At 59.5% G+C, this 56751-nt stretch carries 56 protein-coding genes and 1 tRNA gene (1 of these 57 cut by a window edge); 25 read left to right on the forward strand and 32 right to left on the reverse strand.

What is annotated here, in order from left to right:
* The first annotated feature begins 359 nt into the window (after window positions 1-359).
* Both ACO07N_RS22125 and ACO07N_RS22130 read left to right on the forward strand, forming a co-directional pair.
* Entirely contained in the window at window positions 360-827 is a 468-nt protein-coding gene (locus ACO07N_RS22125; RefSeq protein ID WP_421983101.1) for a hypothetical protein, read from the forward strand.
* A 173-nt stretch (window positions 828-1000) separates the two neighbouring features.
* The gene (locus tag ACO07N_RS22130; protein WP_421983102.1) at window positions 1001-1273 is read left to right on the forward strand and encodes a DUF4242 domain-containing protein; all 273 of its coding nucleotides are present in this window, start codon (window positions 1001-1003) and stop codon (window positions 1271-1273) included.
* 64 nt (window positions 1274-1337) lie between these two features.
* On the opposite strand, the gene arfB is transcribed toward ACO07N_RS22130, so the two are convergent.
* Complete coding sequence (arfB, locus tag ACO07N_RS22135; protein ID WP_421983103.1) at window positions 1338-1799, reverse strand: alternative ribosome rescue aminoacyl-tRNA hydrolase ArfB; 462 nt, start codon at window positions 1797-1799, stop codon at window positions 1338-1340.
* Window positions 1800-1801: 2 nt separating this feature from the next.
* Complete coding sequence (gene rutR / locus ACO07N_RS22140; protein ID WP_421983104.1) at window positions 1802-2476, reverse strand: HTH-type transcriptional regulator RutR; 675 nt, start codon at window positions 2474-2476, stop codon at window positions 1802-1804.
* A gap of 488 nt (window positions 2477-2964) precedes the next feature.
* Between rutR and ACO07N_RS22145 the strand changes: the two genes are divergently transcribed.
* The 10 genes from ACO07N_RS22145 (at window position 2965) to mazG (ending at window position 12718) form a co-directional block, all read left to right on the forward strand.
* Window positions 2965-4293 carry an aspartate aminotransferase family protein gene (locus ACO07N_RS22145; protein ID WP_421983105.1) on the forward strand — a complete coding sequence of 443 codons (1329 nt, stop codon included), beginning with the start codon at window positions 2965-2967 and terminating at the stop codon, window positions 4291-4293.
* A 26-nt stretch (window positions 4294-4319) separates the two neighbouring features.
* Window positions 4320-4607, forward strand: coding sequence for a cupin domain-containing protein (locus tag ACO07N_RS22150; RefSeq protein WP_421983106.1), 288 nt, complete (start codon window positions 4320-4322; stop codon window positions 4605-4607).
* Between the two features lie 10 nt (window positions 4608-4617).
* Window positions 4618-5874, forward strand: a complete 1257-nt coding sequence (locus ACO07N_RS22155) for a Zn-dependent hydrolase (protein ID WP_421983107.1) — start codon at window positions 4618-4620, stop codon at window positions 5872-5874.
* Between the two features lie 25 nt (window positions 5875-5899).
* Complete coding sequence (locus ACO07N_RS22160; RefSeq protein ID WP_421983108.1) at window positions 5900-6244, forward strand: hypothetical protein; 345 nt, start codon at window positions 5900-5902, stop codon at window positions 6242-6244.
* Window positions 6245-6255: 11 nt separating this feature from the next.
* Window positions 6256-7713 (forward strand): dihydropyrimidinase, encoded by a 1458-nt coding sequence (hydA, locus tag ACO07N_RS22165; protein ID WP_421983109.1) that lies wholly within the window; start codon window positions 6256-6258, stop codon window positions 7711-7713.
* A gap of 296 nt (window positions 7714-8009) precedes the next feature.
* On the forward strand, window positions 8010-8801 hold the full coding sequence (locus ACO07N_RS22170; protein WP_421984475.1) for an ABC transporter ATP-binding protein: 792 nt from the start codon (window positions 8010-8012) through the stop codon (window positions 8799-8801).
* Window positions 8791-9270: a GNAT family N-acetyltransferase gene (locus tag ACO07N_RS22175; protein ID WP_421983110.1), complete on the forward strand. Its 480-nt coding sequence runs from the start codon at window positions 8791-8793 to the stop codon at window positions 9268-9270. Before ACO07N_RS22170 ends, ACO07N_RS22175 begins: the two co-directional genes overlap by 11 nt.
* Complete coding sequence (locus ACO07N_RS22180) at window positions 9267-10193, forward strand: ABC transporter permease (RefSeq protein ID WP_421983111.1); 927 nt, start codon at window positions 9267-9269, stop codon at window positions 10191-10193. The genes ACO07N_RS22175 and ACO07N_RS22180 overlap by 4 nt, the downstream gene beginning before the upstream one ends.
* A complete protein-coding gene (locus ACO07N_RS22185) occupies window positions 10190-11335 on the forward strand; it encodes an ABC transporter permease (protein ID WP_421983112.1) in 1146 nt (381 codons plus the stop codon). The genes ACO07N_RS22180 and ACO07N_RS22185 overlap by 4 nt, the downstream gene beginning before the upstream one ends.
* A 543-nt stretch (window positions 11336-11878) precedes the next feature.
* Window positions 11879-12718 carry a nucleoside triphosphate pyrophosphohydrolase gene (mazG, locus tag ACO07N_RS22190; protein WP_421983113.1) on the forward strand — a complete coding sequence of 280 codons (840 nt, stop codon included), beginning with the start codon at window positions 11879-11881 and terminating at the stop codon, window positions 12716-12718.
* A 192-nt stretch (window positions 12719-12910) separates the two neighbouring features.
* Here mazG and hflX read toward each other — a convergent pair whose 3' ends face one another.
* The 9 genes from hflX to dusB form a co-directional block, all read right to left on the reverse strand.
* Window positions 12911-14203, reverse strand: coding sequence for a GTPase HflX (gene hflX, locus ACO07N_RS22195; RefSeq protein WP_421984476.1), 1293 nt, complete (start codon window positions 14201-14203; stop codon window positions 12911-12913).
* A 120-nt stretch (window positions 14204-14323) separates the two neighbouring features.
* Complete coding sequence (gene hfq, locus ACO07N_RS22200; protein ID WP_172670818.1) at window positions 14324-14581, reverse strand: RNA chaperone Hfq; 258 nt, start codon at window positions 14579-14581, stop codon at window positions 14324-14326.
* A gap of 190 nt (window positions 14582-14771) precedes the next feature.
* Window positions 14772-15635, reverse strand: coding sequence for a D-amino-acid transaminase (locus ACO07N_RS22205; RefSeq protein WP_421983114.1), 864 nt, complete (start codon window positions 15633-15635; stop codon window positions 14772-14774).
* A 102-nt stretch (window positions 15636-15737) separates the two neighbouring features.
* A complete protein-coding gene (gene trkA, locus ACO07N_RS22210) occupies window positions 15738-17114 on the reverse strand; it encodes a Trk system potassium transporter TrkA (RefSeq protein ID WP_421983115.1) in 1377 nt (458 codons plus the stop codon).
* A 48-nt stretch (window positions 17115-17162) separates the two neighbouring features.
* Complete coding sequence (locus ACO07N_RS22215; RefSeq protein ID WP_421983116.1) at window positions 17163-18530, reverse strand: sigma-54-dependent transcriptional regulator; 1368 nt, start codon at window positions 18528-18530, stop codon at window positions 17163-17165.
* Window positions 18520-20784 (reverse strand): ATP-binding protein, encoded by a 2265-nt coding sequence (locus ACO07N_RS22220; protein WP_421983117.1) that lies wholly within the window; start codon window positions 20782-20784, stop codon window positions 18520-18522. The genes ACO07N_RS22215 and ACO07N_RS22220 overlap by 11 nt, the downstream gene beginning before the upstream one ends.
* Before the next feature lie 204 nt (window positions 20785-20988).
* Window positions 20989-22428, reverse strand: a complete 1440-nt coding sequence (gene ntrC, locus ACO07N_RS22225; RefSeq protein WP_319382246.1) for a nitrogen regulation protein NR(I) — start codon at window positions 22426-22428, stop codon at window positions 20989-20991.
* Window positions 22429-22430: 2 nt separating this feature from the next.
* On the reverse strand, window positions 22431-23546 hold the full coding sequence (locus tag ACO07N_RS22230) for a two-component system sensor histidine kinase NtrB (RefSeq protein WP_421984477.1): 1116 nt from the start codon (window positions 23544-23546) through the stop codon (window positions 22431-22433).
* A gap of 32 nt (window positions 23547-23578) precedes the next feature.
* Complete coding sequence (gene dusB, locus ACO07N_RS22235) at window positions 23579-24616, reverse strand: tRNA dihydrouridine synthase DusB (RefSeq protein WP_421983118.1); 1038 nt, start codon at window positions 24614-24616, stop codon at window positions 23579-23581.
* A 135-nt stretch (window positions 24617-24751) separates the two neighbouring features.
* Here dusB and ACO07N_RS22240 point away from each other — a divergent pair, with 135 nt between their 5' ends.
* The 5 genes from ACO07N_RS22240 (at window position 24752) to ACO07N_RS22260 (ending at window position 28285) form a co-directional block, all read left to right on the forward strand.
* Window positions 24752-26005, forward strand: a complete 1254-nt coding sequence (locus ACO07N_RS22240) for a bifunctional 2-C-methyl-D-erythritol 4-phosphate cytidylyltransferase/2-C-methyl-D-erythritol 2,4-cyclodiphosphate synthase (RefSeq protein WP_421983119.1) — start codon at window positions 24752-24754, stop codon at window positions 26003-26005.
* A gap of 7 nt (window positions 26006-26012) precedes the next feature.
* A complete protein-coding gene (locus ACO07N_RS22245; protein ID WP_421983120.1) occupies window positions 26013-26537 on the forward strand; it encodes a CinA family protein in 525 nt (174 codons plus the stop codon).
* A gap of 81 nt (window positions 26538-26618) precedes the next feature.
* Entirely contained in the window at window positions 26619-27083 is a 465-nt protein-coding gene (locus ACO07N_RS22250) for a hypothetical protein (RefSeq protein ID WP_421983121.1), read from the forward strand.
* Window positions 27084-27278: 195 nt separating this feature from the next.
* Entirely contained in the window at window positions 27279-27755 is a 477-nt protein-coding gene (locus ACO07N_RS22255; protein ID WP_421983122.1) for a hypothetical protein, read from the forward strand.
* Between the two features lie 95 nt (window positions 27756-27850).
* A complete protein-coding gene (locus tag ACO07N_RS22260; RefSeq protein WP_421983123.1) occupies window positions 27851-28285 on the forward strand; it encodes a hypothetical protein in 435 nt (144 codons plus the stop codon).
* Between the two features lie 22 nt (window positions 28286-28307).
* Here ACO07N_RS22260 and ACO07N_RS22265 read toward each other — a convergent pair whose 3' ends face one another.
* From ACO07N_RS22265 to ACO07N_RS22315, 11 genes are all read right to left on the reverse strand, one after another.
* Complete coding sequence (locus tag ACO07N_RS22265) at window positions 28308-28760, reverse strand: type II toxin-antitoxin system RatA family toxin (protein WP_421983124.1); 453 nt, start codon at window positions 28758-28760, stop codon at window positions 28308-28310.
* A gap of 19 nt (window positions 28761-28779) precedes the next feature.
* The gene (gene lipA / locus ACO07N_RS22270) at window positions 28780-29754 is read right to left on the reverse strand and encodes a lipoyl synthase (RefSeq protein ID WP_421983125.1); all 975 of its coding nucleotides are present in this window, start codon (window positions 29752-29754) and stop codon (window positions 28780-28782) included.
* 56 nt (window positions 29755-29810) lie between these two features.
* Window positions 29811-30605 (reverse strand): thioesterase family protein, encoded by a 795-nt coding sequence (locus ACO07N_RS22275; RefSeq protein ID WP_421983126.1) that lies wholly within the window; start codon window positions 30603-30605, stop codon window positions 29811-29813.
* Window positions 30606-30697: 92 nt separating this feature from the next.
* Window positions 30698-30937, reverse strand: coding sequence for a GlsB/YeaQ/YmgE family stress response membrane protein (locus ACO07N_RS22280; protein ID WP_306144076.1), 240 nt, complete (start codon window positions 30935-30937; stop codon window positions 30698-30700).
* Window positions 30938-30985: 48 nt separating this feature from the next.
* Window positions 30986-31234 carry a GlsB/YeaQ/YmgE family stress response membrane protein gene (locus ACO07N_RS22285; protein WP_421983127.1) on the reverse strand — a complete coding sequence of 83 codons (249 nt, stop codon included), beginning with the start codon at window positions 31232-31234 and terminating at the stop codon, window positions 30986-30988.
* 15 nt (window positions 31235-31249) lie between these two features.
* Entirely contained in the window at window positions 31250-31714 is a 465-nt protein-coding gene (locus ACO07N_RS22290; protein WP_421983128.1) for a hypothetical protein, read from the reverse strand.
* Between the two features lie 61 nt (window positions 31715-31775).
* Window positions 31776-33218: a dihydrolipoyl dehydrogenase gene (gene lpdA / locus ACO07N_RS22295; protein WP_421983129.1), complete on the reverse strand. Its 1443-nt coding sequence runs from the start codon at window positions 33216-33218 to the stop codon at window positions 31776-31778.
* A gap of 73 nt (window positions 33219-33291) precedes the next feature.
* Window positions 33292-34617: a pyruvate dehydrogenase complex dihydrolipoamide acetyltransferase gene (locus tag ACO07N_RS22300; protein WP_421983130.1), complete on the reverse strand. Its 1326-nt coding sequence runs from the start codon at window positions 34615-34617 to the stop codon at window positions 33292-33294.
* A 16-nt stretch (window positions 34618-34633) separates the two neighbouring features.
* Complete coding sequence (locus ACO07N_RS22305) at window positions 34634-36013, reverse strand: pyruvate dehydrogenase complex E1 component subunit beta (protein ID WP_421983131.1); 1380 nt, start codon at window positions 36011-36013, stop codon at window positions 34634-34636.
* 14 nt (window positions 36014-36027) lie between these two features.
* Window positions 36028-37077: a pyruvate dehydrogenase (acetyl-transferring) E1 component subunit alpha gene (gene pdhA, locus ACO07N_RS22310; RefSeq protein WP_421983132.1), complete on the reverse strand. Its 1050-nt coding sequence runs from the start codon at window positions 37075-37077 to the stop codon at window positions 36028-36030.
* A 174-nt stretch (window positions 37078-37251) separates the two neighbouring features.
* Window positions 37252-37593: an FtsB family cell division protein gene (locus ACO07N_RS22315; protein ID WP_421983133.1), complete on the reverse strand. Its 342-nt coding sequence runs from the start codon at window positions 37591-37593 to the stop codon at window positions 37252-37254.
* 124 nt (window positions 37594-37717) lie between these two features.
* Here ACO07N_RS22315 and ACO07N_RS22320 point away from each other — a divergent pair, with 124 nt between their 5' ends.
* The gene (locus tag ACO07N_RS22320; protein WP_421983134.1) at window positions 37718-38371 is read left to right on the forward strand and encodes a protein-L-isoaspartate(D-aspartate) O-methyltransferase; all 654 of its coding nucleotides are present in this window, start codon (window positions 37718-37720) and stop codon (window positions 38369-38371) included.
* A 20-nt stretch (window positions 38372-38391) separates the two neighbouring features.
* Here the strand turns inward: ACO07N_RS22320 and mfd are convergent, their stop codons facing one another.
* Together mfd and ACO07N_RS22330 are read right to left on the reverse strand one after the other, a co-directional pair.
* Complete coding sequence (mfd, locus tag ACO07N_RS22325; RefSeq protein ID WP_421983135.1) at window positions 38392-41877, reverse strand: transcription-repair coupling factor; 3486 nt, start codon at window positions 41875-41877, stop codon at window positions 38392-38394.
* 15 nt (window positions 41878-41892) lie between these two features.
* On the reverse strand, window positions 41893-42210 hold the full coding sequence (locus tag ACO07N_RS22330) for a succinate dehydrogenase assembly factor 2 (protein ID WP_421983136.1): 318 nt from the start codon (window positions 42208-42210) through the stop codon (window positions 41893-41895).
* A 247-nt stretch (window positions 42211-42457) separates the two neighbouring features.
* Between ACO07N_RS22330 and recG the strand changes: the two genes are divergently transcribed.
* Complete coding sequence (recG, locus tag ACO07N_RS22335; protein WP_421983137.1) at window positions 42458-44560, forward strand: ATP-dependent DNA helicase RecG; 2103 nt, start codon at window positions 42458-42460, stop codon at window positions 44558-44560.
* Here recG and ACO07N_RS22340 read toward each other — a convergent pair whose 3' ends face one another.
* Window positions 44561-45298, reverse strand: a complete 738-nt coding sequence (locus tag ACO07N_RS22340; protein ID WP_421983138.1) for a DUF502 domain-containing protein — start codon at window positions 45296-45298, stop codon at window positions 44561-44563.
* A gap of 143 nt (window positions 45299-45441) precedes the next feature.
* On the opposite strand from ACO07N_RS22340, the gene ACO07N_RS22345 reads away from it, so the two are divergent.
* Entirely contained in the window at window positions 45442-45816 is a 375-nt protein-coding gene (locus ACO07N_RS22345) for a YbaN family protein (RefSeq protein ID WP_421983139.1), read from the forward strand.
* Window positions 45817-45867: 51 nt separating this feature from the next.
* The gene (locus tag ACO07N_RS22350) at window positions 45868-46542 is read left to right on the forward strand and encodes a hypothetical protein (RefSeq protein WP_421983140.1); all 675 of its coding nucleotides are present in this window, start codon (window positions 45868-45870) and stop codon (window positions 46540-46542) included.
* A 98-nt stretch (window positions 46543-46640) separates the two neighbouring features.
* On the opposite strand, the gene ACO07N_RS22355 is transcribed toward ACO07N_RS22350, so the two are convergent.
* From ACO07N_RS22355 to glmU, 3 genes are all read right to left on the reverse strand, one after another.
* Window positions 46641-47078: a GNAT family acetyltransferase gene (locus ACO07N_RS22355; protein ID WP_421983141.1), complete on the reverse strand. Its 438-nt coding sequence runs from the start codon at window positions 47076-47078 to the stop codon at window positions 46641-46643.
* Between the two features lie 4 nt (window positions 47079-47082).
* The gene (gene glmS, locus ACO07N_RS22360; RefSeq protein WP_421983142.1) at window positions 47083-48909 is read right to left on the reverse strand and encodes a glutamine--fructose-6-phosphate transaminase (isomerizing); all 1827 of its coding nucleotides are present in this window, start codon (window positions 48907-48909) and stop codon (window positions 47083-47085) included.
* A gap of 100 nt (window positions 48910-49009) precedes the next feature.
* A complete protein-coding gene (gene glmU, locus ACO07N_RS22365) occupies window positions 49010-50377 on the reverse strand; it encodes a bifunctional UDP-N-acetylglucosamine diphosphorylase/glucosamine-1-phosphate N-acetyltransferase GlmU (protein WP_421983143.1) in 1368 nt (455 codons plus the stop codon).
* Window positions 50378-50632: 255 nt separating this feature from the next.
* Between glmU and ACO07N_RS22370 the strand changes: the two genes are divergently transcribed.
* Window positions 50633-51781: a hypothetical protein gene (locus tag ACO07N_RS22370; RefSeq protein WP_421983144.1), complete on the forward strand. Its 1149-nt coding sequence runs from the start codon at window positions 50633-50635 to the stop codon at window positions 51779-51781.
* A 61-nt stretch (window positions 51782-51842) separates the two neighbouring features.
* On the opposite strand, the gene ACO07N_RS22375 is transcribed toward ACO07N_RS22370, so the two are convergent.
* The 3 genes from ACO07N_RS22375 to ACO07N_RS22385 form a co-directional block, all read right to left on the reverse strand.
* Complete coding sequence (locus tag ACO07N_RS22375) at window positions 51843-52586, reverse strand: cytochrome c biogenesis CcdA family protein (protein WP_421983145.1); 744 nt, start codon at window positions 52584-52586, stop codon at window positions 51843-51845.
* A 420-nt stretch (window positions 52587-53006) separates the two neighbouring features.
* Window positions 53007-54059 carry a TAXI family TRAP transporter solute-binding subunit gene (locus ACO07N_RS22380; RefSeq protein ID WP_421983146.1) on the reverse strand — a complete coding sequence of 351 codons (1053 nt, stop codon included), beginning with the start codon at window positions 54057-54059 and terminating at the stop codon, window positions 53007-53009.
* Between the two features lie 205 nt (window positions 54060-54264).
* The gene (locus ACO07N_RS22385; protein WP_421983147.1) at window positions 54265-54558 is read right to left on the reverse strand and encodes a hypothetical protein; all 294 of its coding nucleotides are present in this window, start codon (window positions 54556-54558) and stop codon (window positions 54265-54267) included.
* A 368-nt stretch (window positions 54559-54926) separates the two neighbouring features.
* Here ACO07N_RS22385 and ACO07N_RS22390 point away from each other — a divergent pair.
* A tRNA-Lys gene (locus ACO07N_RS22390) sits at window positions 54927-55002 on the forward strand.
* A 156-nt stretch (window positions 55003-55158) separates the two neighbouring features.
* Here ACO07N_RS22390 and ACO07N_RS22395 read toward each other — a convergent pair.
* Complete coding sequence (locus ACO07N_RS22395) at window positions 55159-55497, reverse strand: hypothetical protein (RefSeq protein ID WP_421983148.1); 339 nt, start codon at window positions 55495-55497, stop codon at window positions 55159-55161.
* 368 nt (window positions 55498-55865) lie between these two features.
* Here ACO07N_RS22395 and ACO07N_RS22400 point away from each other — a divergent pair, with 368 nt between their 5' ends.
* Together ACO07N_RS22400 and ACO07N_RS22405 are read left to right on the forward strand one after the other, a co-directional pair.
* Window positions 55866-56135 carry a hypothetical protein gene (locus ACO07N_RS22400; protein ID WP_421983149.1) on the forward strand — a complete coding sequence of 90 codons (270 nt, stop codon included), beginning with the start codon at window positions 55866-55868 and terminating at the stop codon, window positions 56133-56135.
* 77 nt (window positions 56136-56212) lie between these two features.
* Window positions 56213-56751: the 5' portion of a glutathione peroxidase gene (locus ACO07N_RS22405; RefSeq protein ID WP_421983150.1), read on the forward strand. Its footprint extends 34 nt past the window's final position; 539 of the gene's 573 nt are visible here — the first part of the coding sequence; the start codon lies at window positions 56213-56215; the stop codon falls past the right edge of the window.

The raw sequence follows: 56751 nt of genomic DNA on the forward strand, positions 1-56751 counted from the left end.
TAAAAATATTCCATAATATTGATTATGCGAATTAGAGATATGGATCTTGCCTGACACAATACCGGTACCTTCAAACCCACCCCTCGATCCGTCACGCACTTCTTCAAAGGCGTGTCGCGCGTCCCTGACGTCGTCGTTCCAGGGTAAGGCCTTCGTCGTGACACGCCGGCAAAGAAATATGCTTGTTGCAATCGCACAGGATCCGGGTTCGCCCGCGATCCGCAAACGTTTCCTTCGGCAATGTGATTCACAACACGGACGAAACCTGGATTTTTGATAGACTTGTGTTTGACTGTTTGAAACGTCCGCCGGGAAACCGGCGTGTCATATACCCGGTCCACGACACGAGGATGGCGACCATGTCCGCGACGTTTAATGCATCTGATTGGGAAGTGTCCGGTTACATGGACGCCGGCGTCGGCGCGGGTATTGCCGGCGGATACTGGACCTTCATTTTCAGAAGCCGCGCGGCGAACTATGCAGGCCTTTACGGCTTTACCGGTGGCGGACTGGGATTTGGCGGTCGCGGCGGCTCGATATCCCTTCCCGAGTTCGGCGGCGAAGCCGCGCACTATTCCTACACGCGCATCAACTGCAACCGCATTTTCAGCGCCAACGACCTGGACGGCTGCTATGGCCGGCTGACGACGGCGGGCGCCGGTGCGGGCGCAGGATACGGCCTGTGCAGCATCACGGCCGGCAACATGGGCGGCATGCTTTTCAGCAGCCAGGATGTCAACGGGCCGGGTTTCACGGCAGGTGCGTCCGCGATGACCACGATGGGCATCTGGGCACGCGTGACCGTCCTGAGTTACTCAATGACGTGAACCGCAAGGTAGATGTTTTCTCGCAGAGACCTGTCAATTTACACAAATTTACGCAGCGTAATCTTGGTGTTAGCCTGTGCTTCCCGAACTGGTTAAATCTGAACGCGGACAGGCAATCGAGAATGCCGCCTGGTTTGATCAGATCGGCAAAAATCGGAACGGGAGGCAAACTCATGAAAAAATACGTCATTGAGCGCGACATCGAAGGCGTCGGCAACATGAACGCCGAACAGCTTTGCGGCGCAGCCAACACATCCAATGATGCACTGGCCCAGCTTGCCCCAACGGTGCAGTGGCAGCACTCATATGTCACGGGCGACAAGACCTTTTGCATCTACCTTGCAGAGGACGAGCAGGCGATCCGGAAACACGCTGAAATCAGCGGCTTTCCGGCGAACAAGATTACCGAAGTCGTCACCTTGATCGACCCGACAACGGCAGGCTGATCACAACGGGAAAACGGAGCGCTGCGAAAGGCGCGCCGTTATGCCCGGCACGCGAACCGCACGGTCAGTCGTCGTAGCTTGCCCCTCGCCCGCGCATTTTCTTGATCTGTCCGCGCTGCTTCTTGGCGTCAAGACGGCGTTTCTTCGACCCAAGTGTCGGCTTGGTCGCCTTGCGGGGCTTCGGTTTCTCCATCGCCCTGCGCAGAAGGTCCAGCAGCCGTTCGAGCGCGTCCTCGCGGTTGCGCTCACGCGTTCGGAAGCGGTCGGCCTGAAGGACGATTTCGCCATGCTGCGTGAGGCGACTGCCCGCAATCCGCGCCGCGCGCGACTTGACGTCCTCCGGCAGGGTGTCGTTGCCCGCAAGATTGAACCGCAATTGCACGGCCGTGGAGACCTTGTTGACGTTCTGCCCACCGGGCCCGGATGCCCGGATGAACTCCTCGGAGATGTCCTCTTTTCTGATATGGATCTTGCCAAGAACCGGAATGCGCGATGCGGAATGAGGATCTACCGGTTCGTCGTCCACGATTACGCTCCGCTGTCCTGCGGAACTGTCAGACCGACCCCGTTGAGCAGAAGCCGCGTCACAGAAGCAACGGTCTCTTCGAAGAACTCCGGATCACTGAGATCCCTCCCCGTCAACGCTCTGACCTGAATGGAGAAATCCGCGTAGTGCTGCGTTGTCGCCCAGATCGTGAAGATCAGGTGCACAGGGTCGATCAGCTGCATTCTGCCGGTTTCGATCCAGTTGTCGATGACCTGGGATTTTTCTTCGACGAGACGTTTCAGCTCGCCTTCCAGAATCGGCAGGATCTGGGGTGCGCCCTGCATGACCTCATTTGCGAACAGCCGGGACGCTTCGGGATAGTCCGCCGACATCTGGATCTTCTGACGGATATAGGCGGCCAGTTCCCGCGCCGGTTCGCCGTCCGCGTCAAGGGTTTTCAGCGGTGCAAGCCAGACCTCCAGGATATGCGCGAGCGTCGCCTTGTAGATCGCTTCCTTGGACGAGAAGTAATAGAGCAGGTTCGACTTCGACATGCCCGCTTCCGCAGCAATGCGTTCGACCGTCGCGCCGGAAAACCCCTTCCTTGAGAATTCGCTCAAGGCGGCCTCCAGAATAAGCGAACGGTTTCGCTCCTGAATCCGGCTGAGGCCTCCATTTTTCTGAGAAACCGATCCCTGCCCTTCAAGACTTGTCATCAAATACGTCCGCTTCCAACCTTAAAACCGCCCTGTGCCGGGCACGTGTCGCAACCGGCCAAACTCTTTGAATTCGGCCATTTTTGAGCGGTCATGTCTGCTTCAGAAGCTGATTGACCACAAATTGGTCATGCCGAATGGAATTGCATCTTGACCATTTGGTCAAATTACTCCTAGGGTAAATTGACCAACTGGTCAGAAGGCTAGTCGAACATCTGGTTGCCTGCAACGGGGAACTCTTGAAGCGTCGCACCTATCTGATCAACATAACCAGAACCGGCGAATGCCGGACAAGGCCGAAACGGCCAACCAGAGATCGATCGGCGCTTCTTTGCTTGGAGAATACGGCAAGAAGAGCCAGGAACAGTGTGGTGAGAGGACCAGCATCGCCGGGCGCTTGCTCCCTGCAGGCCGGCAAATCGTGGGCGCTTTCTCCAGCACGAGCAGATAGACCGCCAGCCCTTGAAGCAGGGCTGCAAGGAGGACGCATGTCAGCGCCGGCACAGGCAGCAACCAACAATCTTGAAGCCTTCTGGATGCCGTATACGGCGAATCGCCAGTTCAAGAAGGCGCCGCGCATGTTCGTCTCGGCCAAGGACATGCACTACACGACCGCCGATGGCCGTCAGGTCCTTGACGGGACTGCGGGCCTTTGGTGCTGCAACGCCGGTCATTCGCGCCCGAAGGTCGTCGAGGCGGTTCAGAAACAGATCGCGGAGCTGGACTATGCGCCCGCGTTTCAGATGGGCCACCCGAAAGCCTTCGAATTGGCCGCCCGCCTGTCGGCCATGATGCCCTCGCCGCTCGACCATGTCTTTTTCACCAACTCCGGCTCCGAAAGCGTCGACACGGCCCTGAAGATCGCTCTCGCCTATCAGCGTGCCATCGGACAGGGCACCCGCACCCGACTGATCGGCCGTGAACGCGGCTATCACGGCACCGGCTTCGGCGGCATCTCGGTCGGCGGTATCGTCGCCAACCGCAAAACCTTCGGGACGATGCTCACCGGCGTCGACCACATGCGCCACACGCATGATCCGGAGCGCAATGCATTCTCGCGCGGCATGCCGGAAAACGGCGCCGAATATGCCGAAGACCTGATCCGCATCATCCAGTTGCACGACCCCTCCACGATTGCGGCTGTCATCGTCGAGCCGGTCGCCGGATCGACCGGTGTCCTGATCCCGCCGAAGAACTACCTGGAGCGGCTGCGCAAGATCTGCGCCGACAATGGCATTCTGCTGATTTTCGACGAAGTCATTACCGGGTTCGGCCGCCTCGGATCGCCCTTCGCGACCGATTTCTTCGGCGTGACGCCGGATCTGGTGACAACAGCCAAGGGTCTCACCTCGGGCGTCATCCCGATGGGAGCCGTGTTCTGTTCTTCGGACATCTACCAGGCCTTCATGACCGGTCCGGAACACATGATTGAGCTGTTTCACGGTTACACCTATTCCGGTCACCCGGTGGCCTGTGCCGCTGCGCTTGCAACGCTCGACACCTATGACGAGGAAGACCTGCTGACGCGGGCGGCAGGGCTGGCACAATACTGGGAAGACGGCCTGCATGCGCTCAAGGACTGCCCGCATGTCATCGATATCCGCAATCTCGGTTTGATCGGCGCGGTTGAACTTGAGCCGATCGCCGGCGAGCCGACAAAACGCGCTTTCTCCGCCTTCCTGAAAGCCTATGATGATGGCATCCTGATCCGCACGACCGGTGATATCATCGCCCTCTCCCCGCCTCTCATCATCTCGAAGGAACAGATCGATGAGCTCTTCGGGAAATTGCGTGCGGTCCTCGAGGCGATTGACTGACGGGATCGAACAGAAGGCTAGGCGTCATGAAACGGGAACAGGCAACAGCCACGCAGCTGATTGACGACGACAGGGTCCGTGTCACCCGTTTCGACTTTGTGCCGGGCGCCGAAACCGGCTGGCACCGGCACGAAATGGACTACGTTATCACGGCGCTGACCGACTGCCGCATGCTTCTGGAAGAACCCGGTGGAGAAAGCCGTGAGGTCCTGGTTCCGGCCGGAACCGTCTACCGCCGCGATGAAGGCGTCGAACACAATGTAATCAACGGCGGGGACGAACCCATGTCCTTCGTCGAAACGGAATTGAAATAGGAGATTTCAGATGGCAGCTCCGGGCGAAAACCTGAGGATCAACGCGGACCGTCTGTGGGACAGCCTCATGGAGATGGCCAAGATCGGTCCCGGCGTTGCCGGCGGCAACAACCGGCAGACCCTCACTGACGAGGATTCCGAAGGCCGCAAGCTGTTCCAGAAGTGGTGCGAGGAGGCCGGCATGACGATGGCGGTCGACACCATGGGCAACATGTTCATGACCCGTCCGGGAACCGATCCCGATGCCCTGCCCGTCTATGTCGGCTCCCACCTCGACACCCAGCCGACCGGCGGCAAGTATGACGGCGTGCTCGGTGTCCTGGGTGGCCTTGAGCTTGTACGCTCGATGAACGATCTCGGTGTGAAGACGAAACATCCGATCGTGGTCACCAACTGGACCAACGAGGAAGGCACGCGCTACGCGCCTGCAATGCTGGCCTCCGGTGTGTTTGCGGGCGTTCACACCCAGGACTGGGCCTATGACCGTGAAGACGCCGAGGGCAAGTCCTTCGGCGATGAACTGAAACGCATCGGCTGGGTTGGCGACGAAGAGGTCGGCGCCCGCAAGGACAAGATGCACGCCATGTTCGAGTTGCACATCGAGCAGGGACCGATCCTGGAGGCCGAAGGCAAGGATATCGGTGTCGTCACGCATGGCCAGGGTCTCTCCTGGACGCAAGTCACCGTCACCGGCAAGGACAGTCACACAGGGTCCACACCCATGCCGATGCGCAAGAACGCCGGTCTCGGCATGGCGAAGATCCTCGAACTTGTCGACGATATCGCCTGGTCCCATGCGCCTCATGCGGTCGGCGCTGCCGGTCATATCGATGTCCATCCGAATTCGCGCAACGTCATCCCCGGTAAGGTTGTCTTCACGGTCGATTTCCGTTCCCCGAACCTGGCCGTCATCCAGGACATGGAAGAACGGCTGAAGACCGGCGCGAAGAAGATCTGCGACGAGATGGGCCTTGAGGTGGAGTTCGAGAAGGTCGGCGGCTTCGACCCGGTAGAGTTCGACAAGGGCTGCGTCGAAGCCGTACGCAACGCCGCCGAACGCCTCGGCTACAGCCACCGGGACATCATTTCCGGCGCCGGACACGATGCCTGCTGGATCAACAAGGTCGCCCCGACGGCCATGATCATGTGCCCGTGCGTCGACGGCCTGTCGCACAACGAAGCCGAGGAAATCACCCGCGAATGGGCCAAGGCCGGCGCGGATGTTCTCTTCCACGCGGTTGTCGAGACGGCGGAGATCGTGGGGTAGTCAGCCGGCACCAACAGGAAAGCTCATGAAACTGCAAACACTGGCTGCAATTCTGATCGTCTTAGCCACAATCGCTGCAGTTCTTCTAGGTTTTGAAGAACCGTTCGCTGTTGTGGTCTTGCTCCAGTTTCCGCTGGTGCTCTTCGTTTTTGTTGCTGGCCTTGTGGCGACAGTGTGCTTCGGGTTCATTGGGCCAACAGTCATTTGCGGTATCGTCGCATCAGTTTTGCTTTGGCTTTTTGATGCGAACTCAAACCATCTGCTTTTCGTTGGTCTGGTTGCTTTTGCGGTGCCGTTTGCTTTCGTCCAGTTGCTGAATGACGCAGTGCGATACATTCTGAGATTCGGTAGAAATTTGAAAAACACATAAGGGGAACGATGATGGCGAGCAAAGTGATCAAGGGCGGCACGGTTGTCACCGCCGACCTGTCCTATGAAGCCGATGTGAAGATCGAGGGTGGCAAGATCGTCGAGATCGGCCCGAACCTCTCGGGTGACGAAACACTCGACGCGACCGGTTGTTACATCATGCCGGGCGGCATTGATCCGCATACCCACCTGGAAATGCCCTTCATGGGCACGTTCTCTTCCGACAATTTCGACAGCGGCACCCGCGCGGCGCTGGCCGGTGGCACGACCATGGTCGTCGACTTCGCTCTGCCCTCACCCGGCCAGTCGCTGCTGGAAGCGCTGCAGATGTGGGACAACAAGTCGACAATGGCCCATTGCGACTATTCATTCCACATGGCGATCACCTGGTGGGGCGAGCAGGTCTTCAACGACATGCAGGAAGTCGTCCAGAAGAAGGGCATCAACACCTTCAAGCACTTCATGGCCTACAAGGGCGCCCTGATGGTGAACGACGACGAGATGTACGCCTCGTTCCAGCGCTGTGCCGAGCTCGGCGCCCTGCCCCTGGTCCACGCCGAAAACGGCGATGTCGTCGCCAGCCTGCAGCAAAAACTGCTCGCGGAAGGCCACAACGGACCGGAGGGCCATGCCCATTCCCGTCCGCCGGAAGTGGAAGGCGAAGCCACCAACCGCGCGATCATGATCGCCGACATGGCAGGCGTCCCGGTCTATATCGTGCACACCTCGTCCGAGCAGGCGCACGAAGCCATCCGCCGGGCGCGCCAGAATGGCATCCGCGCCTATGGCGAGCCGCTCATCCAGCACCTGACACTGGACGACAGCGAGTATTATCACCACGACTGGGACCACTCGGCGCGCCGCGTGATGTCGCCGCCCTTCCGGGACAAGAAGCATCAGGATTCGCTCTGGGCGGGTCTCGCCGCGGGTTCGCTCCAGGTTGTCGCCACCGACCACTGCGCCTTCACCACCGAGCAGAAGCGCACCGGCGTCGGCGATTTCACCAAGATCCCGAACGGCACCGGCGGCCTTGAGGACAGATTGCCGATGCTGTGGACCTACGGCGTCAACACCGGCCGCCTGACACCGAACGAATTCGTCGCCGTCACTTCAACCAACATTGCAAAAATCCTCAATATCTATCCGAAAAAAGGCGCTGTTTTCGTTGGCGCGGATGCCGATCTGGTGGTCTGGGACCCGGAAAAGGAAAAGACCATCACCGCGGGCAACCAGCAGTCGGCGATCGACTACAACGTCTTCGAGGGCAAGAAGGTCAAGGGCCTGCCGCGCTACACGCTCACCCGGGGCCGCGTTGCCGTGGAAGACGGCACGGTCAACCACAAGCAGGGCCACGGCGAGTTCGTGGCGCGCGAACCGTTCCACGCTGTCAACAAGGCGCTCAGCACCTGGAAGGAACTCACCGCGCCGCGCAAGGTGGAACGCACCGGCATTCCTGCCAGCGGGGTCTGATGGCGGAAGTCCTCCGCGGTTGCCAATGAACGGCCTCGCAGAAGGCACAAATTGCTCCCTCTCCCATGGGGAGAGGGCGGGGGTGAGGGGGTCAGGTGCAGCGGAATGCGGACAGATTTGTCCCCTCACCCGGACCTGCGGTCCGACCTCTCCCAGCGGGAGAGGTGACTTGGGGCGAACGCGTTGCGCCGAAAACCTGCCTTGAAGACCGAACCTGCAAGGCATGGTCTGGAAAATGAAAAACGGAAAAGAGAATGTTGACTGCCGCTGAAATCGAAGACGGACTGGACGATGCAATGAAGGAACAGGACAAGCGGGTTATCGACATCGACAAGCTGTCGCTCACCTTCCAGACCAATGACGGCCCGGTTCATGCGCTGTCCGATATCGATCTGAAGATCGACGAAGGCGACTTCGTGTCCTTTATCGGCCCGTCCGGCTGCGGAAAGACGACGCTCCTGCGCGTCATAGCCGACCTGGAACAGCCCACGGCAGGCACGATCACCGTCAATGGCGTGTCACCGCACGAGGCGCGCCTCAACCGGGCCTACGGCTATGTCTTCCAGGCGGCCGCGCTCTATCCCTGGCGCTCGATTGCCAAGAACGTCGCCCTGCCACTGGAAATAATGGGGCTGTCCCGGGCCGAGCAGCAGGAGCGGATCGCACGGAACATGGACCTGGTGAACCTCTCCGGTTTCGAGCAGAAATATCCATGGCAGCTCTCCGGCGGCATGCAGCAGCGCGCGTCCATCGCTCGCGCCCTGGCGGTTGAGCCGGATCTTCTCCTGATGGACGAGCCCTTCGGCGCGCTGGACGAGATCGTCCGCGATCACCTCAACGAACAGCTGCTTCAGCTCTGGGCCAAGACCAACAAGACGGTTGTCTTCGTCACCCACTCCATTCCGGAAGCCGTGTTTCTCTCCACCAAGATCGTCGTGCTCTGCCCGCGCCCGGGCCGCATCTATGATGTTATCGAGAGCGACCTTCCGCGCGACCGCAACCTCGATATCCGTGAATCCCCGGAATTCCTCAAGATTGCGCACCGCGTCCGCGACGGCTTGCGTGCGGGGCATTCCTATGAGGATTGAGCCCGCTGAAAGGTATGAGATCCGCAGCGCAAACCGCAGCGACATGACAAGGTGCGGCGAGATCCTGAACGACTGGATCGATGAAACACCCTGGATGCCACGTGTCCACTCACATCAGGACGTCGTTCGGTATCATACTGACTTCGTTCACGAAAACCGCGATGTTCTGGTTGCGGAGCGCGATGACAACGAGGTCTGTGGGTTTGCCGCAACAAGCTCCGATGCCGTCGTCACCGGATTTTATCTCGCTCCGGAGGCCCGGCAGAGAGGCCTCGGCCTTCAGTTGCTGAACCATATCAAACAGGCATATCCGTCTGGTCTCAGTCTCTGGACCTTCGTGGCCAACACCGGTGCCCGGAAGTTCTATGAGCGTGAAGGCTTTTCCGAACAGCGCCGGACAAACGGCGACAACGAGGAAAACCTGCCGGACATCCTCTATTGCTGGCAATCGGAAGGAGCGGCCGCATGACCGACACCGCCCTCACCTCGCCCCGCACCAATCTCAGCCCGTTTGCCGGGCTCATGTCCGGCACGGTCGGACCGGTGACGGTGGTTGTCCTCGCGATCCTGGCGATCTGGTACATCGCCGCAGCCGCGCTCAACACGCCGTTCCAGCAGGAAATGTACGAGCGCGCCGGGCAGGAACACGTCCAGTTCAGCCAGCTCATCGCCGATACCTGGGCCCAGGAGCGGCCTGTTCTGCCGGCACCGCACCAGGTCGTCATCGAGATCTGGAACACCACGGTCGAAAAGAAGATCACCTCCAAGCGCTCGCTGGTCTATCACAGCAGCATCACCCTCTCCTCGACCTTGCTCGGCTTCCTGATCGGTACGACGCTGGGCATTCTGCTTGCCGTCGGCATCGTGCATTCCCGCGTTCTCGACAAGTCCCTGATGCCCTGGATCATTTCCTCCCAGACGATTCCGATACTGGCGATTGCCCCGATGATCATAGTGGTCCTCAATGCGATCGGCATCTCCGGGCTCTTGCCCAAGGCCATGATCTCCACCTACCTGTCGTTCTTTCCGGTCACCGTCGGCATGGTGAAGGGCCTGAGATCGCCGGAAGTCATCCACATGGACCTGATGCACACCTACTCCGCAACGCGGGTGCAGGCCTTCTGGAAGCTGCGCCTGCCCTACGCGGTGCCCTTTCTCTTCACCTCCATGAAGATCGGCATGGCGGCCTCGCTCGTCGGGGCCATCGTCGGTGAACTGCCGACCGGCGCCGTTGCCGGACTGGGCGCGCGCCTGCTGGCGGGGTCCTATTACGGACAAACGATCCAGATCTGGTCGGCGTTGATCGTGGCGGCGTTTCTGGCCGGCTCGCTCGTGGCGCTGATCGGCATCATGGAAAAAGTCACGCTCAAGCGGATGGGGATGGCGCAATGACACCGGCAACAGCCACGAAACGGCGTTTCGACATGCCCGCCATCCTCGCCTGGTTCATCGTTGCGATGGTGGTCGTGGGCCTCTTCAGCCGCATCTTTGAACCCGACCTCGGGGTGATGGACGTTCCGCGTCTGTCAATCTGCCTGGTGATCCTCGGCATCGCCGCCGTCCGTTACGAACTCGGCTTCATGCGCAACCGGATCGGTGATCTGATCCTCGGGCTCGTGACCGCGATCGCCGCGTGGCTGCTCATCAGCGTGGCGTCCAACCACGAAGGCGAGGCAGCCCTCGGCTTCTGGGCACTGACGGCGGCCACCTGGGCGGCGTCCTGGCTGTTTGTCGAAAGACTGGCCATCTGGAAAACCGCCTCACCTCTTGCTGCCCGGCTCGTCAATCTTGCCATTCCGGCGCTCTTCGGCATGGCCATCCTGCTCCTTTGGGAAGTCATCGTCACCGGCGCGGGCGTTCCGAAAGTGCTGCTCCCTGCCCCATCCGAAATCTGGGTGCGTCTGGCGACATCGGTGCCGATCCTCTGGGCGGACTTTCAGCAGACTTTCCTGAAGGCGGTTCTGGCCGGCTATGCCATGGGCTGCGGTTCCGCGTTCCTGATCGCCATTCTCGTGGATCGCGTGCCGTTCCTGCGCCGCGGCCTGCTTCCCATCGGCAACCTTGTCTCCGCCCTTCCGATCATCGGCGTCGCACCGATCATGGTGATGTGGTTCGGCTTCGACTGGCCCTCCAAGGCCGCTGTTGTCGTGATCATGACCTTCTTCCCGATGCTGGTGAACACGGTCTCTGGACTGGCCGCTTCCGATGCGATGCAACGCGATCTCATGCGGACATACGCCTCGAACTACTGGCAGACACTTTTCAAGCTGCGCCTGCCGATGGCCATGCCGTTCATCTTCAACGCCCTGAAGATCAATTCCACTCTTGCCCTGATCGGCGCCATCGTCGCCGAATTCTTCGGCACACCGATTGTCGGCATGGGCTTCCGTATCTCCACGGAGGTCGGACGCATGAACGTGGACATGGTCTGGGCGGAGATCGCGATTGCCGCCCTGGCGGGCTCGCTGTTCTACGGCGTCATCGCCCTGCTGGAACGGGCCGTCACCTTCTGGCACCCGTCGATACGGGGGTAACGGCAACAACGATTTCGAGGACGTTTTCCGGTCAACGTGGCAAGAGACGCCTAGCCTTGCAATCTCCAACGTCATTGCAGGCTTGATGCATCAATGTCCGGTTTAACCCGGCACGGGTTTCATGCGGTGGTCCTCAGTCAATGAACTTGTCATTCCGGCTGAAGCGAAGCGGAAGGCCGGAACCCAGTAACCACGTGCTTCTCTTTCTTGTCTTGATCTCTACCCACTGAGTCTACTGGATCCCGGTCTTGCCGCTTACACGGCAAACCGGGATGACAAATCAGGAAAGCAAGTCTGTGTTACTGATCTGGCGCCGGACGGCAGTGGACTTGATCCGGCAATCCATGCCCGGATCGACTGGAGAGACATGGGATGGAAACCACGACATGGCGCAAAAGAGTTCCGGCGCGAAAATCTTGTGCTTTGAGGTCCCCCAGCCTCATTTTCGGTTTTTCGCGCCGTGCAGCCGTGCCTTAATGCTGGCATTCAGAAAGACATTACCCCGCCGGTTCGACCTGACACGAAAACGGGAAAAGCGCCCTCATGACACCCAGCCGTGACATTGCCCGCCTCATCGAAATCATGGCCGCGCTGCGCACGCCCGTTACCGGGTGCCCGTGGGATCTGGAACAGTCCTTCGAGACGATCGCGCCCTATACGCTCGAAGAGGCCTATGAGGTTGCCGATGCGATTGCCAAGAACGACATGCTGGACCTGCGCGAGGAACTGGGCGACCTGCTTCTGCAGGTCGTCTACCACGCCCGCATGGCCGAGGAAGATGATCATTTCGATTTCGGAGACGTTGTCGAGGGTGTCACCAAGAAAATGATCCGGCGCCATCCCCATGTTTTCGGCGACGAGAACGGCGAAAAGGCGGATCACGTCAAGGGGATTTGGGAACGGATCAAGGCCGAGGAAAAAGCCGAGAAACTCGCGGAAAGGCAGGCACACGGCCTCAGCGAAGACAAAAGGCGGTTTCTGGACGAGGTGCCGACCGCCTTTCCCGCGCTGCAGGAAGCGGACAAACTACAGCGCAAGGCGTCGAAGGTCGGCTTCGACTGGAACGATGCGCGTCTCGTGCTCGACAAGATCCGCGAGGAAACCCACGAACTCGACGAGGAACTGTCCCGGAGCGCGCCGGACAAGGCGCGCATCACCGATGAACTCGGTGACACGCTTTTCGCCCTCGCAAATCTCGCGAGGCATCTCGATATAGATCCTGAAGAGGCATTGCGGCGGACCAACCGGAAATTCCGGACCCGGTTCTCTGCGATCGAAGACCACGCCGACAGGAACGGCACCACGCTCCTGGCAATGACCCTCGATGAAATGGAAGCAGCCTGGCAGGCGGCAAAACAATCAGGGGATGCAGAAAGGCGGTAGAAGCAGTTACCTGAAACACGGAAGCTTTTCCGATGCTTCTATTTTCGCAGCGTCGGCGCGTTGCAACACTGGTTGCAGCGCAGCTGTCCCCTTGAGCTGGCAAGTTTCGGTGCTGCGGTTTTCAGTTACTTTCTGACGCGATCGGGCAATACCAGCCATGCCGCCGGCTCCGCCGACGCCTGATGCTGTACGTCAGCTGTCAGCCTCGACATAGGCGGCAAACAGATCGCGGAACGGTCCCCGCTGCTTGTCGGAGACGCGGACTTCAGCGGTCACCGCTTCCTCGCTGTCGACCCGGTTGAGAACCTCGGACATCTGGTAGAGTTTCGCCAGGAGCGCGCCCTCTGCAACGGGGAGACGAACGCTCAGAATGTCATCGTGCTGGGCGATGAACTGATCGATCCGGGATGAAAGCTGCTCGACGCCGGCACCGGTCAGCGCGGAAACGGCGACAGGCCCGTCCTCTCCGGCTTCAGAAAGCAGTTTTTCACGGTACGCCGCGTCCAGGCAGTCGATCTTGTTCCAGACCTCGATGACCGGCGCTCCGGTCAACGCATCGACACCCAGTTCGTCGAGCGTTTTCTTCACGTCCTCTGCCTGTGCATCGCTGTCCGGATGGGAAATGTCGCGCACATGCAGGATCAGGTCTGCCTCGAGGACTTCCTCGAGCGTCGCCCGAAACGCGGCAACCAGATGCGTCGGCAGGTCCGAAATGAACCCCACCGTGTCGGAGAGGATCACCTCCTTGCCGTGCGGAAGGGTCACCTTGCGGAGCGTCGGGTCAAGCGTGGCAAAAAGCAGGTCCTTGGCGAAGACATCGGCCTCGGTCAGCCGGTTGAACAGCGTCGACTTGCCGGCATTGGTGTAGCCGACCAGCGCCACGACCGGCTGCGGGATCTTCTTGCGTTTCTTCCGATGAAGGTTGCGCGTGCGGCGAACGCTTTCCAGTTGCTTCTGAAGTGCGATGATGCGGTCCTGGATCTGCCTGCGGTCGGCCTCGATCTGGGTCTCGCCCGGACCGCCCATGAAGCCGGCCCCGCCCCTCTGCCGCTCAAGGTGCGTCCAGGACCTCACAAGACGGCTCTTCTGCCAGGTCAGGTGCGCCAGATCGACCTGCAGGCGGCCTTCCTTGGTGCGGGCCCGGTCGCCGAAAATCTCAAGGATCAGGCCGGTCCTGTCGATGACCTTGGTTTTGAGCTGCCGCTCGAGGTTTCGCTGCTGCACGGGCGACAGGGGATGGTCTATGACGACGAGATCCAGGTCTTCGCTTGCGACCACTCCCGCCAGCTCGGAGACCTTGCCTTCGCCAAACAGGGTTCCCGGCTTGGGATTGTTCACCTTGACGACGCCGGAGTGAATGATCTGAAGGTTGATCGCCGCGCTCAGCCCGATCGCTTCTTCGAGACGCGCCTCGGGGCTTCGATTGCCGCGCAGATCTTGCTGTCCGGCATCACCGCGAAGTTGCAGCACCGGCTCGATAATCATCGCACGGAAGGGCTGAGGCAGGCGATCCACCCCAGTGTCTTTTATTCTGAGCGTTTTATGTCCCGGTTCTTCGGGTCCGTTTGATTTCGAAAAATCGTCTGCGCGAGACTTAGGTTTCAATCAGCCAGCCTTTTCAGCGTTTTCCTCAGCCTGATCGAACAGTTGAACAGGGCCGTTTGGCATAATTGTGGAAATCGCGTGTTTATAGACGAGCTGGGAGTGCCCGTCGCGGCGCAACAGGACGCAAAAATTGTCGAACCAGGTCACGACACCCTGCAATTTCACACCGTTGATGAGAAAAATTGTCAGGGGAGTTTTTTGTTTGCGAACGTGGTTGAGGAAAGTGTCTTGGAGATTTTGTGCGCGCTCAGCCATCAGTGTTTTTATCCTGTTTTACCCCCGGATGCGGCCGAGCATCCGGCTTTGTCGGCAGCTTACCGTCAAAAGCTATTGAATTTCAAACGTTAAGGTTTGAAGTTCTGCCCGCGTTTTGTTTCGCCCACTCAAAGAGCTGTCTGCCTCAGCCCCTTTTACGTCGTATTTATACACCTAGACAAGACCAATTGAGTCATGCCGTCTGCAAATCAGTAGCAGTATGGAACAGTTCACGCAATCGCAATGCAACAGAACCCGGATGACCATTGCCGACAATTCTGCCATCGACACGTGTCACAGGCATCACAAGTGTTGACGCAGCGGTAACAAATGCTTCCTTGGCCTCGAAGGCCTCTTCGAGACTGAAGGGCCGTTCTTCGAACGTCAGCCCTTCCCTTTCGACAAGGTCAAGTACCACCGCCCGCGTGATCCCGCGGAGAATACCGTTCTCGGCCGGTCGCGTCACCAGCGCCCCGTCCTTTGTCACGATCCAGGCATTGGTGGAACCGCCTTCCGTGACATTGCCGTCGCCGTCGATGTACCAGGCTTCCTTGCCGCCGTTTTCCTTGGCGTGCTGTTTCGCCAGCACGTTGGGTAGCAGCGCAACGGTCTTGATATCGACGCGCGGCCAGCGGTTCTCCGGGTAACTGACAACGGAGATGCCCTTTTCCGCCTGGGCTTCAGCAGCGGCCGGATTGGTTGACTTTGCGGTCACCACGATCGACGGGGCAACGTCCTCTGGCGGGAAAAAATGATCCCGTTTGGCCACACCGCGCGTGACCTGGATGTAGACCAGCCCGTTCTTGACGAGATTTCTGCGGACAACCTGGCGCAACACGAATTCAACCGCGCTCCGGCTCATGGGCCAGTCGATCTGGAGCTCGCTCAAGGACCGGCCCAGCCGGTCGAGGTGTCTCGGCATGTCGACAATCTTGCCGTGCCAGACTTCACATACCTCGTAAACACCGTCTGCAAACTGATAGCCGCGGTCTTCCACATGCACCGCTGCGTCGCCATGACGAACGTACTGACCGTTGACATAAGCAATCCGGCTCATGAACACTCCAAAACAAGCAAAAACACATCCAGCCAGACGGCCTTCGGAACATTTTTGAACGTTCGGTCAGATAATTGCAAGCTCAGAATAGCGGCAATTCGCCTAAAAGAAATCGAGACTCACGCGGAACATCTGCTCGACCTGCCGGACACGATTGGCAACGGCAAAGATGACGATACGGTCCTGCGCCTGGATCTGAAGTTCTCCGTTCGGAGTAAGCACCTCGCCTCCCCTGAAGACGGCACCGACGCGAATTCCGGACGGCAGATCGATGACCCGTAGCGGCTTGCCGACCAGCGGTGATGTATCGAGGGCCTCGGCTTCCACGATCTCCGCCGCACCGTTCTGAAGCGAATGAACCCCGCGTATCCGGCCACGGCGCACATGCTGGAGTATCCTTGAAATCGTGACGGCCCGCGGATTGATGAACGCGTCGATCCCCAGCGCATTGGCAAAGGCCGGATAACTCGGATTGTTCAGAAGCGACAGCGAGCGCCGGCATCCGAGCTTCTTGGCCATCACGGACGACAGGATATTGACCTCGTCCTCGTTGGTAAGGGCGACCATCGTGTCGGCATCGCCCGCATCGGCCTCATTCAGGATAATCTGGTCGAGCGCACTGCCATGCAGGATGACCGACCGCTTGAGTTCGTCGGCGACCGACATGGCCCGTTCGCGGGACGCCTCGATCAGCTTGATCTTCGTTCCGCTCTGACGTTGCTCAAGCGCCTTGGCGACATAGAGCCCGATATTGCCGCCTCCTGCGATCACGACCTTGGCGGCCTCCGGCTCCTCGTGTCCGAAGATGCTCAATGTCCTGCGGACCTGGTCGCGCCGCGCCACGACGTAAGCAAGGTCGCCGGTCAGAATGCTGTCGCTGCTCTTGGGCACGAACAGCCGGTTGTTCCGGTAAAGCCCGACGACGACGGCTCCGAGGTCCGGAAACAGTTCCGTCAGCTGCCTGAGCGGCGTGTCGACCACCGGACAGTCCTCTTCGCACATGATGCCGACCACAACCACATGATCGTCCGCGAAACGGACGGTCTCGACGGCTCCGGGCAATGCAAGGCGCCGGAGCACCATCTCGCCGACCTCGATCTCCGGCGAGATGATCACGTCGATCGGCATGTTGTCGCGCGAGAACAGATTGCGCCAGCGGCCCTGCAGGTAGGATTGCGCGCGAATACGCGCGACCTTCGTCGGGACGTTGAAAAGGGAATGCGCAACCTGGCAGGCAACCATGTTCACTTCGTCGTAGAGTGTCACTGCGACGATCATGTCGGCTTCCTCGGCGCCCGCCTGCGCCAGAACGTCCGGATGCGCACCATGGCCGACAAAGCCGCGCACATCGAGATGATCGCCGATCGCGTTGATCAGCTGCGGTGAAGAATCGATGACCGAAACGTCGTTCTGCTCCGCGGCAAGACGCTCTGCGATCCCGTATCCGACCTGACCGGCGCCACAAATGACGATTTTCATGGAAAGACTCTTTCCCGATTCGCTTTTCGTTGATGGACGTTACCGTTTTCAGGTCATTCCAAGTGTTTTCAGTTTGCGGTGCAAGGCGGACCGTTCCATGCCGACGAATTCTGCCGTCCTCGAGATGTTGCCGTCAAATCGCTTTATCTGGGCCTGCAGGTATTCCCGCTCGAAGATCTCGCGTGCTTCGCGCAGAGGCACCGACATCAGATGCTCGCCCGTTCCGGACGTCGGCAGGTTCGGCAGTGTCTCCCCGATCTCCGCCGGCAGCAGGTCCGCGGTAATCGTGCTGTCGGGTTCACCCCGGCTCAGGATCATCAGCCGCTCGACGTTGTTGCGCAACTGCCGAACGTTCCCGGGCCAGTCATGGGTTTGCAGCACCGCCATCGCATCGTCTCCGATCGGGCGGAGCGGAATCCCCGATGCAGCCGAAATCTGTTCCATGAAATGATGCACCAGCACCGGTATGTCCTCACGCCGTTCCGCAAGTCCCGGCACCCTGAGCGGCACCACGCTGAGCCGGTGGTAGAGGTCCTGGCGGAAGAGACCGGAGGCAATATGTTCCTCGAGGTTCTTGGACGTGGAAGACAGGATCCGGATGTCGACCTGGACTTTCTGCGTCCCGCCGACCCGCGCAAAACTCTGCTCGACGAGCACCCTGAGGATCTTTCCCTGCGTCTCGGCCGGCATGTCCGCGACTTCGTCGAGATAGAGCGTGCCCCCGTGCGCTTCCTCCAGTGCGCCAATCTTCCGAAGATTGCCGTTTTCATCCTCGATGCCGAAAAGCTCCTCCTCCATGCGCGCTGGCGTGATGGTGGCGGCGTTCAGGACGACGAAGGGGCTCTTCATCCGGGGGGACTGGTCGTGGATCATCCGCGCCGCCCGTTCCTTGCCGGCACCGGACGGGCCGACAATCAGGATCCGGCTGTTCGTTCCGGAAATCTTCTGGATAGTCTGCCGAAGGTTGTGTGCGGCCGAGGAACCGCCGATGATTTCGCTGGTCTCGCCGCTGCGTTGCTTGAGATCCCGGATCTCGCGCTTCAGGCTGGACGCCTCGAGCGCCCGCTCGACGATATGAACGAGCCGGTCGGCCTTGAACGGTTTTTCGATGTAGTCATAGGCACCGCGCTTGATCGCGGACACGGCCGTTTCGATATTGCCGTGACCGGAGATGATCACCACCGGCAGGTCGGGATCGGTTTCCTTCAGAACGTCAAGCAGCGCCAGGCCGTCCAGCCGGCTCCCCTGCAGCCAGATGTCCAGGATCACCAAAGAAGGTTTGCGCTCCTTGACGGCCGCGAGCGCACTGTCGGAATCATGTGCCGTCCGAGTCCCGTAGCCATCGTCGTCCAGGATGCCTGCAATCATCTCCCGGATATCGGTTTCGTCATCTACAACTAGAATATCATGCGCCATGAGCTGTCACTGCTTGCTCTTGTTCGTCGCTCTCCGTTTCGGCCTCGGCAGAAGCTGCCAGAGTGAGCCGCACCAGAGTGCCTGTTGCATCAGGGGTTGATTTCGGGGCGTCCAGCAATTCGACGCCACCGCCGTGGTCTTCCATAATCTTCCGGACAATCGCCAGGCCCAGGCCCGTGCCCTTCTCCCGCGTCGTCATGTAAGGCTCCAGCAATCGGCTGCGGTTTTCCTCAGGCAGCCCGACACCATTGTCGATCACGTCGACGACGATCCGTCCCGGCGTTTCGTCGGATTCTCCGCGCAAACGGACAAGAACCTGTCCTTTCGGCAAGTCGTCGCCGGCCCGGGCGGCAACGGCCTCGGTCGCATTCTTGACCACGTTCGTGAACGCCTGTCCGACGAGACGCGGATCGAAGACGGCGGTCACCGCGGTCTCGGGAACATCGGCGGTGACCGAAATTTCCGGATTGGCGACCGATTGCATGAAGGCTGCATCCCTCACCGCTTCGCGGAGATCGGAGCTGATCTTGTTGGGCTTGCGCATGCGGGCAAAGGAGGAGAATTCATCGACCATCTGCCCGATATCGCCCACCTGCCGGACAATGGTGTCAATGCACTGGTCGAAGACCTCCCGGTCTTCTTCGATGCGCTTGCCGTAGCGGCGGCGAATGCGTTCCGCCGACAGCTGGATCGGGGTCAGCGGGTTCTTGATCTCGTGGGCGATCCGGCGCGCGACATCGGCCCAGGCGGAATTCCGCTGCGCCGAGACGAGATCGGTTATGTCATCCAGCGTCACCACGAAGCCATGCTCGCGCCGCGTCGACTGCTCGCTGGTTATGCGCACGTTCAGCGTCCGCAGCCGTCCGTTCCGCGTCACCTCGATCTGCGTTTCGGGCAGTTTTTCCGTACTGTTTTCAAGAGCGCCGTCTATGCATTCGGCAAGCTCGGGAACGACCTCCGTCAGCGGCCTGTTGAGGATCTGAACCTCATCGAGCTGCAGCAGTTCGAGCGCGGAGCGGTTGATCAGCATGATCGACGCCTCGTCGTCAACACCGATCACGCCGGTCGACACCCCGGACAGGACCGCCTCGTTGAACCTGCGCCGCCGGTCGATCTGCTCGTTGGCGGCAAGCAGGGCGTCCCGCTGGCCGAGAAGCTGTCCGGTCATCTTGTTGAACGTCAGTCCGAGATTGGTCAGGTCACCACCGGATTTCTCCGTCTGCACCTTGACCGCAAGGTTCCCCTTGGACACCTCGTCGGCGGCCGATATCAGCACCCGGATCGGAGAAACAAGACGGTTTGCGAAACCGAAGCCGATCCAGATCGCCGACAACAGCAGGATAAGCGCAACCCCGAGATAGACCAGCGCGAACGCAACCTGGACGCCAAAACGGCTGTTTTCCATCTGCTGGTACTGCGACGCTCCGGTTTCCGCCAGGCGCAGGTACTCGACCACCCGCGGATCGATCACACGAACGGCGTAGAGGTAGAAATTGTCGTATGCCGAGAGCTTCATAACGCCGCCGACGAGATTCGAACTCCCCGGTGCGATCAGGATGGGATCGCCCGACTGGGCCTTGAAGAAACTGTCCGCGGGCGGAAGCGGTATCTGCGCGTTCGGATCGAGAATGACCCGCGTGACCACGTCGCCGTTCTCATCGAGGATCATTGCGCCGAGAATACCGCGTAGCGATACCTGTGTCGCAAAGAACTGATCAAACCGTGTCGGTTCGAATTCATAGATTGCCTTTGCCCGGTCGATGTCTTTTGTCATGGCGATCAGGTCGCCCCTGAGGACGCGCGCATGTTCCTGCAAATAGGCCTGCGCAACAGTCAGGGCATTGTCGATGATCTGCCTGGTGCGGTCCTCGAACCATCGATCCAGCCCCCGGTCGAGCGTTACGGCCGCCAGAATTGCCATCATGACGGCCGGAACGGCGGCAACAAGGCTGAACAGGGCAACGACTCGGACATGCAGTCGTGCAGCCGCCCGACCACGCCGGCGCGCCTGCCAGAGCTTGTAGATTTCAACGGAAACCACACCCAGCAGAACGGCCGCCAACGCACCGTTGATGGCCATCGCCGTCATGATGACCTCTCGGGTGGGATCGACGGATGTCAAACCCATGAGAATGACGAACGTGATCGCAATCGAGATCAGCGCAACCACCATGACGGCAAGCCCGGCACGCCGCCAAAGCTTGCCCGAAGCGCTGGATTGCACCACGGATTGCTGAACTGTCTCCAGTATCATGCAGCCTCTAAAACACTGCAAACCACGGAATAATTGCGGCTTGCCAAAACATTCGCTGCAAACTTATCACACAATGTTGCGAAATTGCGACAGACCTGTGCCCCGCCGTCATTTTGCAGTGGAAGATCTTGAGGCCACGGTCGGTTTTCCGGAAAACTCAGCGCCCCGGACGGCTTGAAATCAACAAGGATGTGCTGAATGCGCTCACCTGGCGGAGCGCATCACCTGGATATCGAGATCCCTGATCTTCTTGCGCAGGGTGTTCCGGTTCACCCCGAGAAGCTCGGCCGCCTTGATCTGATTGCCGCGTGTTGCGGCCAAAGCGGCGCTGATGAGCGGGTATTCCACCTCCCGCAGGATGCGGTGATAGAGACCGGGAGGCGGAAGGGCCTCGCCGAAAGTGTCGAAATAGCCCGAAAGGTATTTCTCGACCGAGCCCCCCAGATTGACATTCTCACTCACTTCCTCGGAACTCGAAACGGCGCTGGGCTGGCTCAGTTCCTGGTCGAGAAGACTCTCACTGATCACGTCCTGCGGATAAAGCGCCGCCAGGCGCCGCACGAGGTTTTCAAGCTCGCGCACATTGCCCGGCCAGCGGTAGCGCCGCAGCATGTTGAGCGCTCCGACGTCGATCTGTTTTGCCTGCAGACCCTCCTTCTCCACGAGCGAGAAGAAGTGCCGCACCAGGTCCGGGATGTCCTCGACGCGTTCACGCAGCGGCGGCAACCGGATCGGAACCACGTTGAGCCTGAAATAGAGATCTTCCCGGAACAGACCCTGGTTGATCAGGTGGCGCAGATCCTTGTTGGTCGCGGCAACAATGCGCACGTCCGTCTTGATCGGTGTCCGTCCACCGACGGTGGTGTATTCACCCTGCTGCAAGACGCGCAGCAACCGTGTCTGTGCCTCCATCGGCATATCGCCGATCTCGTCGAGAAACAGCGTGCCGCCGTCAGCCTGCTCGAACCGGCCCGAACTCCGGTTTTGCGCGCCGGTAAAGGCTCCCTTCTCATGACCGAACAGCTCGGCCTCGATCAGGTCCCGCGGAATGGCCGCCATGTTGATGGCGACGAACGGGCCGTTCCGTCTCTTTCCGTAGTCATGCAATGCGCGCGCGACGAGTTCCTTGCCCGTGCCCGATTCCCCGTTGATCATCACCGTCAGATCGGTCTGCATCAGCCGCGCAAGAATGCGGTAGATTTCCTGCATGGCCGGCGAGCGGCCCACAAGCGGCATCCCTTCGCCGGCATCTTCGATGTCGAGCGCCGGTCTTTTCTTGGGCTCCTCGAGCGCCCGCTGCACGATGTTGGTGAGTTCCTTCAGATCGAAGGGCTTCGGCAGATATTCGTAGGCGCCCTTTTCGGACGCCTTGATCGCCGTCATGAACGTGTTCTGGGCGCTCATGACCAGCACCGGCAACTCCGGGCGCATCTTTTTCATCCGCGGCAGAACATCGAAAATATTCTCGTCCGGCATCACGACGTCGGTGATGACGAGATCGCCATCCCCGGATGAAACCCACCGCCAGAGCGTGGAGGCATTCGACGTCAGCCGGACCGTGTACCCGGCCCTCGAGAGGGCCTGGTTGAGTACGGTGCGGATCGCCGCGTCATCATCTGCAACAAGGATCGTACCTGTCGGCATCGTTATTCTGTTCCCTCGCTCGCCGTGTCGGAGTCTGGCGTCGTTTCGCCGGAATACGCAGGCATTAGGATGCGAAAAATGGTTCTCTCGCGCTGGCTGTCACACTCGATGACACCGCCATGATCGCCGATAATCTTTGCAACGAGCGCCAGGCCCAGGCCGGACCCGTTGGTCTTCGTCGTGATGAAAGGTTCGAAAAGATGCGGCAGGAGGTCATCGGGAACGCCCGGACCGTTGTCCTGCACACAGAATTCGAGCGGTAGGCTGACCCGCTGCTCTGTTCCGGGCACCGAAAGGCGGACGCCCGGGCGAAACGCTGTCGAGATCCGGATCTCGCCGTCGGGGTCGTCTCCGATCGCCTCGCTCGCGTTCTTCACAAGATTGAGAAACACCTGAATGAGCTGGTCCTTGTTGGCAAAGACCGGCGGCAGCGACGGATCGTAGATCTCCACGATCCTCTTGTTCCGGGCGAACCCGTTGTCGGAAAGACTTTTCACCCTGTCGAGGACGACGTGAATGTTGACCGGTTCGCGCTCGATCGGTCTCTCGTCGGAAAAGACTTCCATCCGATCGACAAGTTTCACGATCCGGTCGGTCTCGTCCATGATGAGCCGGGTCAGCGAGCGGTCGTCATCGACCACGGATTGCTCCAGCAGCTGCGCGGCACCGCGAATGCCGGAGAGCGGGTTCTTGATTTCGTGCGCCAGCATCGCTGCAAGTCCGGTCACGGTGCGCGCCGCCCCCCTGGAGGTGAGCTGCCGGTCGATTTTCTCCGCCATGGTCCGTTCCTGAAACATCAGGACCACGGCACCGGGCCGGTCCGAAACCGGCGCGGCATTGATGTCGACCATCTTCGGTGCACCGATGCGCGGTGACCCGATATCGACCTTGTATTCATTGACGGGCGCCGCGCGTTCGCGCACCTGTTCGATCAGGGTGAGCAGCGGACTGCCGAAGGGCACGAAATCGCTGATCGGGTGCCGCCGCAAGACGGACGCGCTGGACCGCATGAAGATTTCAGCGGCCATGTTCGCCGACTCAATGACACCGTCGGGCGCCACGAGCAGTACCGGGTGCGGAAGCGCGTCGAGAATGGTCGGACCATCACTCGCGAGCATGGCAATGCGGCCCGTTTCAACACTCACTTCGCTCACGCCGCTATCCGATCGTTGGATGTTGAGAACCAGTCGATGATCAATCGCAGCACTTCGGCAGGCGAATTGGATGTCATGAGAATCCGTCTCTCGTTGGCCGGACATTGGCTTGCCCCGCGGGTGACGGCGTCATCGAGATACCAACCCAGGTGTTTTCGGGCGATCCGGACCCCGGCAATTTCCCCGTAGTGGCTCAGCATGTCCTCGTAGTGTCCGGCGACAAGATCCGCGAGCGCCTGCCCGGAAGGGGCTTCGAGGTGCTCGCCGGTTGCCAGATAGTGTCCCACGTGGCCGGGCAGCCAGGGCCGGCCATAGGCACCGCGCCCGATCATGATCCCGTCGGACCCGCTCACGGACAGCATGGTTTCCGCGTCCTCGACGGACTTGCAGTCTCCGTTTGCAATCAGCGGAATTGAGATCACGTCCTTCACGTCCCGAATGGCATGCCAGTTCGCGGTTCCCTTGTAGAATTGGCACCGCGTTCTGCCGTGAACCGTAACAAGCCGAACGCCGGCGTTTTCGGCCCTGCGCGCCAGGTCTGCGGCATTCAGGGACGTGTCGTCCCAGCCGAGGCGCATCTTGACCGTGACCGGAATATCGACCGCGGCCACCGTTGCATCAATCAGGGTCAGGGCATGATCCAGATCCCGCATCAATGCGGAGCCGGAATAACCGGACGTGACCTTCTTTGCCGGGCACCCCATGTTGATATCGATTACATCAGCACCAAGACCGGCAATGACCTTCGCCGCCTCGCCCATCCAGCGGGCTTCCCTGCCAGCCAGTTGCACCACGTGCAACCCGCTCTCCTGGGCCTCGGCGCGCATCTGCGTTTCCGCGTCCCCTTTCACGAAGGTTTCGCTGGCGACCATTTCACTGACGACCATACCGGCGCCGAACCGGGCGGCCAGCCGGCGAAACGGCAGATCGGTGACACCCGACATGGGAGCCAGAACGGCCCGGTTGGAAAGTGTATGCGGTCCTATGGAAAGAGTGTTCGAGACTATCGACACACAGTTCTCTTTTCTGCTCATTACCTGTGCAAAACGCCAATTGCCTATATTGTAGCCAATTTGCGCATCGCAACAAGTCTAAATTTGCTTATTGATACGGTTCATCGTTAATGGCCGTCAGCGTTTTTCGCTTCAATTGCCTTCGAGGAGACAACAATGAACAAAACGGCCGCCGCATTGATCGTCGCGGCAGGACGTGGAACGCGCCTTTCGGACCCGGACAATCGCCAGCCGAAGCAATACAAGACGATTGCCGGACGTCCGATCCTGTCTCATACACTGGACGTCTTCCTGAATCATCCTCGAATCGCAAAAATTCTGACGGTCATACATGCAGATGACACCATGCTTTATGGTGAGGCTGTCGCTGCAGCGCGCTCTGGAGTTGATGGCAAGGAACTGATGACGGCGATCGGCGGCGACACCCGGCAACAGTCCGTGCTGGCCGGTTTGAAGGCGCTTGAGGGCGCCAGCTGCGACTACGTGCTCATTCACGATGCTGCGCGCCCCTTCGTCTCCGAAACGGTGATTGACGGCATTCTTGCAAGATTGGACGAGGGTGCGGAGGGCGTGCTCGCGGCTGTTCCGGTTGTCGACACGCTGAAACGGTGCGGCAACGCAGACGGGCGAATGCAGACGGTCGATCGAAGCAGCTTGTGGGCAGCGCAGACACCGCAGGCTTTTCCGTTCGGGGCGATCCTGGCAGCCCATGTGAACGCCGCCGAAGACGGCCGGCATGACTTTACCGACGATACCGGTCTGGCCGAATGGGCCGGCATGACTGTAGAACTGAGCGACGGCGATCCGGCAAATTTCAAGATCACCACGCGGCAGGATCTGGCGCGCGCTGAAGGACAGGTGAAACAAATTCCGATGAAGCAGGAAACCCGCACACGCCCGCGGCTGTCAGAGTTGTTGGATGTCCGAACCGGCATCGGATACGACGTTCATGCGTTTGAACCCGGAGAGGCCATTGTACTTGGCGGCGCAACCATTCCCCACGACAGGAAACTCAAGGGGCACTCCGACGCGGATGTTGTGTTACATGCGATTACGGATGCCACGCTTGGTGCGATCGGTGACGGTGACATCGGCAGCCATTTTCCGCCAAGTGATCCCGAGTGGAAAGGCGCTTCCTCGGATCGGTTCCAATGCGATGCGATCGATCGGTTGACGAAGCTTGGCGGACGGCTTGCCCATATCGACGTCACCATCGTCTGTGAAGAACCCAGGATCGGCCCGCACCGGGAAAGCATCAGACAGACAATCGCCGAGATCTGTGATGTTCCGGTCTCACGGGTGTCCGTCAAGGCAACGACATCCGAGCGGCTCGGCTTCACCGGGCGCAGGGAAGGCATCGCGGCACTTGCGAGCGTGACGGTTCGTCTGCCGCTTCCAGAAGACGAGTGAATAGACAATGAAGGATAATCGTCCGGCAAATCTCGATGACCTTGCCCCCCTGACCCGGGAGGTTCTGGAAGAACTGAAGGACCAGGGCAAAATGATCGCTACGGCCGAATCGTGCACCGGCGGTCTGATTTGTGCCGCCCTTACGGAGATTGCAGGCTCGTCGGTGGCGGTGGACCGGGGGTTCGTGACCTATTCGAACGAGGCGAAGACAGACCTTGTCGGGGTTCCGGCGAGCCTCATCGCGCGTGAGGGTGCGGTCAGCAAGGATGTAGCAATCGCCATGGCTGAAGGCGCGCTGGCGCGTTCGAACGGCGATATCTCGGTCTCGGTCACCGGTATCGCGGGACCTGGCGGCGGGTCCGAGCACAAGCCTGTCGGCACGGTCCACATAGCGGTTGCAGCCACCGGCAGTCCGACACAGCATTTTCACTGCTGGTTCGCCGATCACGGCCGTCAATCCATACGACTTGAGACCGTGAAGACTGCCCTAACGTCAGTTCTAAATGCACTCAAGGCGGCAAAATCTCATTAACGATCGAATGTGTTCGCGCTGGCGTTGGATGGCATTTGCCCGTATGACTTACGTTGGGTTGAACATCGGTTGTTTTCACAAATGAATTTACGTCTCGCGACATGTCTTGCCGCGCTTTGTGCCGCCACCGCTTCGCATGCGGACTCTCTGCCGAAGCCTGGCGACTACTACCTGATTTCGAGAGATCATGCCGGCAAGTTCCTTGGCAGCCACAAACTGTTCAAGGAGGAAAGCGACGAAACGAAGCAGGTCACATACTGCGGACGTGAGTATTTCGTACGTGACAGCTCCGTCGCCTGGACAGAGCTGGAGGCGGAGTTCGGCCACGTCGTTCATGTGGAATTCAACTTCGGCAAGGGATGGCGTCCGATTTGCGCCAATCCAGAGCGCGAGGTCACGCTTGCCGATATCGGAGTTTCCCTGGACGCGAGAGAAGTTTTGGCCGGCGTATCGACAGCCCCCTCGACTGCGAGCCGGCTGGCGACGATCGGCGCCATGTTCCGGACCAGTGTGTTTGAGGACTCCAAGAGTGGCCTCGGCATGTGACCGGCCTAGGCCGCTTGGAACACGCAGGTGAAGTCTTGAATGAATGCGCGTTTTACGAGCGCTTAAATTTTTAATAAAACACCCGTGCGGCTTTCAATCCGATAGTGAACTTCGCCCCCTACCCTGAGAACAAACGCTTAAAATTTCGCTGGACTTACCGACACGCAAGCGGCTTCGCGGCAGGGACAACAGACAATGCAATTTCAGAAAATCATACTCACGATCGGCTTTCTCCTCATTTCATCGACACATGCAGGCGCGCAGGGCGAAATCCCCAAGGTTGGCGACACCTACATCATTTCCAGGGATGACGGCCGGAACTTTCGCGGCTCGCACCGGATCTACAACAGACCGGCCGAGGGCCTCGTTGAGGTCGAATACTGCAACCGGTCCTACTGGGTAAGATACGCCACGGTCGCCTGGACCCAGCTTGAAGTGGAAAACAGCTACAAGGTGCGGGTCGAATTCAACTGGGGCAAGGGCTGGCGGCCGATTTGCGACCATCCCGAGGAACAGGTGACACTGGAGGGGCTCGGCATTTCCGACGACCCCCGGGTTGTCGTTCAAAATGGCGGAGCCTCCGTCGACAAGGCCAACCGATTTGCTGCAATCCGGGATGCCTTCATGTCGCAGGGTAAGGACAAGGCGGCCAAATCGTTTCATGAAGAATGAGTCGAATCGTTACCAATTCGGTAACGGACGGGTAAACAAAATGGCCTAAAACTCATGTGGTGGGGCGAACCTTGGTTCGGGAGAGGAGCACACACATGAAGCGCTCTTTCACTTGTCTGGCGATTTGTGCGCTGACGGGTACCTGCTGCGCAACGGCGGTTTACGCCCAGAACGACTTCTATATCCGGTCGGAACATTCGAACGGCGAATTCACGGGTTTTCACGAGATCCTGACCGAGCCCAAGGATGGTTACCATCAGGCCAGCTACTGTGATCGAGTCTTCTGGGTATCTGCGGGTACCGTCATCTGGACAGAAGAAGAGAACGCGGCAGGCCGTACGCTTGTCCTTGAGGAAAATGACGGCAAGAGCCGCACCATCGTCTGCAAGGACAATGATGCCTTCGTAACACTGGACGAACTGGGTCTCTCGGAGAAGGAAGTCGCAAAGATACGGGCGGAAAACGAGCCGCTCGACATGAAGTCGAGCCGTCTGCGCACGATCCGGGACGCCTTCAAGCAATACAAGTGACGCAGACTTATCGTCCGATGCTCTAAACGCCGTAGACGTCGTCCGCGCGTGCTTCGAAGGCACTGGAGAATTTCCGGAACGCCTTGTCGAACATCACACCCATCAGAGACCCGAGCGTGCGGCTCTTGAACTCGTAGGTGATGAAGAAACCGACATTGCACGCCCCTTCCCCGGCCTCCTCGAACGTCCACTTGTTTTCGAGATGCTTGAACGGGCCATCCAGGTACTCGACAAGGATCACCTGATCGTCGGGCCGCAATTCAACCCGGCTCGTGAACGTTTCCTTGAACAGCTTGTAAGCCACCGTCATGTCTGCGACGAGAACCGTCCGGCCGCCGTCGAGCTGCTTTCTGCCCCGCACGTGAAGGTCCTGGCAGAGCGGAACGAACTGGGGATACTTTTCAACGTCAGCGACGAGACGGAACATGTCGTCCGCCTTGTGATTGACTTTGTGCGTTGAAGAAAAACTCGGCATGCGGCGTTTCTGCGTCCGTTCAATGACCAAGCTTGGCTTTTCGTGCTGCACGCAAGTCTGCAAAGTCTTCGCCCGCGTGATGGGAAGACCGTGTCAGCGGACTTGCGGAAACCTTCAGAAAGCCCTTTGCATAGGCGATCCGCTCATAGCCCTTGAACTCCTCCGGCGTCACGAAAGACATCACCGGATGGTGTTTCTTGGAAGGCTGCAGGTACTGGCCAACCGTCAGGAAATCCACATCGGCTGCCCGCAGATCGTCCATGAGCTGCAGAACCTCGTTGCGGACCTCGCCCAGGCCGACCATGATGCCGGACTTGGTGAACATTTCCGCATCAAGCTCCTTTGCCTTTTGAAGCAGGCGGATGGAATGGAAATAGCGGGCACCGGGCCGGACCGTGAGATACTTGGACGGAACGGTTTCCAGGTTGTGATTGAACACATCCGGCTTTGCTTCGACCACGATCTCAAGCGCACCGTCTTTCCTGAGAAAGTCTGGTGTCAGGACCTCCACCGTGGTCGACGGAGAGGTCTTCCGGATCGCTGCGATCACATCCGCAAAGTGCCGGGCGCCCCCGTCGTCGAGATCGTCCCGGTCCACCGACGTGATGACCACGTGTTCCAGTCCCATGGTCGCAACGGCGTCCGCGACACCCTGCGGCTCCTTCGGATCAACCGGCCCCGGCATCCCCGTTCTGACGTTGCAGAAGGCACAGGCGCGCGTGCAGGTATCGCCGAGGATCATGAAACTGGCGTGTTTTTTGGACCAGCACTCGCCGATGTTCGGACATCCGGCCTCTTCACAGACGGTCACCAGGTTGTTCTCGCGCACCACGTTCTGGGTTTCGCGGTAGACCGGTGACGTCGGCGCCTTCACGCGTATCCATTTCGGCTTGCGCTGCACCGGATTGTCCGGACGGTGTTCCTTCTCCGGATGGCGCGGGCGCACATCGGATTTTTCCTGCGGGCGATTGAGCGTGTCTACGATCGTAACCATGGGACCTAAGTGTCGTTATTCCTATGAAAGGTCAAGACATATCGGCGCTGCGTCAGCTATGTGCTGAGCGCAGGCCTTAACAATTCGGAAAACCTCTGGCGTGCCGTTTCCGACAGCGGCAGGGATTTTCGCGTCGCATCGTCCATCTGGACAATCACGGTCATTGCCTGGGCGGCCGGACGTCCATCCTGATAGACACGCTGAATGAGCTTGAAGGAACTGCGGCCGATTTCCTTGACCGCGGTACCGATCTGAACGTCCCCGGGCCAGTTGATCTCCGACAGGAAGTCGAGCTCGAGCCGTGCGATCACGAATGACGCCCCTTCACACATCAGCTCGTCACCGAACAGCAGCTCGACCCTGCCCGTTTCCAGAAAGGTGTTGAACACCGCATTGTTGACATGTCCCTGCCGGTCTGTGTCCGCATATCGCAGCTTGTCGGTCGTGATCAGCGGAAAGACGCTTATGTCCGGTTCGGTGCCCTTTTTTGACGACTGTGGCGGTTTGTCCGAAACGACGTAGATATAGGCGGGGACGTCGCCTGCTTCCGTACGCACCAGTGTCTCTATGCGCTCATATCCTTCGCCTTCGAAGGCATCCAGCCGGTCCCAGTGCTCGACCAGCTCGGAAGATTCAAATACGAGAACCTCGATGGTCTGGCCCTCGGGATCAAGCACCAGTCCGGGAAAACCGAGCGCGGCTCCCCAGCCCGACTGAACAAGCCGGCCCCGCACGCTTCCCTCGCGCCAGCGGCCGGGAATATCGGCGAGTTGCGCATGGTTCGCACGCCCGGGGGCAAGTGTCCCGTATGTGGCAAGCCTGTAGTCCGGCGTTTCCAGCTGTCTTTCCATCAATTGCTCATGCTCCCCGTCAATCGGTCTGTCCCCACGCAAGGATCAGGGAAGCTGCCGCGATGCCGCGGCCGACCGGACATGTGCGGCATTCACTTGAAGACCTTCTTCCAGATAAAAAGAAACAGGATCGCGCCGACGATGGCGACGATCAGACGGTCGATGACACCGCCCGCCAGGTTCAGATTGAGTATCGATGCCAGCTCTCCGCCGAGAAGCGCACCGATCAGGCCAACGACGAGACTGCCGAGAAAGCCGCCCCGGCTGTTGAGGACACGATGGGCGACGGCACCGGCGATCAGACCAATTATGGCGGATATTATCAGCCCCATTCCTGTTCCTTCTCAGACATTCGTTCGGGCAATCTATGTGGCGCAAAATCAGGCGAGGATTCGTGCAATCAATACGACAACGACAGCGCCAATTGCGGCTACGAGGATTTCGTTCAGATAGGCGTTGCCAAGGTCGATGTTGATCCCGACGAATTTGAAAATGAACCCGCCGACAAACGCACCGATGATCCCGGTAATCAGGTAGCGTATCAAGCCACCGCCACCGACCAGGATGCTGGCGAGCCAGCCTGCGATGATGCCGATCGCAACCCAGATCAGAATTGCTTCTGTTTCCATGACAACCCTCCCACGTCAGTCATTCGCACCGGAACCGTGTTCCGCCCGGTCCAGGACCTCAGTGTAGCTGAACCCGGTCGTATCACAACTCACCGTGACGACCTCAAGGGCGCTGCCGGCGAAAAAACGGGCCGGTTTGGACAGCTCGAGACCGAACACGATCCCCTCATGCAACACGCATTTGGCTGTCAGTTTCCGCTTTGGAGCCTCAAGCGTCACATTGATGAAATGTGTCCCGGTGCGGAACGGTGCGTCCAGAAGGTCCTCCGCATGTGGTCGATAGTAGCGGAAACAGGGAATGCGTCCCTCTGCCTGCCTTTCGATGAAAAATCGCCGCGAAAGCTGCCGGCGGGCGCGGTCGGCCTGGTCCGGCGGCAGCCACCCAACGGCCGCATCGAGGATCTTTGCCTCGTGCGGCCTGAGCGACCAGCTCCCTTCCCGGCAGACATACCTCAATCCATCCAGGAGATAGGCAAACACGGGTGACGCCTCCGCTCGACGTGGGGACCCCGCACGGACACGGGGCCGCCGGATGGCCGGACTACATGTTCAGCACGCGTCCATAGGCATCGAGCACCGACTCCTTCATCATTTCCGAGAGCGTCGGATGCGGGAAAACCGTGTGCATGAGGTCTTCTTCCGTTGTCTCCAGGTTCATGGCGACAACATAGCCCTGGATCAGTTCGGTCACCTCGGCGCCGACCATATGCGCTCCCAGGAGCTGCCCTGTCTTGGCATCGAAGATCGTCTTGATGAGCCCATCCGGCTCACCGAGCGCAATCGCCTTGCCGTTCCCGATGAACGGGAAGCGCCCGACCTTGATGTCGTAGCCGGCTTCCTTGGCTTTCGGCTCGGTCAGACCGACGGACGCGACCTGGGGATGACAGTAGGTGCATCCCGGGATCATCGACTTGTCCATTGCGTGAACATCCTTGCCGGCGATCTTTTCAACGCAGATGACACCTTCGTGTTCCGCCTTGTGCGCGAGCATCGGCGGCCCGGCGACATCGCCGATGGCATAGATGCCCGGGACACTGGTGCGGCCATAGCCATCGATCACCACACAGCCGCGGTCGGTTTTGACACCCAGTTCCTCGAGACCGAGATTTTCGATGTTGCCGACGACACCGACTGCCGAAATCAGCTTTTCGGCTGTCAGGTCCTGCTTCTTGCCGTCTTTGGTCTCCACGGTCGCCGTGACACCTTTGGCGCTTTTCTTGACCTGGGAAACCTTGGCTTCAAGCAGGAACTTGATGCCCTGTTTTTCCATCTGCTTCTTGGCAAGCGCGGAAATTTCGGGATCCTCGACCGGCATGATGGTCGGCATCATCTCGATGACCGTCACATCTGCGCCCATGGTCTTGTAGAACGAGGCAAACTCGATACCGATCGCACCCGATCCCATCACGATCAGGGACTTGGGCATGGACGGGGGCACCATGGCCTCGAAATAGGTCCAGATGTCCTTCCCGTCCGGCTCGATGCCCGGAATGACGCGCGGACGCGCACCGGTCGCCACGATGATGTGCTTCGCCTTGTAGACGCCCTCGCCCTTCGTGCCTTTCGGCGCGGGGTGCTGGGGTTCCATCGCCTTCTTGGAGGTCTTCGAAACGGTGACCTCGCCGGCCTTGGTCACCTTGCCCTCGCCCCAGATGATGTCGACCTTGTTCTTCTTCATCAGGAAGCCGACGCCGCCGGCAAGCTGCCCGGATACGCCGCGGGACCGGCTGACAACGGCTGCCGGATCGAACGAGATCTTCTCGGCGGACAGGCCGTAGTTCTTGGCATGCTGCATGTAGTGGTAGATTTCGGCGGACCGCAAAAGCGCCTTGGTCGGGATACAGCCCCAGTTGAGGCAGATGCCTCCCATGTGCTCGCGTTCGACGATCGCGGTCTTGAAACCGAGCTGCGCGGCACGGATTGCGGTCACGTAACCACCCGGCCCGGAGCCGATGATGATCACATCGTAGTTGGTATCAGCCATGGTGTTCTTCCCCGGCGAAAGAAATCATCGTTCAGATACGGCGCGGCATCATCACCGCGCCGCAGAACATGCATCAGACCAGCATGCTCATCGGGTTTTCGATGTAGCCCTTGAAGGCGCCCAGCAACTGCGCACCAAGTGCACCGTCGACGCAGCGGTGGTCCGTGGAGAGCGTCACCGTCATGACCGTGGCGATCGCCACCGCATCGTTCTTGACGACGGCGCGCTTCTCGCCGGCTCCAACGGCAAGGATGGTCGCGTGCGGCGGGTTCACGACCGCCGAGAAGTCCTTCACGCCCATCATGCCCATGTTGGAAACGGCTGTGGTGCCGCCCTGGTACTCTTCGGGCTTCAGCTTGCGCTCTTTTGCCCGTTTGCCCAGGTCCTTCATCTGGTTGGAGATGACGGACAGCGGCTTTTCTTCCGCCCGCCGGATGATCGGGGTGATCAGTCCGCCCGGGATCGAAACGGCAACGCCGACATCCGCATGCTTGTGCATGACCATGTTCTCGTCGGTCCACGAAACATTCGCGTCCGGAACATCGCGCAACGCCAGTGCCAGGGCCTTGATGGTCATGTCATTCACCGACAGCTTGTAGGCAGGCTTGCCGTCCTTGTCGGTTGCAGCAGCACCGTTGAGCTGCGCCCGCAGCGCCAAAAGCGCGTCGAGTTCACAGTCGACCGACACATAGAAATGCGGGATCGTCTGCTTGGACTCCGTCAGGCGTTTCGCGATCGTCTTGCGCATGCCGTCATGCGGCACGAGTTCGTAGGAATCCTCGTCGAACAGCTTCAGAACCTGATCCGCGGACGGCCCTGTTGCAGGTGCCGGCGCAGATGCTGCCGCCTTCGGCGCTTCGGCTGCCGGGGCAGCCTTTCCGGTTCCTGCCGCTATGGCTGCCTCGATGTCGCGCTTGACGATCCGGCCATGCGGACCGGTGCCTGTAAGCGCAGCGAGATCAAGACTGTTCAGCTTGGCAAGGCGCCGCGCAAGCGGCGAGGCAAAAATGCGCGAGCCGTCATTGGTGACAGGCGCCGGACCCGCAGGTGCGGGCGCTGCTGCAGCAGGTGCAGCCGCGGCCGGCGCTTCAGCCGGTGCGGCAGCAGCAGCAGGTGCCGGGCTGGCAGAGGCCGTGTCGATGGATCCGGCATCCTCGCCGTCCTCAAGAAGCACGGCGATCAGTTCGTTGACCTTGACCCCGGCGGTGCCTTCGGGAACCACGATCTTGCCGACCGTTCCCTCGTCCACGGCCTCGACTTCCATCGTGGCCTTGTCGGTCTCGATCTCCGCGATGACATCGCCGGCGGAAACCTGGTCGCCTTCCTTGACCAGCCATTTGGCAAGGTTGCCCTCTTCCATGGTCGGAGAAAGGGCCGGCATGGTGATATTGATTGGCATGTCCGTCTCCCTCGCCTCAGGCTGTGTACGTCACGGCCTTGACCGCTTCGATGACTTCCGGAACGCTCGGCAATGCAAGCTTTTCAAGATTTGCCGCGTAAGGCATCGGTACGTCCTTGCCGGTCACGCGCAGGATTGGCGCATCCAGATAGTCGAAGGCCTGTTCCTGCACCTGGAAGGCGATCTCGGAGGAGACCGAACACATCGGGAAAGCTTCCTCGATCGTGACGATCCGGCCCGTTTTCCGGACGGAAGCAAGCACCGTTTCGATATCGAGCGGACGGATCGTGCGCAGGTTGATGACTTCCGCGGAAATGCCCATTGCGGCAAGTTCGTCGGCGGCCTGCAACGTGTAGGTCATGCCGATGCCCCAGGAGACGAGCGTGACGTCCGTGCCACCTCGTTCAACCTTCGCTTTCCCGATCGGCAGAACGAAATCGTCCATGTCCGGGATCTCGAACGAATGCCCGTAAAGGATCTCATTCTCCAGGAAAATGACCGGGTTCGGATCGCGGATGGCTGCTTTCAGCAGGCCTTTCGCGTCAGCCGCAGAATACGGCTGGACCACCTTGAGGCCCGGCACATGCGCATACCAGGACGCATAGTCCTGCGAGTGCTGTGCACCGACGCGGGCCGCCGCACCGTTCGGGCCGCGGAAGACGATCGGCGCTCCCATCTGTCCGCCGGACATGTAGAGCGTCTTGGCTGCCGAGTTGATGATCTGATCGATCGCCTGCATGGCGAAGTTGAAGGTCATGAACTCGACGATCGGCTTCAGCCCCGCCATCGCGGCACCGACGCCGAGGCCGGTGAAACCGTGTTCGGTGATCGGTGTATCGATCACGCGCTTTGCGCTGAATTCATCCAGGAGGCCCTGGGTGATCTTGTAGGCACCCTGGTATTCGGCAACTTCCTCGCCCATGACGAAGACATCGGCGTCGCGGCGCATTTCTTCGGCCATCGCATCGCGCAGCGCTTCACGCACCGTGGAGCTTTTCATGGCAGTTCCCGCCGGAATTTCAGGGTCTTCGGCAGGTTCCGACACGACCGGGGCGGCAGGCGCCGCGGGTGCGCTCGGTGCTTCGGCTGCAGCAGGGGCCGGCGCGGCGGCGGCAGGCGCAGCGGCAGCTGCATCGATCGCACTTGCATCTTCCCCTTCGCCGAGAAGCACGGCGATCTTCTCGTTGACCTTGACGTTGTCCGTCCCTTCCGGAACCAGGATCTTGCCAAGCGTTCCCTCGTCGACCGCCTCGACTTCCATCGTGGCCTTGTCGGTTTCGATCTCGGCGATCACGTCGCCTGCGGTAACGGCGTCGCCCTCGGCCTTGAGCCACTTGGCGAGCTTGCCCTCTTCCATCGTCGGCGAGAGCGCCGGCATCAAAATATCAATCGGCATATTTTCCCCCGGCCTTAGAGCAGAATGTCCGTGTAGAGTTCAGACGCATCCGGCTCCGGATCGTTCTGTGCGAATTCGGCGGCTTCGGCAACGCGCGCGCGCACGTCCTTGTCGATGGCCTTGAGATCGTCTTCCGACGCCCAGCCCTTCTCGATCAGACGCGCCCGGACCTGTTCGATCGGGTCGTGCTCCGTCCGCATCTTCTGGACTTCGTCCTTGGAGCGGTACTTGGCCGGATCCGACATCGAGTGGCCACGATACCGGTAGGTGATCATCTCCAGAATGTAGGGACCCTTGCCGTCACGGCACCAGGCAAGCGCCTTGTCGGAGGCCGCTTTGACCGCGCGCACATCCATGCCGTCGACCTGCTCGCCCGGAATACCGAAGGACGCACCGCGCTGGGAGAGGTCCGTGGTCGCGGACGCACGCGAGACGCTCGTGCCCATGCCGTACTTGTTGTTCTCGATCACGTAGACGACCGGAAGCTTCCACAGTTCGGCCATGTTGAAGCTTTCATAGACCTGGCCCTGGTTGGAGGCGCCATCGCCGAAGAACGCCATGGAGACATTGCCGTTCTCGCGATACTTGTTCGCGAATCCGAGACCGGTGCCAAGCGACACCTGTGCGCCCACGATGCCGTGCCCGCCGTAGAAATGCTTTTCCTTGGAAAACATGTGCATGGAGCCGCCCTTGCCCTTGGACAGGCCGCCGCGGCGTCCGGTGAGCTCGGCCATGACCGCACCCGGATCGAGATCCATTGCCAGCATGTGGCCGTGGTCGCGATAGCCGGTGATCATCTGATCGCCGTCCTTCTTGGCCATCTGCATACCGACGACGACAGCTTCCTGCCCGATATACAAATGACAAAAACCGCCGATGAGGCCCATGCCGTACAATTGTCCGGCTTTTTCCTCGAATCGGCGGATCAGAAGCATTTCACGGTAAGCGTGGAGTTCATCGTCCTTGTCGAACTCGGCGATCGCAGGCTTCGCCTTCTTGGCGGTGCTGCGGGTCCGGCTGGCGCTCTTGGAGCGAGCGGAAGTGGTCTTTGATGCTGTGGCCATAACCCTCTTCTCGGCGTGACGTTTCCCCTAAGACAGGTAGCTGCAACTTATCCTGTTGCACATGTCAATCCAATCATATTTAACGGGACATATGAAGCGATTTAAGTCGCTGAAAAAGTGAAATAAATTTAATTTTAACTGGAATTTTGTTAACACGCAAAAATGAACTGAAAATCAGTTCACTTCGTAACGGCGGCCGGGACGCAGCACGACCAGTTCGTTCGCATGCACGAGATTGAGGTTCAGCCGCGCGCGCTCGTCGAGCATATCAGGATCGAGACTTTCCGGGCGGAGCAGGCTGACACGGGCAACCAGTTCCTGGCGCTCGGCAATCAGGTCTTCCAGATCTGATTCCAATTCCGAAACCTGGCTTTCGATCATGGCGCGCCCGACCATTCCAAGCTCCCCGCTCATGGCATGGAACCCGAAATAACCAAGGGCCGCAATGGCAATTGCAGGCGTGATGAGACGGCGGAGGAAGGATTGTTTTCGCTGACGTGTCGCTGCTCGGGGCACTCTTGAGGACCTTGACGCTGTACTGATGGCCGCTTGGTGTCACCACTATGCGAGGTTAGGTTTAATAGAGTCTTGAGATTGCTATTCAAATGCATCCAAATTTCGGGAAAGCCGGAGCGAGCCGATGGATCCGCATGAAACCGAGCGCGACACCATGATACGCGAGCAATTGGAACGCCGCGGCCTTGAAAATCCGCGCGTTCTTGCCGCGATGCGTGCGGTTCCAAGGCACCTTTTCGTGAAGAGCAGCCTCCAGGAACATGCCTACGACGATAGGCCGCTGACCATCGGCTTCTATCAGACAATCTCCCAGCCCTATGTGGTCGCCCTCATGTGCGATCTGCTTGAACTGAAGGAAACGGACGAGGTTCTGGAAATCGGTACCGGCTCCGGCTATGCGGCGGCTGTTCTTTCCAAACTGTGTGCGAGCGTGGTGACCATTGAGCGTATCCCGGAACTTGCGGAGAAGGCACGGGAAACACTGGCGCAAGCAGACTGTTCGAACGTCACCGTCCATTGCGGGGATGGAACACTGGGACTCCCTAAGGATTCGCCGTTCGACGCTATACTGGTTTCAGCGGCAGCGCCGTCTGTTCCGGAAAGTTACAAGCAACAACTGAGCATCGGTGGCCGGCTTGTAATCCCGGCTGGTCAATCGAGATCTGTCCAGTCGCTTTACCGGGTTCGCAAGAAATCCGACACCGAGTTCTCAACGGAAGATCTCGGCGGTGTCGCTTTTGTGCCTCTGATCGGTGAGGAAGGTTGGAGAGACGTCTGAAAGAAAGACGACCTTTCGCCTTACGCAGCCGCCAGTTTCGCCAGTTTCGTCAGGATCGTCGCGGTGCCCTTGAGACGCGAGTCGGTCTTTTCCCAGTCACGGGTCAGCACGACGCGCTGATCCGGGCGGATCTTGGCAAGAACGCCCTGTTCCGAAATGTAGGAAACGAGGCCCGCGGGATTGGAAAACTCGCTGTTGCGGAAACCGATGACCATGCCCTTCGGCCCGGCGTCGACCTTCTCCACATTCGCCTTGCGGCACAGGCCCTTGATGTAGACGATCTTCAGAAGATGCTGGACCTCTTCCGGCAGCGGTCCGAAACGGTCGATCAGTTCGGCACCGAAGGCGTCGATCTCCTCGGCCTCGACCACATCACCGAGCCGCCGGTAAAGCTGGAGCCGCAGTTGCAGGTCCGCAACGTAGTCCTCGGGGATGAGCACCGGCGTACCGATGTTGATCTGGGGCGACCACTGTTCCTCGCCGAATTCCGCGCCGCCATCCTTGAGCTGTGCAACCGCTTCTTCCAGCATCTGCTGGTAGAGCTCGAATCCGACTTCCTTGATGTGTCCGGACTGCTCCTCGCCGAGCAGGTTCCCTGCACCGCGGATGTCGAGGTCGTGGCTGGCAAGCTGAAAGCCCGCTCCGAGGGTTTCCAGCGATTGCAGGACCTTCAAACGCCGCTCGGCCGTTGCCGTGAGCGTCTTGTTGGCCGGAACGGTGAACAGCGCATAGGCGCGCGTTTTCGACCGCCCGACGCGTCCGCGCAACTGGTAGAGCTGGGCGAGGCCGAACATGTCGGAGCGGTGAACGATCAGCGTGTTTGCGGTGGGAATATCCAGCCCGGATTCCACGATGGTGGTGGACAGGAGAACATTGTACTTGCCCTCGTAGAACGCGTTCATCACGTCCTCCAGTTCACCCGGTGGCATCTGCCCGTGGGCAACGGCAACTTTCAGTTCCGGCACCTGTTCTTCCAGAAAGGCCAGACGCTCCGCGATGTCTGACAGGCGCGGACACACGTAAAAGCTCTGGCCGCCGCGGTAGTGTTCCCGCAGCAGCGCCTCGCGCACGACCAGCGGATCGAAGGGCGAGACGAACGTGCGAACGGCCAGCCGGTCGACCGGCGGCGTCGCAATGAGGGAAAGCTCGCGCACACCGGTCAGCGCCAGTTGCAGCGTGCGCGGGATCGGCGTCGCCGACAGGGTCATGACGTGAACGTCGGATTTCAGTTCCTTCAGGCGTTCCTTATGCTTGACCCCGAAGTGTTGTTCTTCATCGATGATCAGCAGCCCGAGATCGCGGAACGTGATTGATTTTCCCAACAGCGCGTGGGTTCCGACGACGATGTCGACCGACCCGTCGGCGATACCCTTCTTGGTCAGGGTCAACTGTTTCGCGGGGACGAGCCTGGAGGCATGGCCGACATTGATCGGCAGCCCGTGGAACCGCTCGGAAAAGGTCTTGTAGTGTTGCCGGGCGAGCAAGGTGGTCGGCACGACAACGGCCACCTGGCGGCCCGACATGGCGGCGATGAAGGCAGCACGCAGCGCGACTTCGGTTTTCCCGAAGCCGACATCGCCGCAGATCAGGCGGTCCATCGGACGCCCGGAGGAAAGATCCTCGAAAACCGCGTCGATCGCCGTCAGCTGGTCGTCGGTTTCTTCATACGGGAACCGGGTCGCGAACTCGTCGTAGACCCCCTCCGGCGTTTCCACCACGGGCGCGGTTTTCAGGGCACGTTCGGCAGCTGTCTTGATCAGACCGTCGGCGATCTCAAGGATGCGCTTCTTGAGCTTCGCCTTGCGCGCCTGCCAGGCACCGCCGCCCAGCTTGTCCAGTTGCGCTTCCTGGTCCTCGGACCCGTAGCGCGACAGCAGCTCGATATTCTCCACCGGCAGATAAAGCTTGTCACCACCGGCATATTGCAGCTCGAGGCAATCATGCGGCGCACCGACCGCCTCGATCGTTTTCAGCCCGATGAACCGGCCGATACCGTGTTCGACATGAACCACGAGATCGCCTTCGGAAAGCCCCGTCGCCTCGGTGATGACATTGGCGCCCTTGGACTTGCGCCGCGACTTGCGCACCAGCCGGTCACCGAGAATGTCCTGTTCGCCGACGAAGGCGATATCTTTCAGTTCAAAACCGTGTTCGATGCCGAGCACACACAGCGCGGTGGTCTTGGCAGGGAGCCGGTCCGCGTCCTTGAGCGTGGCGACGTCCTGAACGGCTCCGAGCCCGTGATCGCCCAGGATCTGCCCGAGCCGATCCCGGGATCCGTCGGACCAGCACGCAATGACGGTCCGCTTGCCCGCGGCCTGAAGCTCGCGCACATGGCTTGTCAGGGCATCGAAGATGTTGACGTCGCCGGCGGTACGTTCGGCTGCGAAACTGCGACCCTGTCTGCCGCCAAGTTCAATAACCGTTTTTCCGGTACCCGGCGGCGGCGTGAAGGGATCGAGCGCGGCGCTTGCGCGGTCCGCGGTCGCCGCGATCCACTCGCTTTCCGAAAAATAGAGTTTGCCGGGTTCCACCGGCATGTAGGGCACCGTGCCGGAGCTCGCCCCCATCTCTTTGGCTTCCTGGCGCGCGGTGTAGTGTTCGGATACCTGATCGAGCCGTTCCCGCACCGCATCGGCCGCGTTCGCATCCAGGACAAGCGGTGTATCGCCGATATAGTCGAACAGCGTTTCGAGCCGCTCGTGGAACAGCGGTAGCCAGTGCTCCATGCCCGCATACCGGCGGCCGTCGCTGATTGACTGATAAAGAACGTCCTCGCGGCTGGCCGCGCCGAACATTGCCAGGTAGGACCGGCGGAACCGCGAGATCGCCTCTTCCGACAAGACGACTTCGCTCATCGGCACGAGATCCAGACGCTTCAGCTGTTTCGATGTCCGCTGGGTCTCGGCATTGAAGGAGCGGATGGATTCCAGCGTGTCGCCGAAAAAGTCGAGCCTGACGGGTTCCTCGGAACCGGGGGCGTAGAGATCGATGATCCCCCCGCGAACGGCGTACTCACCGGTTTCGCGCACGGTCGGTGTGCGCGAGAAGCCGTTCATTTCCATCCAGTTGGAAATGGCGGTCATGTCGACCTGGTTTCCCGGTGCCATGGAGAACGTCTGCTCCGCCATGAACCCGCGTTCCGGCATTCGCTGAACGGCGGCGTTCAGCGTCGTCATCAGGACGGTTTTCCGTCCCTCGGGTATGCCCCGCGCCAGCTGCCCGAGCGCCAGGAGCCGCCGGGCGCTGATTGCCGGATTTGGAGACACGCGGTCATAGGGCAGACAATCCCAGGCGGGCAGCTGCAGGACATCGACATCAGGTTCGAAAAACGCCAGTGCTTCGCTGACCATGGCCATGCGGGTTGCATCACGCGCCACGAAAACAAGGGCAAGACCATCGGTCTTGCTTTCGGCAAGCAGCCTGGCAAGCGCATAGCTCTCCGCTCCATCGGGCACACCGGCAAGCGTCACGTTTGCCCGGTCGTTCAGCAGGCTGTCAAACACGGCCATTCTTCCTGTCTAACTGACGAAACCGGCAGGACCGGCTGCATCGTGATAGGCGATGATCCGTCGGTAGAGCGGCCCGTCCCACTCGGCCGGCAACGGCTTTCGCCCGGTCATCCATGCATAAAGATCCTGATCATGCGCAGTCAGAAGATGTTCCAGTTCCAGGAGTTCTTCTTCCGAAAGCCGGTCGATTTCAGCATTCGCAAAGCCGCCCAGCAAAAGGTCCATTTCCTTCATGCCGCGGTGCCAGCAGCGGAACAGGATCCGCTTGCGCCGCGGGTCGCGCTCGGTGTTGGAAGTGTCGCTTGTCCTGCCGGTGGGATCGCTCATGAGTGGCCTATCTGGAAACGGGCAAGCACGGACCGGAGACGGAGCGTCTCGACGGGTTGCAGGCCGCATGTGAATTCGTGACGGTTATATAACGCTGTAGAACGGGATTGTCAGCGCTTTCTCGCCTGCCCGCACACTTATTTGTTCACATATTGTTCCGCCGGTTGCACCGATCCTCCGCTTCGTGGCAGAACTGGCGGAGAATTCAATCAAGCGAATGCCTCAAGGCAGAGGTTCTTCACGCAAGATGCGCCCTCCGGTTCTCGATCCCCTGTTTGCGCCCGTCTCCACGTTGCCGGGCATCGGACCCAAGATCGCCAAGCTCGTCTCCGGGCTCGTGGGCGGTCAACCGGATCGGGATGCAACGGTTTCCGACCTGCTCTTCCACATTCCCCACAACCTCATCGACCGGCGGCACCGGCCTGGAATTGCCTATTCGGAGAATGGTGACATCGTCACGCTTGATGTCACGATCGGCCGCCACCAGGCACCGCCGAGACATTCGAAAGCGCCCTACAAGATCCCGGCCTATGACGACACCGGACAGATCAGCTTCATTTTCTTTCATCCAAGGCGGGACTGGCTGGAAAAAACCTTTCCGGAAGGCGAACGGCGGATCGTGTCGGGCAAGGTCGAGTGGTTCAACGACCGTCCGCAGATGGTCCATCCGGACTATTCGCTCAAACCGGAAGAAGCGGCCCAGATGCCGGCAATCGAGCCGGTCTATCCATTGACGGCGGGCCTCGCCTCCAAGACGCTGCAAAAGGCGATGCGCGCGGCACTAGAGCGGGTCCCGCACCTTCCCGAATGGCTGAACCTGCCGCATCTCCGGCAGACCGGCTGGCCGGACTTTCATGAAGCCCTGCAGACGTTGCACCTGCCGAAGGAGCGCCAGGACATCGAGCCGCAGTCACCCTATATGCAGCGTCTCGCCTATGACGAACTCCTGGCCAGCCAGCTTGCGCTCGCGATGGTCCGGGCCAACATGCGCACGCTCGGCGGCGTATCCAGAAATCCGGACGGAAAGCTGCAGAGGGCCGTCATCGACGCCCTGCCCTTCCAACTGACCGCAAGCCAGGCAAACGCCATAAAGGAAATCAACCAGGACCTTGCCGAACCGACCCGGATGCTGCGCCTTCTCCAGGGCGATGTCGGCTCGGGCAAAACCGTCGTCGCGCTCGCGGCGCTGGCGCAGGTGATCGAAACCGGCGCGCAGGGCGGGCTTATGGCGCCGACCGAGATACTCGCGCGCCAGCATTACGCCTCCATGATGCCTCTTTGCGAAAAGACCGGCATCCGGCTGGCCCTGATGACCGGCAAGGACAGTCAGAAAGAGCGGCGCCTGCTTCAGGAAAAACTGGATGCCGGTGAAATTGACCTCGTTGTGGGAACGCACGCACTGTTCCAGGGATCGGTCACGTTCCAGAATCTCGGCATGGTCGTTGTCGATGAACAGCACCGCTTCGGTGTCCACCAAAGGCTTGCCCTCTCCGGCAAGGGACAGGGTGTCGATGTTCTCGTCATGACGGCAACACCGATCCCGCGCACGCTGGTCCTGACCTGTTTCGGCGACATGGACGTTTCCCGCCTCACCGACAAACCGGCAGGCCGCAAACCGATCAAGACCGTGTCCGTGTCGCTCGACCGTCTGGACGAGATCATCGCCCGCGTCGGCGCTGCCATTGCGGAGGGGCAGAAGGTCTATTGGGTCTGCCCGCTCGTCGAGGAGTCTGAAAAAATCGATCTCGCCGCCGTAGAGGACCGGCATCGTGTGCTCCAGCACGCCTTGCGCCAACCGGTGTCACTGGTGCACGGCCGCATGAATGCGGAGGAAAAAGACGCCGCCATGTCCGCCTTCAAGAACGGCGACACCAGGGTGCTTGTCGCCACGACCGTGATCGAGGTCGGTGTCGACGTACCCGATGCGACCATCATTGTCATCGAGCACGCGGAACGGTTCGGCCTTGCGCAACTGCACCAGCTTCGCGGACGTGTCGGCCGAGGCGACAAGCCCTCGTCCTGCGTCCTGCTCTACAAGGGGCCGCTGGGCGAAACGGCCGGCGCGCGCCTCAATATCATGCGCGAAACCAATGACGGCTTCCTGATCGCGGAAGAAGATCTGAAACTGCGCGGAGGCGGAGAAATTCTCGGAACCCGTCAATCCGGCACACCCGGTTTTCGCATCGCGCGCGCAGACGAGCACGCAGACCTGATGGAAGTTGCCCGCGACGACGCAAAGCTCATTCTGGAAACGGATCCGGACCTGAAGTCGGACCGGGGTCAGGCGCTTCGCTGTTTGCTGTATCTCTTCGGCCGCGACGCGGCGATCAGGCTGCTGAGAGCAGGATGATCAGGCATCCTCGCGTTTGCGGATACGCTCAAGCTTCTCCGGCTCGGCAATGACATCCTCGAGGATATCGGGGAGATCCGGACTGACCAGACCTGCTGAGATGACCAGCTTGGCGGCGTCCTCGACACCCATCGACAACTCGACGATGTCCTCCTTGGGAACGAACAGCAGGAACCCGGATGTCGGGTTCGGCGTAGTCGGAAGAAACACGGAAACCGTGCTTGCCTTCTCTCGCAGGCGTTCCGCAACCTCGCCCTTTGTTTCGGTCGAGATGAACACGATCGCCCAGAGACCCTTGCGCGGATACTCGATCAGCGCTGCCTTGGTGAAACTGTTGCCGCGCTCATCAAGCACTGTCTCAAAGATCTGCTTCAAACCACTGTAAACATTGCGGACGAGCGGCATGCGGCCGACGATTCCCTCGCCTGCCGAAATCAGGCTGCGCCCGAGGAAATTGGCCGCCAGAAATCCCACGATCGTCAGTACGAAAATCGCGACGATCAGGCCGAAACCCGGAACGGAAAACGGCAGATAGGTCTCGGGATTGTAGATCTTGGGAACAAACGGTTTCACCCAGCCGTCCACCCACTTGATGAAGGTCCAGGTCAGCCAGAGCGTAATGCCGATGGGTCCGGTAATGACCAGACCGGTCAGGAAGTAGTTGCGAAGGCGCGTTGCCGCACCCGGTCTGTGACCTTTGATCGACGTGTCTTCTGGTTTATGCTTGTTGCGGCTCATAGGTGAAAACGACCGGATTCCTGTTGAGTGCTCGTCTTACAGTGTGATCCACACTACATAATTATCTTTATCGCAGTGCGGTATACTTCGCTCGATTAATTTTTCAGCGATATACCCTAAAAATGCCGATTGCGGAGGCAGGATTGCGGCGTTTCACGTTCAAACTTCTGGGAACCGGATGTGTGGGCCTGGGAATCATTGGCGCTTTCCTGCCGATTTTGCCGAGTACGATCTTTTTCATCCTGGCGGCCGGTTGCTTTGCGCGCTCCTCCCCAGCGCTTGAAGCCAAAATCCTGAACCATCCCGTGATCGGTCCACCCGTCATTGCCTGGCGCGAGCATGGAGCCATTCCGGTGAAGGCCAAGGTCATAGCAATTGCGGGCATGGCGGTCGGCTATCTATTCTTCTACTGGTCCACCAGCCCCGCCCCGTGGCTGGCGACAGGTATCGCCATAATCATTATCGGATGCGCCACCTACGTCGTCACCCGCCCGTCCGGTCCGAGGACGGAACCTTGATTGCGTTCTCGGGCACCATGTACTCCCGCTTTATCAAATTGAAGGTGGAACATGAAAACCAATAAAGCGGTCTGGATCAGTGGCGCATTGTCGAGTGGGGAACTCAGCAACAAGCTGGGCATTCGCTCCAAATATTATGGTCACGACTGGGAAGAGCCCACGCACATCGTGCCCAAAAAGCCCAAAAAAGTTTCGCAGGATATGCAACGACAGTCACGGGGTGAAATCTTGCAGCGAGAAGACTTCCCCGAGGCTTGTTACGTGTTTGATCCGGAACGGTTCAACAAAACAAAGGACTTCTTCTTTCTTGGCGGATTCGCGGCGGTTAAAGGGAAGTTGGCGGAGGTGCTTGCATCGGTGAACCTTGGAACAGGAGGGCTCACTCGGGTGCCGGTCTTTGAGGCCGACAAGCAAACCGAGCTTCCCGGTCCATTCTATGCACTCACCCTTGCTGCTCGCGAGGGAACGTTTTGTGCCGCAGAGAGCGTAGACCTGCGCTCCATATTTTCAATGGAGCAACATGGCAAAGAGCTTTGGAGGCAATTTGCGGATGGAGACGACCGGATCGCCGTCACACCTAAGGCATTGGAGGATGGTCCCGATCTTTGGGTTGACCCAAAACTCCGATCCACCCTGTTTTTGAGCGAGACCTTGATCAAGGCCATCCGGCAGGCGCACATCAAGGAAGGTTATTTGCGGCTTTCTCGTTGCAAAGTTGTGCACTGAATTCGGGTCATTTGTTGCTTTGCTCAACAATGCACCCAGCGCCAGGCACCGTGAGCGTACCACTAACTCAAGCCTCGGGATTATCGCCAAACCCGATATCAGTCGTCCGGAATCAGCCGTTTTCCGAGCGCGACAGCTTTCTCCGGGGCATAGCCGAGGTCATCGTAGAACTTCATGACCGCCTCGTTGCCTTGCCTCACGAAGAGATTGATCTTCGGACAGCCAAGCCCGATCAGGAACGCCTCGCAGTGCTCCATGAGACGCCGTCCGAGGCCGGCAGACTGATGCGCAGGATCGATGCTGAGATAGTAGATCGCACCGCGATGGCCATCATAGCCAGCCATCACGGACCCGATCACCGTCTCGCCTTTGAGCAGTACAAAAAAACCTCCCTGAGGGTCGCTCAGCTTGCGGTCGATATCCTTGTCCGGGTCGTTCCACGCACGCGTCAGACCACAGGATTGCCAGAGGGCGATGACGTCGGTCCGATACCCTTCTTCAAATGGGACAATGACCGTATCCGCGTGATCCACCATGGACTTACTCCACCGTCACGGACTTGGCCAGGTTGCGCGGCTGGTCCACATCCGTGCCCATGAAAACCGCTGTGTGGTAAGCGATGAGCTGCACCGGCAGCGCGTAGATGATCGGCGCAACGATATCGGACATGTCCGGCATGATCACCGTGTTTTCCGCGGCACCACCGCTTTCCTCGGCGCCCTTGGCATCCGTGATCAACACGATCCTGCCGCCGCGCGCGGCAACTTCCTGCATGTTGGAGACCGTTTTCTCGTAGATCGCATCGTAAGGCGCAATCACGAAAACCGGCATGTTTTCGTCGATCAGCGCGATCGGGCCATGCTTCAGTTCGCCTGCCGCATAGCCTTCGGCATGGATATAGGAGAGTTCCTTGAGCTTGAGCGCGCCTTCGAGCGCGAGCGGGAAATTCGTCGAGCGGCCGAGATAAAGCGCATTGTTGGCTTTCGACAGCGGCTGCGACAGTTTTTCGATTTCAGCTTCGCCCGCAAGCGCCTTCAGTGCCAGGCTCGGGACTTCGGTCAACTCTCCAACAAGCGCTCTTTCGCTTTCAGCCGAGAGAAAACCGCGTTCCCGTCCCGCCTGGATGGCCAGGGCCGCCAGAACGGCGAGCTGACAGGTGAAGGCCTTTGTCGACGCCACACCGATCTCGGGGCCCGCGATCGTCGGAAACACCATGTCGGCTTCCCGCGCAATCGTGCTCTCAGGAACATTGACGATCGCGCCGATGGCTGCACCGTTTTCCTTGCAGTAACGGAGCGACGCGAGCGTGTCTGCCGTCTCCCCCGATTGGGAGATGAACAGGGCCGCATCCCTGTCGCTGACAGGTGTCTCCCGGTAGCGAAACTCGCTTGCGATGTCGATTTCGACCGGAAGCCGCGCGTATTTTTCAAACCAGTATTTGGCAACGAGACCGGCAAGATAGGCCGTGCCGCAAGCGGAAATGATCAGCCTGGACAGGTCCTTGAACCCGAGCTTGTCCGCACCAGCAACATTGGCCGAGTTGCTTGTGTAGTCGAAATAGCGAGACAGGGTATGGCCAAGCACTTCCGGCTGCTCATGGATTTCCTTTGCCATGAAGTGCTTGTAGTTGCCTTTTTCCATAAGGCTCGACGTCACGGACGACCGCGCTTCCGGTCTCTCGACCGGATTATTGTCCCGGTCAAATACACGCGCGCCGGACCGCGTAAGCACCGCCCAGTCACCCTCCTCCAGATAGGTAATCCTGTCGGTAAAGGGTGAGAGAGCGATGGCATCGGAGCCAAAAAACATCTCGCCTTCGCCATGTCCAATCGCCAGCGGAGACCCCTTGCGCGCACCGATCATGAGGTCATCTTCGCCTGCAAAAAGCATGGCGAGTGCAAAGGCCCCCTTGAGACGCGGCAGGGTCTCGGCAACCGCGTCGCGGGGAGACTTGCCCTTTTCCATGGCTGCGTTGATCAGGTGCGCCACCACCTCGGTGTCGGTCTCGGTCGACAGGACGGCACCCGCGGACACCACCTCGTCACGCAGTTCAAGATAGTTCTCGATAATGCCGTTATGAACGATCGCAACCGAACCTGCCTGATGAGGATGCGCGTTGGATACGGTCGGCGCACCGTGCGTCGCCCATCTGGTGTGGCCGATCCCCGACGTCCCCGCCAGCGGCGTTCCATCAAGGGCGGCTTCGAGATTGCGAAGTTTTCCCTCTGCTCTCCGGCGAACCAGTGCCCCGTCGACCAGCGTTGCAACCCCGGCAGAGTCGTAACCCCGGTATTCAAGACGCTTCAGAGAATCGACAATGCGTGGAGCAGCCTCAATCTTACCCAGAACGCCGACAATACCGCACATAAAAAACCCCTATCAAACTGTAGAAAAGCCACCATGCTTTAGACGACGGTAAGCCAAAAATTGAAATCAATACGTGTTTCAGAAAATGTCAGAACAGGTGTCAGGCCGCAGATCCGGACTTCGCGTCCTTCGCGGCTTTCAGCTTTTCTTTCAGAGCCTTGGCCCGGCCTTCCTTCGTGTCCTGACGTGCTCGTCCGAAGGCCAGTGCGTCGGCCGGGACGTCTTGCGTGATCACGCTCCCGGCGGACACAAATGCCCCGTCACCCAGTTGAACGGGCGCAACCAGCGTTGAATTCGACCCGACGAAGCTGCCGGAGCCGATGTCCGTCCGGTGCTTGAGAAAGCCGTCATAGTTGCAGGTGATCGTGCCGGCCCCGATATTGCTCTTTGAGCCAACGCTTGCATCACCGACATAACTGAGATGATTTGCCTTTGCGCCCGCGCCGAAGGTCACGTTTTTCGTCTCCACGAAGTTTCCGATCTTCGCGCCGTGCTCGAGAACCGTTCCCGGGCGCAAACGCGCGTAGGGACCGACGACGCATCCGCTTGCCACGGCGGCGCCCTCCAGATGGCTGAACGCCCGGATGGTCGCTCCAGAAGCCACATGTACGCCACCGGCGAAAACGACGTTCTGTTCGACAGTGACGCCCGGTTCAAGGACCGTATCATGGGAAAAGAACACGGTGTGCGGCGCAAGAAGCGTGCAGCCGTCGTCCATTGCCGCGCGGCGCATGCGGTCCTGAAAGTCCTGCTCGCAGGCCGCGAGCTGGGCCCGCGTGTTGATGCCCTGCGTCTCCACTTCCGAGCCGGCAACCGCGGAAACCTTGAGTCCACGACGGTTCGCGATCTCGACAGCGTCAGTCAGATAGTACTCGCCTTTGACATTCGAATTGCCGATTTCCTCCATCAGCGACAGCGCATGTTTGCCGGCAAAACCCATGATGCCCGAATTGCAGAACATCACCTTGCGTTCTTCGTCGGAGGCATCCTTTTCTTCCCGGATTGCAAGGAGCTTGCCGTTGTCCGTAAGCAGGCGTCCGTATCCGAACGGATCCTGTGTCTCGAACCCGAGTACGACGAGATCGCTTCCCTCCCGCAGCGCGTCCCGCACTTTCAAAACGGTCTCTGCCGTTACCAGGGGCGTGTCGCCGAACAGGACCAGGACATCGTCCGCAGGCTGCACAAGTGCCTCTCTTGCCGCAAGCGCGGCGTGAGCAGTTCCGAGCCTCTCCTCCTGCACGTGGCACAGGGCGGACGGCATCATTCCGGCCACCAGATCGGCAAGGGCCGGCATCTCCGGACCCGTCACCACCGAAACGCGATCCGAACCGGCGCCGGAAAGCGCTTTCAGCACATGCCCGACCATCGCCAGACCGCCTATCTCGTGAAGAACCTTCGGCAGATCCGATTTCATGCGGGTGCCGAGACCTGCGGCGAGAACGATTGAGAGACAAGTGCGATCGGACATGCAAATTCCAACTCAGAATTCAGGACAAGGGGCGAAGGCGCGGGCTCTTATATGCCCCGATCCACAGAACATTGAAAGATGTGATGAACAGGCCATTCCTGTTTTGCTTTCATTAACCATAATAGGCGCCTGATACAGTATCGCCGCGCAGATTCGCAAACAGGATCCGGACCGAACGCCTTGCTTGAACCCCAGGCTCCAAAAACGACTCGAGAAATCGTTCGGGACACGTTCACACCGTCCCGTGTCGGTATCTTGTCCTGGGCATTTGCGGCCGTTTTCATGGGAACCATCGGGCTGGCGTCCTACCAGTTTGCCAGCCCCCCGTTTACGCCTTTCACGGACAGCCGGACGCTTCCGGCCGGCATCCCGCTGGCTGCCGGCTCCCCGATCGAAACAACCGCTTCGATCAACCGCGAGGCCGCGATTGCGATCGCCGCTGTTCCTTCCTCTGCCGGGGAAATCGAAAACGGGCAAGACCTGCAACAGAGCCAGATCGAGGTGCTCCAGCGCGAAGTCGTCGGGCTGCGCCGCCGGTTGTCGGCACTTTCGGAACAAAACCGGGTCTATTCGAGCCGCATCGCAGCGCTTGAACAGGAAGTCGCTCTCGCAAAACTCGCATCTTCCGCTCGCGAAAAAATACAGGCAGAACAATCGGTTGCTCCGCAGCCTGGAAAAATCGTTACGGAAAGACCCGCTTCTGAAGCTATGGCAAAGCCTGCGGCCCGCGAACCAATGGCCGGTCCGCTCACGCCATCGCAGCCCCGGACAGCAACAAACCAGATCCACGCCGACAAAGGACCAGAGGCGGACAAGCCGCGTGAGGCAACGCCCGAAAAGTCCGCCGGTGTCCGCCTGCTGCCGCCTCCGCAGACGCTGCCGGCGCCCGAAAACACCGAAACCGAACCGGTCAGGATCGTGTCGCCGACGACCGGCGACACGTCATCACTCACCACGGCATCGATACCGGACACACCGGCAGAAACCTTGCCGGAGTTCGACAGCACGCCGACGCGAACAGGCCTCGCCCCGCGGGTCATCAGCCCGTCGGCTCCGTCCGGCCAGATCCGCGGAACGGGAGGTGACAGCCAGATCAGACGGAGTGACTTCGGGGCCATAATCGGACACTACCGGTCGAGAGCGGGCGCCGCGAAGGCATGGGCCGATTTCAAGGAGCAGAACGAGGAGCGCATGCGCGACCTGCGACCGCTGCTGATGGAGAAGCAGACCGAAGAAGGCGGGATTGCGCTGATGATCGGCCCCTTCGCCAACGCGGCGGATGCTTCCCTTGCCTGCCTGCACCTGCTCGCCGTCACCGAACTGTGCCGGCCCGCGCTTTATGCCGGCGATCCGCTTGTCACGGCCGCCGAATTCAGGGACAGCGCGTTCTCACCGCCGCAGTGAGCCGGTTTATCGGTGAAAATCCCATCTGGCCGGGCGCAGCATTTCGGACCGGAACCAAACGTCAACCGATCGTCTGAAAGGCCGGGAAGGTTTCCAGGAGCCAGTAGGAGAAAACGGCCATCTGTCCGGTCAGAAACAGAACGCCCGTCACGACAAGCATTCCGCCCATCGTCTTCTCCACGGCTCCCATGTGCTTGCGGAACCGTTTCATGAATTTCAGAAAAGGGCCGGCAAACAGGGACGCGATCAGGAACGGAATACCCAGACCCACCGCATAGGCCGTCAGCAGCATCACGCCCTGCCCGACCGTATCCTTCGCCGCCGCGAAGGTCAGGATGCCGGCCAGAACGGGTCCGATGCAGGGCGTCCAGCCAAAGCCGAAGGCAAGCCCCATCACATAGGCTCCCAGCGGCCCGGCAGGCTTGCGCGTGACCTGGAACCGGGCTTCCCGGTAAAGAAGACCAATGCGGAAAACGCCAAGGAAATGCAGCCCCATGACAATGATGACCGCGCCCGCGATATAGCCGAGAAAATCGAGATACTGCCGGATGATCTGACCCAGCAGGCTGGCGGTTGCACCAAGCATGACAAAGACGGTCGAAAAACCCAGTACGAAAACGAGCGACGTCAGAAAGACCCGTCTTGCCGCCGCGCGGTTGTCTTCCTCTTCATTGGCCAGTTCCTCAAGTGAAACACCCGCCATGTACCCCAGGTATGGCGGCACGAGGGGCAACACACAGGGGGAAAGAAAGGACACAACTCCGGCCAGAACGGCAATGAGTACCGACGTTTCTTGGAGGATCATCTGTTTTTCCGGTCTCGCTCGATTTCGGTCCGGTATAGACCGGCTGAGAATTGGAGCATTGATTTAGCCCCGAAATCACCAAACTCCAAGACAATTGCGTGTCACCTTTTGGAGAGCGGGTGACTAGAGCATTTTCCGACCAATTTGAATCATTTGATGCGGATATCCGGTTCACTCGGCTAGGCGGGTCACGAAGCGCGATGCGGTGCATCGTGCAAGTGGCACAACGCAGCCGATGGGCTGGATATCCTCACCCTTTGTGGAACGCATTCAAGCGACAAACATCAAGATTGGCCGGGCCCTTTTCCGCTCTGGCGTCGTTGGTTCACCCTTGTGGTGGGCAACACCACGGCGGGCGAACCGTCTCGCCAGCGCGAAAAAGGGCCTCGGTCAAATGATCCAAATTGGTCGGAAAATGCTCTAGTTCGCCCGCCGCTCACCTGCCGGAGACAACAGGCCGTTTTCCTCGAAGTATTTCATGGCCCCTGGATGAAGCGGCGCCGTAACACCCTCGGCGACCATATCCGGCTGCGTGAGAACACTGAGCGCCGGGTGCAGGGTGGCGAAATCATCGAAATTCTCGTAAACGGCCGCGACGAGGGCCGCGACGATGTTGTCGGGCATCGCGGCAGAGGTCACGATCGTGGCGACCACGCCGAACGATCCGGCCGGTTCGTCCTGACCATAGACGCCGGCCGGGATTTTCGCCGGCATGTAGTAGGGTTCGTTTTCAACGAAAGCGGCAACAGCCGCACCGTCCATGCCGATCAGGCGGATGCCGCACTGTTCCAGGGTCTCCTCGATCAGAGCGGCGGGATGACCGATCAGCTGGAAATAGGCATCGATCTCGTCGTTGCACAGCGCCTCGGCGAGTTCGGAACTGCTTCTGTTCGAAAACCCTTGCCTGTCCTCCTCCGACCAGCCCAGGCTGGAAACGAGCGTGTTCCAGGAAGCCTCCGATCCCGACCCCTTGCTGCCAATGTCTATCCTGGCACCCTTCAGGTCATCGAATGACCGGAAAGCGGACGTGTCCCTGACCACGATCGTCGCGACCTCGGCATGCAAGGCGAAAACGGAGCGCAGATCTGCGAAAGGTCCCGTATCTTCAAACACAGATGTGCCGAGATAGGCGTGGTGTTGCCAATCGGATTGTGCGAAGCCGAAATCGAGGTCGCCGGACCGGATGAGTTCGATATTCGATATGGACCCGAGCGTTGCTTCCACGGAACAGCGAACGCCGTGCTCGGCTCTATCCTGGTTGACGAGCCTGCAGGCCGCACTGCCGGACGGGTAATAGACACCGGTGACCCCGGCTGTTCCGATGGTGATGAAGCTCTGCTCCGATGCCAGTCCCTGCACTGGCGGCAAGACGCCACCGGCGACGCAAAAAGCCATCAGCAAAAGTGAACGAAGACGCGGGAGAAGCCCTCTCGGGGAGCCGGCACCGCGTTCACGGCAAACGGACAAACACATGGAACAGACACCTGACACCTGGAGAACCAAGAACACACTCCTCACCAGAAATATCAAAGCTGCCCGCGCTTGACCAGCGTGGGCACCAGTTTCGGCACACGGCGCTCGCGCTCTGACAGAATCAAAAAAGGCGCCGCGGCGCCCGTTTCGTATGCTGTGCTTCATTAGTTGCAACGGCCCCTGCCCCGGCCGCCTGCACCTGAGCCTAGTTGGATTGCCCCCCGCTGATGACTTCGAAAATCATGCCCTTCAGCTCTTCTTCCGGGTCACCTTCTCTCAGCCCCTGCCGCCACTGATCGAGGATCAGACGCAGACCGAGCGTTTCGCGATTGTGCGGCAATTCACCAATAAAAGAAGCAAAAAAAACATCAAGCTGCTCACGATCGATGACACCCTGATCGATGAGCGCATGAATCAGGGTCATCGTCGCGGCGATGTGCCCTTTCACAAAATCAAACTCGACGGAGTTTGTATGAGTATCCATTGTCGTCGTACGCATGCGACCTCCTGAATGACGCTCCAAGGTACAACACAAACCTATATTGCGCCACCTGACAGTTTTTGCAGTAGAATAATCTTTATCTTCTTAAATACGAATATAACCAACAAACGTTAAAGCACTATATTTGCGCGTCCTGCAATTACTTTACCAATTGGTATTGTTATTTGGCAATTAATACTCATGGATATAATTTCATGGCGAATTTTCTCGTTGTTTAAATGAATGACACATGGACGCATGTCGTTTTTCGGCGCGCTGTTGAAAAAATGAATTTTGCCTCTTGCAATGTCCCCACTCACAGCCTAAACACACGCCACCGACGCGGCGGCGAGCCACGCTGCCCCAACGCTTCGGTACTTTGGTGAGAGCCGATAGCTCAGCTGGTAGAGCAACTGACTTTTAATCAGTAGGTCCAGGGTTCGAACCCCTGTCGGCTCACCAAAACAATTCCAGAAAATCAGGAAATTTGCTCAAGTCCCGAGATTTCGTCTCGGGTCTGGCACACATGACGGACCCAAGCAAATCGCGGCTATGCCTGCAACTCTTCGAACAGGCCCTAGAGATCGATGGCGCCCCCGCGCGAAGTGCGCCCTGAGCCTAGCAGCTTTGCTGGTTCATCGTGCGCTCGATCACTTCCTTGTGTCCCTTCAGACGGGCAACTTCCGGAGCAACGTTTGCTCCCGAGAGAGATGAAACCGGCAAGCCAAGCAGGATAACCCCCGCGACATCGCCGGAACGCGCATTGCTCTGCTGTTTGGACGCAACTGCCAATGCGTCGTTCACTCGCCCGGCTTCTGCGCGCATTGCAGAGCAGGACCATCCTGAATACTCGGATGGACTAACGTAAGACGGCTGAATGGATTCAGGTGATTGAGCGCAAGCAGCCAGCCAAACCGGCAAAGCGAAACCGAACTTCATATATTTTTGGAGTGCCACATCTAGATCCCGATGATATTTTTTTCCAAAATCTAGATATAAATTGCGAAAAGATAAAGTATTTAATTCTTATAGTACATTAATTAATAATATTTTAATAATTTATTACTGTGAAAACTACGTTCGCAGGAGCAGTATGCCTATGAATTGATTTGAGCCAAGTCGATAACGGCACCTGGTCCGGCTCGCGATTATGCAACGTGGCAAAACAGCATGGCGGGCTCGCCGCCCCACCCCAAAACCTCGCGGCAAGATCGACACCAAACGCCCTTCTGCAACCGGCCTGGGATGACCTATATTGCCGGCATGCCCGCGCACGGGTCGTGCGCAGAAAAGATGAGGCAAAAGCAACAAGGAAACACGCGCGGATGAAAATCCCGATCCCGGAAGAACCGACCCATATGGTCACAGCGATCGTTGCCTATGCCGGCATCGCGAAGCGGCTCCATGTCGAGATTGAAAAGCGTGCCGCGGAAACCGGCATTGATCTGGACGCCATCCGCTCGGATCTGCTCCAGGAAGCCAAGAAGGCCATTCCCCATGGCGATTTCGCCAAGGACGAGATCGGCGTCTACAGGACCATGTTCCAGGCAATCGAGACGATATTCGATCCGATCGGCCCGGACACGGGTGTCTAGGGTCAGAAATGTCAGCAACCGGTGAACCGGACCGCCTCAAGAAAACGTAATGAGGGCAGCAAATTGGAGATGACTTGATGCCCAGGATCGGAAACATTCTGAGCCTCGTTGCCGGCGCGACCGTGGCCATGAGCGCGAGCATGTCACAAGTGCCCGCCGGACAGGCCGGCGACAGCGCTCTGCAGTTTTCCTTCGACATGCCCGACGGCAGTCAGCTGCCGCTGGAGCAGTTTGCGGGCAAGACCGTCCTGGTCGTCAACACGGCAACCAAATGCGGGTTCAGCAAGCAGCTTGCCGGACTGCAGGAACTGCATGAACGCTATTCGGACAACGGACTGGTCGTGATCGCGGTGCCGTCAAACGATTTCGGCAATCAGGAACCCTTGAAAGACGGCGAGATAGCCGGTTTCTGCGAAGCCAAATACGGCGCCAAATACCTGATGACCGCAAAAACGTCCGTGAAGGGAAAGCTCGCGCATCCCTTCTACGCGTGGGCCGCGGAAACGCTCGGATCAGCCGCCCGTCCCTACTGGAATTTTCACAAGTACCTGATCGGGCCGGACGGCTCGATCGTCGCCTGGTTCTCCACACCGACAAAACCGACATCTTCGAAGAT

This window comes from Roseibium sp., assembly GCF_965229775.1.
Lineage (GTDB): Bacteria > Pseudomonadota > Alphaproteobacteria > Rhizobiales > Stappiaceae > Roseibium.

Coding starts and splice junctions, on each gene's coding strand:
- ACO07N_RS22125 (WP_421983101.1), top strand. CDS start 360: ATGTCCGCGACGTTTAATGCATCTGATTGGGAAGTGTCCGGTTACATG.
- ACO07N_RS22130 (WP_421983102.1), top strand. CDS start 1,001: ATGAAAAAATACGTCATTGAGCGCGACATCGAAGGCGTCGGCAACATG.
- rutR (WP_421983104.1), bottom strand. CDS start 2,476: ATGACAAGTCTTGAAGGGCAGGGATCGGTTTCTCAGAAAAATGGAGGC.
- ACO07N_RS22145 (WP_421983105.1), top strand. CDS start 2,965: ATGTCAGCGCCGGCACAGGCAGCAACCAACAATCTTGAAGCCTTCTGG.
- ACO07N_RS22150 (WP_421983106.1), top strand. CDS start 4,320: ATGAAACGGGAACAGGCAACAGCCACGCAGCTGATTGACGACGACAGG.
- ACO07N_RS22155 (WP_421983107.1), top strand. CDS start 4,618: ATGGCAGCTCCGGGCGAAAACCTGAGGATCAACGCGGACCGTCTGTGG.
- ACO07N_RS22160 (WP_421983108.1), top strand. CDS start 5,900: ATGAAACTGCAAACACTGGCTGCAATTCTGATCGTCTTAGCCACAATC.
- hydA (WP_421983109.1), top strand. CDS start 6,256: ATGGCGAGCAAAGTGATCAAGGGCGGCACGGTTGTCACCGCCGACCTG.
- ACO07N_RS22170 (WP_421984475.1), top strand. CDS start 8,010: ATGAAGGAACAGGACAAGCGGGTTATCGACATCGACAAGCTGTCGCTC.
- ACO07N_RS22175 (WP_421983110.1), top strand. CDS start 8,791: ATGAGGATTGAGCCCGCTGAAAGGTATGAGATCCGCAGCGCAAACCGC.
- ACO07N_RS22180 (WP_421983111.1), top strand. CDS start 9,267: ATGACCGACACCGCCCTCACCTCGCCCCGCACCAATCTCAGCCCGTTT.
- ACO07N_RS22185 (WP_421983112.1), top strand. CDS start 10,190: ATGACACCGGCAACAGCCACGAAACGGCGTTTCGACATGCCCGCCATC.
- mazG (WP_421983113.1), top strand. CDS start 11,879: ATGACACCCAGCCGTGACATTGCCCGCCTCATCGAAATCATGGCCGCG.
- hflX (WP_421984476.1), bottom strand. CDS start 14,203: ATGATTATCGAGCCGGTGCTGCAACTTCGCGGTGATGCCGGACAGCAA.
- ACO07N_RS22205 (WP_421983114.1), bottom strand. CDS start 15,635: ATGAGCCGGATTGCTTATGTCAACGGTCAGTACGTTCGTCATGGCGAC.
- trkA (WP_421983115.1), bottom strand. CDS start 17,114: ATGAAAATCGTCATTTGTGGCGCCGGTCAGGTCGGATACGGGATCGCA.
- ACO07N_RS22215 (WP_421983116.1), bottom strand. CDS start 18,530: ATGGCGCATGATATTCTAGTTGTAGATGACGAAACCGATATCCGGGAG.
- ACO07N_RS22220 (WP_421983117.1), bottom strand. CDS start 20,784: ATGATACTGGAGACAGTTCAGCAATCCGTGGTGCAATCCAGCGCTTCG.
- ntrC (WP_319382246.1), bottom strand. CDS start 22,428: ATGCCGACAGGTACGATCCTTGTTGCAGATGATGACGCGGCGATCCGC.
- ACO07N_RS22230 (WP_421984477.1), bottom strand. CDS start 23,546: ATGCTCGCGAGTGATGGTCCGACCATTCTCGACGCGCTTCCGCACCCG.
- dusB (WP_421983118.1), bottom strand. CDS start 24,616: ATGAGCAGAAAAGAGAACTGTGTGTCGATAGTCTCGAACACTCTTTCC.
- ACO07N_RS22240 (WP_421983119.1), top strand. CDS start 24,752: ATGAACAAAACGGCCGCCGCATTGATCGTCGCGGCAGGACGTGGAACG.
- ACO07N_RS22245 (WP_421983120.1), top strand. CDS start 26,013: ATGAAGGATAATCGTCCGGCAAATCTCGATGACCTTGCCCCCCTGACC.
- ACO07N_RS22250 (WP_421983121.1), top strand. CDS start 26,619: ATGAATTTACGTCTCGCGACATGTCTTGCCGCGCTTTGTGCCGCCACC.
- ACO07N_RS22255 (WP_421983122.1), top strand. CDS start 27,279: ATGCAATTTCAGAAAATCATACTCACGATCGGCTTTCTCCTCATTTCA.
- ACO07N_RS22260 (WP_421983123.1), top strand. CDS start 27,851: ATGAAGCGCTCTTTCACTTGTCTGGCGATTTGTGCGCTGACGGGTACC.
- ACO07N_RS22265 (WP_421983124.1), bottom strand. CDS start 28,760: ATGCCGAGTTTTTCTTCAACGCACAAAGTCAATCACAAGGCGGACGAC.
- lipA (WP_421983125.1), bottom strand. CDS start 29,754: ATGGTTACGATCGTAGACACGCTCAATCGCCCGCAGGAAAAATCCGAT.
- ACO07N_RS22275 (WP_421983126.1), bottom strand. CDS start 30,605: ATGGAAAGACAGCTGGAAACGCCGGACTACAGGCTTGCCACATACGGG.
- ACO07N_RS22280 (WP_306144076.1), bottom strand. CDS start 30,937: ATGGGGCTGATAATATCCGCCATAATTGGTCTGATCGCCGGTGCCGTC.
- ACO07N_RS22285 (WP_421983127.1), bottom strand. CDS start 31,234: ATGGAAACAGAAGCAATTCTGATCTGGGTTGCGATCGGCATCATCGCA.
- lpdA (WP_421983129.1), bottom strand. CDS start 33,218: ATGGCTGATACCAACTACGATGTGATCATCATCGGCTCCGGGCCGGGT.
- ACO07N_RS22300 (WP_421983130.1), bottom strand. CDS start 34,617: ATGCCAATCAATATCACCATGCCGGCCCTTTCTCCGACCATGGAAGAG.
- ACO07N_RS22305 (WP_421983131.1), bottom strand. CDS start 36,013: ATGCCGATTGATATTTTGATGCCGGCGCTCTCGCCGACGATGGAAGAG.
- pdhA (WP_421983132.1), bottom strand. CDS start 37,077: ATGGCCACAGCATCAAAGACCACTTCCGCTCGCTCCAAGAGCGCCAGC.
- ACO07N_RS22320 (WP_421983134.1), top strand. CDS start 37,718: ATGGATCCGCATGAAACCGAGCGCGACACCATGATACGCGAGCAATTG.
- ACO07N_RS22330 (WP_421983136.1), bottom strand. CDS start 42,210: ATGAGCGATCCCACCGGCAGGACAAGCGACACTTCCAACACCGAGCGC.
- recG (WP_421983137.1), top strand. CDS start 42,458: ATGCGCCCTCCGGTTCTCGATCCCCTGTTTGCGCCCGTCTCCACGTTG.
- ACO07N_RS22340 (WP_421983138.1), bottom strand. CDS start 45,298: ATGAGCCGCAACAAGCATAAACCAGAAGACACGTCGATCAAAGGTCAC.
- ACO07N_RS22350 (WP_421983140.1), top strand. CDS start 45,868: ATGAAAACCAATAAAGCGGTCTGGATCAGTGGCGCATTGTCGAGTGGG.
- ACO07N_RS22355 (WP_421983141.1), bottom strand. CDS start 47,078: ATGGTGGATCACGCGGATACGGTCATTGTCCCATTTGAAGAAGGGTAT.
- glmS (WP_421983142.1), bottom strand. CDS start 48,909: ATGTGCGGTATTGTCGGCGTTCTGGGTAAGATTGAGGCTGCTCCACGC.
- glmU (WP_421983143.1), bottom strand. CDS start 50,377: ATGTCCGATCGCACTTGTCTCTCAATCGTTCTCGCCGCAGGTCTCGGC.
- ACO07N_RS22375 (WP_421983145.1), bottom strand. CDS start 52,586: ATGATCCTCCAAGAAACGTCGGTACTCATTGCCGTTCTGGCCGGAGTT.
- ACO07N_RS22380 (WP_421983146.1), bottom strand. CDS start 54,059: ATGTGTTTGTCCGTTTGCCGTGAACGCGGTGCCGGCTCCCCGAGAGGG.
- ACO07N_RS22385 (WP_421983147.1), bottom strand. CDS start 54,558: ATGCGTACGACGACAATGGATACTCATACAAACTCCGTCGAGTTTGAT.
- ACO07N_RS22400 (WP_421983149.1), top strand. CDS start 55,866: ATGAAAATCCCGATCCCGGAAGAACCGACCCATATGGTCACAGCGATC.